Source organism: Nocardia sp. NBC_00565 (genome assembly GCF_036345915.1).
Taxonomy (GTDB): Bacteria; Actinomycetota; Actinomycetes; order Mycobacteriales; family Mycobacteriaceae; genus Nocardia.
Genome location: NZ_CP107785.1, coordinates 8,907,612 through 8,963,976 on the forward strand (window position 1 = coordinate 8,907,612; position 56,365 = coordinate 8,963,976).

55 protein-coding genes and 1 riboswitch (2 of these 56 only partly in view) are annotated in these 56,365 nt (G+C 67.0%); of the genes, 30 read left to right on the forward strand and 25 right to left on the reverse strand.

What is annotated here, in order from left to right:
• The 4 genes from tsaE to tsaD all read left to right on the forward strand — a co-directional run.
• Positions 1-162, forward strand: the 3' end of a protein-coding gene (gene tsaE, locus OG874_RS40700) for a tRNA (adenosine(37)-N6)-threonylcarbamoyltransferase complex ATPase subunit type 1 TsaE (RefSeq protein WP_330252346.1). The gene continues 291 nt to the left of window position 1, outside the view; only the last 162 of its 453 coding nucleotides appear in the window; its start codon lies beyond the left edge, outside the window; the stop codon is at positions 160-162.
• An 88-nt stretch (positions 163-250) separates the two neighbouring features.
• Complete coding sequence (gene tsaB / locus OG874_RS40705; protein ID WP_330252347.1) at positions 251-940, forward strand: tRNA (adenosine(37)-N6)-threonylcarbamoyltransferase complex dimerization subunit type 1 TsaB; 690 nt, start codon at positions 251-253, stop codon at positions 938-940.
• Positions 941-981: 41 nt separating this feature from the next.
• Positions 982-1,488, forward strand: a complete 507-nt coding sequence (rimI, locus tag OG874_RS40710) for a ribosomal protein S18-alanine N-acetyltransferase (protein WP_330257623.1) — start codon at positions 982-984, stop codon at positions 1,486-1,488.
• Positions 1,485-2,528 carry a tRNA (adenosine(37)-N6)-threonylcarbamoyltransferase complex transferase subunit TsaD gene (gene tsaD, locus OG874_RS40715; RefSeq protein ID WP_330252348.1) on the forward strand — a complete coding sequence of 348 codons (1,044 nt, stop codon included), beginning with the start codon at positions 1,485-1,487 and terminating at the stop codon, positions 2,526-2,528. Before rimI ends, tsaD begins: the two co-directional genes overlap by 4 nt.
• A gap of 264 nt (positions 2,529-2,792) precedes the next feature.
• On the opposite strand, the gene OG874_RS40720 is transcribed toward tsaD, so the two are convergent.
• Complete coding sequence (locus tag OG874_RS40720) at positions 2,793-4,397, reverse strand: Hsp70 family protein (protein ID WP_330252349.1); 1,605 nt, start codon at positions 4,395-4,397, stop codon at positions 2,793-2,795.
• Positions 4,398-5,109: 712 nt separating this feature from the next.
• Between OG874_RS40720 and groES the strand changes: the two genes are divergently transcribed.
• Positions 5,110-5,409, forward strand: a complete 300-nt coding sequence (groES, locus tag OG874_RS40725; protein ID WP_330252350.1) for a co-chaperone GroES — start codon at positions 5,110-5,112, stop codon at positions 5,407-5,409.
• A 90-nt stretch (positions 5,410-5,499) separates the two neighbouring features.
• Complete coding sequence (groL, locus tag OG874_RS40730; protein WP_330252351.1) at positions 5,500-7,110, forward strand: chaperonin GroEL; 1,611 nt, start codon at positions 5,500-5,502, stop codon at positions 7,108-7,110.
• Between the two features lie 168 nt (positions 7,111-7,278).
• On the opposite strand, the gene OG874_RS40735 is transcribed toward groL, so the two are convergent.
• From OG874_RS40735 to OG874_RS40745, 3 genes are all read right to left on the reverse strand, one after another.
• Positions 7,279-7,530 carry an RskA family anti-sigma factor gene (locus OG874_RS40735; RefSeq protein WP_330252352.1) on the reverse strand — a complete coding sequence of 84 codons (252 nt, stop codon included), beginning with the start codon at positions 7,528-7,530 and terminating at the stop codon, positions 7,279-7,281.
• 1 nt (position 7,531) lies between these two features.
• The gene (locus OG874_RS40740; protein WP_330257624.1) at positions 7,532-8,107 is read right to left on the reverse strand and encodes a sigma-70 family RNA polymerase sigma factor; all 576 of its coding nucleotides are present in this window, start codon (positions 8,105-8,107) and stop codon (positions 7,532-7,534) included.
• Between the two features lie 338 nt (positions 8,108-8,445).
• Positions 8,446-8,739, reverse strand: coding sequence for a WhiB family transcriptional regulator (locus OG874_RS40745; RefSeq protein WP_014981828.1), 294 nt, complete (start codon positions 8,737-8,739; stop codon positions 8,446-8,448).
• A gap of 622 nt (positions 8,740-9,361) precedes the next feature.
• Here OG874_RS40745 and OG874_RS40750 point away from each other — a divergent pair.
• From OG874_RS40750 to OG874_RS40760, 3 genes are all read left to right on the forward strand, one after another.
• The gene (locus tag OG874_RS40750) at positions 9,362-10,240 is read left to right on the forward strand and encodes a hypothetical protein (protein ID WP_330252353.1); all 879 of its coding nucleotides are present in this window, start codon (positions 9,362-9,364) and stop codon (positions 10,238-10,240) included.
• Between the two features lie 127 nt (positions 10,241-10,367).
• Complete coding sequence (locus OG874_RS40755) at positions 10,368-10,946, forward strand: sigma-70 family RNA polymerase sigma factor (RefSeq protein WP_040686727.1); 579 nt, start codon at positions 10,368-10,370, stop codon at positions 10,944-10,946.
• Positions 10,939-12,036 carry an anti-sigma-D factor RsdA gene (locus OG874_RS40760; protein ID WP_330252354.1) on the forward strand — a complete coding sequence of 366 codons (1,098 nt, stop codon included), beginning with the start codon at positions 10,939-10,941 and terminating at the stop codon, positions 12,034-12,036. Before OG874_RS40755 ends, OG874_RS40760 begins: the two co-directional genes overlap by 8 nt.
• A gap of 219 nt (positions 12,037-12,255) precedes the next feature.
• On the opposite strand, the gene OG874_RS40765 is transcribed toward OG874_RS40760, so the two are convergent.
• Positions 12,256-12,669, reverse strand: a complete 414-nt coding sequence (locus OG874_RS40765; RefSeq protein ID WP_330252355.1) for a DUF5319 domain-containing protein — start codon at positions 12,667-12,669, stop codon at positions 12,256-12,258.
• Positions 12,670-12,976: 307 nt separating this feature from the next.
• Here OG874_RS40765 and guaB point away from each other — a divergent pair, with 307 nt between their 5' ends.
• Positions 12,977-14,521, forward strand: a complete 1,545-nt coding sequence (gene guaB, locus OG874_RS40770; protein WP_330252356.1) for an IMP dehydrogenase — start codon at positions 12,977-12,979, stop codon at positions 14,519-14,521.
• Positions 14,522-14,868: 347 nt separating this feature from the next.
• Complete coding sequence (locus OG874_RS40775) at positions 14,869-16,041, forward strand: GuaB3 family IMP dehydrogenase-related protein (protein ID WP_330252357.1); 1,173 nt, start codon at positions 14,869-14,871, stop codon at positions 16,039-16,041.
• A gap of 24 nt (positions 16,042-16,065) precedes the next feature.
• Here the strand turns inward: OG874_RS40775 and OG874_RS40780 are convergent, their stop codons facing one another.
• On the reverse strand, positions 16,066-16,866 hold the full coding sequence (locus tag OG874_RS40780; protein WP_330252358.1) for an alpha/beta fold hydrolase: 801 nt from the start codon (positions 16,864-16,866) through the stop codon (positions 16,066-16,068).
• Positions 16,867-16,925: 59 nt separating this feature from the next.
• Between OG874_RS40780 and guaA the strand changes: the two genes are divergently transcribed.
• Both guaA and OG874_RS40790 read left to right on the forward strand, forming a co-directional pair.
• Entirely contained in the window at positions 16,926-18,500 is a 1,575-nt protein-coding gene (gene guaA / locus OG874_RS40785; protein WP_442943215.1) for a glutamine-hydrolyzing GMP synthase, read from the forward strand.
• Between the two features lie 73 nt (positions 18,501-18,573).
• The gene (locus tag OG874_RS40790; protein WP_330252360.1) at positions 18,574-19,026 is read left to right on the forward strand and encodes a hypothetical protein; all 453 of its coding nucleotides are present in this window, start codon (positions 18,574-18,576) and stop codon (positions 19,024-19,026) included.
• A 35-nt stretch (positions 19,027-19,061) separates the two neighbouring features.
• Here OG874_RS40790 and OG874_RS40795 read toward each other — a convergent pair whose 3' ends face one another.
• From OG874_RS40795 to OG874_RS40815, 5 genes are all read right to left on the reverse strand, one after another.
• Positions 19,062-19,244: a hypothetical protein gene (locus tag OG874_RS40795; protein WP_330252361.1), complete on the reverse strand. Its 183-nt coding sequence runs from the start codon at positions 19,242-19,244 to the stop codon at positions 19,062-19,064.
• Positions 19,245-19,318: 74 nt separating this feature from the next.
• Positions 19,319-19,531, reverse strand: a complete 213-nt coding sequence (locus OG874_RS40800) for a hypothetical protein (protein WP_330252362.1) — start codon at positions 19,529-19,531, stop codon at positions 19,319-19,321.
• Positions 19,524-21,062, reverse strand: coding sequence for a PspC domain-containing protein (locus OG874_RS40805; RefSeq protein WP_330252363.1), 1,539 nt, complete (start codon positions 21,060-21,062; stop codon positions 19,524-19,526). Before OG874_RS40805 ends, OG874_RS40800 begins: the two co-directional genes overlap by 8 nt.
• Positions 21,063-21,146: 84 nt before the next feature.
• On the reverse strand, positions 21,147-25,187 hold the full coding sequence (locus tag OG874_RS40810) for an NACHT and WD repeat domain-containing protein (protein ID WP_330252364.1): 4,041 nt from the start codon (positions 25,185-25,187) through the stop codon (positions 21,147-21,149).
• Positions 25,188-25,306: 119 nt separating this feature from the next.
• On the reverse strand, positions 25,307-25,951 hold the full coding sequence (locus tag OG874_RS40815; protein WP_330252365.1) for an MspA family porin: 645 nt from the start codon (positions 25,949-25,951) through the stop codon (positions 25,307-25,309).
• Between the two features lie 522 nt (positions 25,952-26,473).
• Between OG874_RS40815 and OG874_RS40820 the strand changes: the two genes are divergently transcribed.
• Both OG874_RS40820 and OG874_RS40825 read left to right on the forward strand, forming a co-directional pair.
• Entirely contained in the window at positions 26,474-27,727 is a 1,254-nt protein-coding gene (locus OG874_RS40820) for an ATP-binding protein (protein WP_330257625.1), read from the forward strand.
• 128 nt (positions 27,728-27,855) lie between these two features.
• Positions 27,856-28,491, forward strand: coding sequence for a response regulator transcription factor (locus OG874_RS40825; protein ID WP_330257626.1), 636 nt, complete (start codon positions 27,856-27,858; stop codon positions 28,489-28,491).
• A gap of 5 nt (positions 28,492-28,496) precedes the next feature.
• Here the strand turns inward: OG874_RS40825 and OG874_RS40830 are convergent, their stop codons facing one another.
• The 3 genes from OG874_RS40830 to OG874_RS40840 form a co-directional block, all read right to left on the reverse strand.
• Positions 28,497-29,618, reverse strand: coding sequence for a serine/threonine-protein kinase (locus OG874_RS40830; RefSeq protein WP_330252366.1), 1,122 nt, complete (start codon positions 29,616-29,618; stop codon positions 28,497-28,499).
• A gap of 62 nt (positions 29,619-29,680) precedes the next feature.
• Entirely contained in the window at positions 29,681-30,559 is an 879-nt protein-coding gene (locus OG874_RS40835) for a phytanoyl-CoA dioxygenase family protein (protein ID WP_330252367.1), read from the reverse strand.
• Positions 30,556-31,152, reverse strand: a complete 597-nt coding sequence (locus tag OG874_RS40840; protein ID WP_330252368.1) for a TetR/AcrR family transcriptional regulator — start codon at positions 31,150-31,152, stop codon at positions 30,556-30,558. Before OG874_RS40840 ends, OG874_RS40835 begins: the two co-directional genes overlap by 4 nt.
• Positions 31,153-31,419: 267 nt before the next feature.
• Between OG874_RS40840 and OG874_RS40845 the strand changes: the two genes are divergently transcribed.
• Together OG874_RS40845 and OG874_RS40850 are read left to right on the forward strand one after the other, a co-directional pair.
• Positions 31,420-32,202, forward strand: a complete 783-nt coding sequence (locus OG874_RS40845) for a hypothetical protein (RefSeq protein WP_330252369.1) — start codon at positions 31,420-31,422, stop codon at positions 32,200-32,202.
• Between the two features lie 248 nt (positions 32,203-32,450).
• Positions 32,451-34,037 (forward strand): DNA polymerase Y family protein, encoded by a 1,587-nt coding sequence (locus OG874_RS40850; RefSeq protein ID WP_330257627.1) that lies wholly within the window; start codon positions 32,451-32,453, stop codon positions 34,035-34,037.
• 113 nt (positions 34,038-34,150) lie between these two features.
• Here the strand turns inward: OG874_RS40850 and OG874_RS40855 are convergent, their stop codons facing one another.
• Positions 34,151-34,852: a class I SAM-dependent DNA methyltransferase gene (locus OG874_RS40855; protein WP_330252370.1), complete on the reverse strand. Its 702-nt coding sequence runs from the start codon at positions 34,850-34,852 to the stop codon at positions 34,151-34,153.
• A gap of 156 nt (positions 34,853-35,008) precedes the next feature.
• On the opposite strand from OG874_RS40855, the gene OG874_RS40860 reads away from it, so the two are divergent.
• From OG874_RS40860 to OG874_RS40870, 3 genes are all read left to right on the forward strand, one after another.
• Positions 35,009-35,758: an alpha/beta fold hydrolase gene (locus OG874_RS40860; protein ID WP_330252371.1), complete on the forward strand. Its 750-nt coding sequence runs from the start codon at positions 35,009-35,011 to the stop codon at positions 35,756-35,758.
• 72 nt (positions 35,759-35,830) lie between these two features.
• Positions 35,831-36,073, forward strand: coding sequence for a hypothetical protein (locus OG874_RS40865; RefSeq protein WP_330252372.1), 243 nt, complete (start codon positions 35,831-35,833; stop codon positions 36,071-36,073).
• Positions 36,073-36,990: a sucrase ferredoxin gene (locus OG874_RS40870; RefSeq protein ID WP_330252373.1), complete on the forward strand. Its 918-nt coding sequence runs from the start codon at positions 36,073-36,075 to the stop codon at positions 36,988-36,990. Before OG874_RS40865 ends, OG874_RS40870 begins: the two co-directional genes overlap by 1 nt.
• Before the next feature lie 129 nt (positions 36,991-37,119).
• On the opposite strand, the gene OG874_RS40875 is transcribed toward OG874_RS40870, so the two are convergent.
• Positions 37,120-38,103 (reverse strand): SDR family NAD(P)-dependent oxidoreductase, encoded by a 984-nt coding sequence (locus OG874_RS40875; protein WP_442943216.1) that lies wholly within the window; start codon positions 38,101-38,103, stop codon positions 37,120-37,122.
• 155 nt (positions 38,104-38,258) lie between these two features.
• On the opposite strand from OG874_RS40875, the gene OG874_RS40880 reads away from it, so the two are divergent.
• From OG874_RS40880 to OG874_RS40890, 3 genes are all read left to right on the forward strand, one after another.
• Positions 38,259-38,714, forward strand: a complete 456-nt coding sequence (locus OG874_RS40880) for a hypothetical protein (RefSeq protein WP_330252374.1) — start codon at positions 38,259-38,261, stop codon at positions 38,712-38,714.
• Positions 38,715-39,153: 439 nt separating this feature from the next.
• Entirely contained in the window at positions 39,154-39,738 is a 585-nt protein-coding gene (locus tag OG874_RS40885; protein WP_330252375.1) for a GNAT family N-acetyltransferase, read from the forward strand.
• A gap of 246 nt (positions 39,739-39,984) precedes the next feature.
• A complete protein-coding gene (locus tag OG874_RS40890; protein WP_330252376.1) occupies positions 39,985-41,154 on the forward strand; it encodes a cytochrome P450 in 1,170 nt (389 codons plus the stop codon).
• An 81-nt stretch (positions 41,155-41,235) separates the two neighbouring features.
• Here the strand turns inward: OG874_RS40890 and OG874_RS40895 are convergent, their stop codons facing one another.
• Positions 41,236-41,916, reverse strand: a complete 681-nt coding sequence (locus OG874_RS40895; protein WP_330252377.1) for a transposase family protein — start codon at positions 41,914-41,916, stop codon at positions 41,236-41,238.
• A gap of 229 nt (positions 41,917-42,145) precedes the next feature.
• On the opposite strand from OG874_RS40895, the gene OG874_RS40900 reads away from it, so the two are divergent.
• Complete coding sequence (locus OG874_RS40900) at positions 42,146-45,628, forward strand: error-prone DNA polymerase (RefSeq protein ID WP_330252378.1); 3,483 nt, start codon at positions 42,146-42,148, stop codon at positions 45,626-45,628.
• Between the two features lie 21 nt (positions 45,629-45,649).
• Here OG874_RS40900 and OG874_RS40905 read toward each other — a convergent pair whose 3' ends face one another.
• Positions 45,650-46,036, reverse strand: a complete 387-nt coding sequence (locus OG874_RS40905; RefSeq protein WP_330252379.1) for a nuclear transport factor 2 family protein — start codon at positions 46,034-46,036, stop codon at positions 45,650-45,652.
• A 73-nt stretch (positions 46,037-46,109) separates the two neighbouring features.
• On the opposite strand from OG874_RS40905, the gene OG874_RS40910 reads away from it, so the two are divergent.
• From OG874_RS40910 to OG874_RS40920, 3 genes are read left to right on the forward strand one after another with little or no spacing between them, the layout of a single operon-like run.
• A complete protein-coding gene (locus tag OG874_RS40910; protein ID WP_330252380.1) occupies positions 46,110-46,724 on the forward strand; it encodes a TetR/AcrR family transcriptional regulator in 615 nt (204 codons plus the stop codon).
• Positions 46,725-46,755: 31 nt separating this feature from the next.
• Positions 46,756-47,805, forward strand: coding sequence for a DUF4349 domain-containing protein (locus OG874_RS40915; RefSeq protein ID WP_330252381.1), 1,050 nt, complete (start codon positions 46,756-46,758; stop codon positions 47,803-47,805).
• Positions 47,759-47,992, forward strand: coding sequence for a DUF167 domain-containing protein (locus tag OG874_RS40920; protein WP_330252382.1), 234 nt, complete (start codon positions 47,759-47,761; stop codon positions 47,990-47,992). The genes OG874_RS40915 and OG874_RS40920 overlap by 47 nt, the downstream gene beginning before the upstream one ends.
• A gap of 14 nt (positions 47,993-48,006) precedes the next feature.
• Here OG874_RS40920 and OG874_RS40925 read toward each other — a convergent pair whose 3' ends face one another.
• Both OG874_RS40925 and OG874_RS40930 read right to left on the reverse strand, forming a co-directional pair.
• On the reverse strand, positions 48,007-48,471 hold the full coding sequence (locus tag OG874_RS40925) for a tRNA (cytidine(34)-2'-O)-methyltransferase (protein ID WP_330252383.1): 465 nt from the start codon (positions 48,469-48,471) through the stop codon (positions 48,007-48,009).
• Positions 48,472-48,502: 31 nt separating this feature from the next.
• On the reverse strand, positions 48,503-49,048 hold the full coding sequence (locus OG874_RS40930) for a carboxymuconolactone decarboxylase family protein (RefSeq protein WP_330252384.1): 546 nt from the start codon (positions 49,046-49,048) through the stop codon (positions 48,503-48,505).
• Between the two features lie 286 nt (positions 49,049-49,334).
• On the opposite strand from OG874_RS40930, the gene OG874_RS40935 reads away from it, so the two are divergent.
• The gene (locus tag OG874_RS40935) at positions 49,335-49,580 is read left to right on the forward strand and encodes a DUF3017 domain-containing protein (RefSeq protein WP_330257628.1); all 246 of its coding nucleotides are present in this window, start codon (positions 49,335-49,337) and stop codon (positions 49,578-49,580) included.
• 50 nt (positions 49,581-49,630) lie between these two features.
• Here OG874_RS40935 and OG874_RS40940 read toward each other — a convergent pair whose 3' ends face one another.
• Complete coding sequence (locus OG874_RS40940; protein WP_330252385.1) at positions 49,631-50,191, reverse strand: hypothetical protein; 561 nt, start codon at positions 50,189-50,191, stop codon at positions 49,631-49,633.
• A 486-nt stretch (positions 50,192-50,677) separates the two neighbouring features.
• Positions 50,678-51,625, reverse strand: a complete 948-nt coding sequence (locus tag OG874_RS40945) for an oxygenase MpaB family protein (RefSeq protein WP_330252386.1) — start codon at positions 51,623-51,625, stop codon at positions 50,678-50,680.
• A gap of 124 nt (positions 51,626-51,749) precedes the next feature.
• Between OG874_RS40945 and OG874_RS40950 the strand changes: the two genes are divergently transcribed.
• Entirely contained in the window at positions 51,750-52,418 is a 669-nt protein-coding gene (locus tag OG874_RS40950; protein ID WP_330257629.1) for a TetR/AcrR family transcriptional regulator, read from the forward strand.
• A gap of 105 nt (positions 52,419-52,523) precedes the next feature.
• Here the strand turns inward: OG874_RS40950 and metX are convergent, their stop codons facing one another.
• The 3 genes from metX to OG874_RS40965 form a co-directional block, all read right to left on the reverse strand.
• The gene (metX, locus tag OG874_RS40955) at positions 52,524-53,636 is read right to left on the reverse strand and encodes a homoserine O-acetyltransferase MetX (protein WP_330257630.1); all 1,113 of its coding nucleotides are present in this window, start codon (positions 53,634-53,636) and stop codon (positions 52,524-52,526) included.
• A 118-nt stretch (positions 53,637-53,754) separates the two neighbouring features.
• Positions 53,755-55,077: a bifunctional o-acetylhomoserine/o-acetylserine sulfhydrylase gene (locus tag OG874_RS40960; protein ID WP_330252387.1), complete on the reverse strand. Its 1,323-nt coding sequence runs from the start codon at positions 55,075-55,077 to the stop codon at positions 53,755-53,757.
• An 81-nt stretch (positions 55,078-55,158) separates the two neighbouring features.
• Positions 55,159-55,269: riboswitch (SAM riboswitch) on the reverse strand.
• 52 nt (positions 55,270-55,321) lie between these two features.
• Positions 55,322-56,056, reverse strand: a complete 735-nt coding sequence (locus OG874_RS40965; protein WP_330252388.1) for a TetR family transcriptional regulator — start codon at positions 56,054-56,056, stop codon at positions 55,322-55,324.
• Between the two features lie 134 nt (positions 56,057-56,190).
• Between OG874_RS40965 and OG874_RS40970 the strand changes: the two genes are divergently transcribed.
• Positions 56,191-56,365, forward strand: the beginning of a protein-coding gene (locus OG874_RS40970) for an MFS transporter (RefSeq protein WP_330252389.1). Its footprint extends 1,319 nt past the window's final position; 175 of the gene's 1,494 nt are visible here — the first part of the coding sequence; its start codon is at positions 56,191-56,193; its stop codon lies beyond the right edge, outside the window.

A 56,365-nucleotide genomic window follows, 5' to 3' on the forward strand; every position in this document is an offset into this window, starting at 1 on the left:
TTGGACGCCCTGGATCTCGATACCGATCTGCACCAGGCGGTCGTGGTGGTGGAGTGGGGCAAGGGTGTCGTGGAACACCTCGCCGAGCGGCACCTGTATGTCTTGCTCTCGCGCGAACCGAATTCCGATGTCCGCACCGCGATCTGGGAATGGGTCGGATAGTCCGCCGAGATACCGTACGGTCCCGTGTTGTAGCTACCGAGTAGCTCCGTACCGCGGGCAGGTACCACCCGGTATCGTTGGGTCAATCATGCTTGTACTAGCCGTCGACACCGCGACACCCGCCGTTACGGCGGGATTGGTGGAACTGGAGCAGGCCGATCCCGCACGGGTGCGCACCGTCGCCTCTCGCGTACGGGTCGACGCCCGCGCCCATGCCGAGGTGCTCACCCCGCAAATCCTCGAATGCCTCTCTGAGGCAGGTCGTTCCAGGGCCGATATCGAGGCCGTCGTGGTCGGCATCGGCCCCGGTCCGTTCACCGGACTGCGGGTCGGCATGGCGACCGCCGCCGCCTTCGGCGACGCGCTCGGCATCCCGGTCTACGGTGTCTGCAGCCTGGACGCCATCGCCGCCGACGCGGTGCTCGAACCCACGCTGCTCGCTCCCGAGAGCGAACTGCTCGTGGTCACCGACGCGCGCCGCCGCGAGGTGTACTGGGCCCGCTACCGTGACGGACGTCGCATCGAGGGTCCGGACGTGAGCAAACCCGGCGACCTGGATCCCGTGCACGCCACCATGATCGCCGGATCCGCCTCGCACGTCGACCTGTTCGATCTGCCCGTGCTGCCTGCGGAAACCCCCTCGCCCGCTGGACTGGTGCGCGTCGCGGCCGCCGAACTGCTGGCACACACCGTTCCGGACCCCTTGGTCCCGCTCTACCTGCGCAGACCGGACGCGGTTGAACGGAGTTACCGCACTCTCGACCGGACGGGGGCGTGAGCGCGGTGGCGCACAGCAGACCCGTGATCCGCATCGAGCCGATGGACGGCACCGATATCGAGCGCTGTGTCGAACTCGAACAGTTGCTGTTCCCCGAGGACGATCCCTGGCAGGCGGTGTCGTTCCGCTCGGAGCTGGCCGGGCCGCACAATCGCTATATCGTCGCCCGCGACGACGCCGGGCGAATGGTCGGCTATGCGGGCATCGCGCTACTCGGTGACTCCGAACACCCCGAGGCCGAGGTGCACACCATCGGCGTCGACCCCGGCTGCCATCGCTCCGGTATCGGCACGCTACTGCTGGAGGCGCTGCTCGCCGAGGCGGGCAAGCGCGGCGGCCCGGTCTTCCTCGAGGTGCGCACCGACAACGCCGCCGCCATCGCGATGTACGCCAAGCACGGGTTTCACATCATCGGCCTGCGCAAGAACTACTACCACCCCAGCGGCGCGGATGCCTACACCATGCGCAGGCCGGAACTGACCGCCGCGAACCAGGTGTGGGGCCCGCAGCCGAGCGAAGCGGCACAACCGAACGAGGTGCTGTCGTGATCGTCATGGGCATCGAAAGCTCCTGCGACGAAACCGGGGTCGGCATTGTGCGCCGCTACCCCGACGGCAGTTGTGAGCTGCTCGCCGACGAGGTCGCCTCCAGTGTCGAGCAGCACGCCCGCTTCGGTGGGGTGGTTCCCGAGATCGCCTCGCGCGCACACCTCGAGGCCATCGTGCCCGCGATGCGTCGAGCGCTGGCCGTGGCGGGTATCAGCAAGCCCGATGCGCTCGCGGTGACCATCGGCCCCGGACTGGCCGGTGCCCTGCTGGTCGGTGTCGCGGCCGCGAAAGCCTATGCGGCAGCGTGGGATGTGCCGTTCTACGCGTTGAACCATCTCGGCGGACACGTTGCGGTGGACACCCTCGAACACGGCCCGATGCCGCCATGTGTGGCTCTGCTGGTCTCCGGCGGGCACACCCATCTGCTGCATGTCACCGATCTGGCCGAGCCGATCGTCGAACTGGGCAGCACCGTAGACGACGCGGCGGGCGAGGCATTCGACAAGGTGGCCCGGCTGCTCGGTCTCGGCTTTCCCGGCGGGCCGGCGCTGGATGCCGCTGCGGCGCACGGTGATCCGAAGGCGATCGCCTTCCCGCGCGGTATGACCGGGCCGCGCGATCCGCGCTATGACTTCTCCTTCTCCGGTCTGAAGACCGCCGTCGCCCGCTATGTCGAGGCGGCTCAGCGCAACGGCTTCACTGCCGAGGATTTGCCGATTCCGGATATCGCGGCGTCGTTCCAGGAATCGGTCGCCGATGTGCTCACCATGAAGGCGGTGCGCGCGGCACAGGATGTCGGCGTCGACACCCTGGTGCTCGGCGGCGGCGCCACGGCCAATTCGCGAATCCGGTCGATGGCCGAGGAGCGTTGCACGGCAGCCGGATTGCGGTTGCGGGTGCCGAAGCCCCGGTTGTGCACGGATAACGGCGTGATGATCGCGGCGCTCGGCGCACATGTGATCGCGGGCGGTGCGCCGCCGTCGCCGTTGACGGTCGCGACCGATCCCGGGCTACCGGTATCGGTCAGCCGCGTCGGCTGAGTAGGGCCGCGCCTTCCGATCGGGCGGCGGCTGAATCAAGTTGGTTCGTATATCTGCTACGCGACCAATGCCTGACTGTCACTGGTACGCGCATCCAGCCGCCGCGCATCCAGTGGGACGGCAATATTCGGTGCTCGGCACCGGTTGTGAATTGTCGGCGGGATGCACGTCTTTTGACGTAGAGCACGTCCTTGTACGGTGTGGGGCCCTGTCTCGAGGGGTGTGCACACCCGGGCCAGCGGGTGAGGGCATACCCGGACGCGACTAGTCGGCCGACTTCGGTTGCTGTCCCGAGCTGGACTGGAAACCGGGCACGGACTGCATCTTCGGATCCCATGGCCCCGTGCTCGACCCCGAATTGGCCTTGGGCAGGGACGGGATTCGCGTTTGCGCGGGCGCCTGCGTAGGTGCGGTCGAGGTCGGGGGCACCGTCGATGAGCCCTGGGCCGGGTCGTGGTCGGGGCCCGGCGAGCCCGGCACGCTCGGGTTTCCGAACAGCGGCCCGAGTAACTCCGGGAACGGGATCGGGGGCAGGTTCGGGTCGGGGCGCAGTGTGGGTGCGTTCGGGGCCGTGGTCGCGGCCGGCGTCGATGCGGTCGAGATGGGCGGCTGGCTCCGGTCGGGGGTGAGCGAGGGGATATTGGCACCGGAGGGGCGGTTGGCGCTCTCCCGGCTCGGGCCGGAGGTCGAAGTGCCCGCGCCGGTCGCCGGCACCACCGACACCGGCGGGGTGGGTAGTTGGGCGCTGCTGGTGGTGCCGGCGGGGGAGATGTCGTCGCTGCCGGTCGGTGCGAAGGTTTTCACCCCGTAGCCGATGACCAGCCCAACCACCACGATCGCGCCCGCCAGCGTGCCGACGACTTTGGTGAAGGTGCCGATCGGCGCGTCGACGCCGCCGAGCGCGGCCACCGGAAAGACCGACGGCTGCGTCGAATCCGCCACCAGCGCGGCACCTTTGGCGATCACCGCCTCCGGGTCGTCGATGGTGTGCACCGGTAGGTCCAGTTCGGCGGCGAGGGTGGAGATGACCGCGGGGATATTGGCCCCGCCGCCGATCACGATCACGGCCTGCGGGAACTTGGGCGCCCGCGCGAAGACCGCGGCGGCGAAGACGGCGGTCTCGCGCAGCAGATCGGAAATCAGTTCCTCGAAGTCGGCCCTGGTCAGCTTCAACGGTTGTCCGGCGACATGGTCGATGGTGACGGCGGGCGCGATGGACAGATGTTCCTTGGCGGCGCGGCCGCGGTTGGTCAGCATGCCGCGGTTGGGGCGAGTGCCGCGCCGGGCGTAGTGCAGGTCGACGAGGTGGTGGTAGATCAACTCATCGATGGCGTTGCCGCTGACCGCGCCGATGCGTTCGGTGCGCAGGATGGTGGAGTCGGCCTGGTCGGCGACGGTGATGCTGAGTCCGGTCGCGCCGAGATCGACGATGGCGATGGTGTCGTAGCGGTCCACCAGTCCGGTGTGACGCAGATAGGTCAGTGCCGCAACGCCTTCCGGAATCAGCCGCAGCTCGCGTTGTTTGCCGGTGGCCGAGCGGATTACCTGCTCCTGCTCTTTGCTGCGATAGGCGACGGCGACGCTGGTGGGCGGGCGACCGGCGGCGGAGTCGACGCCGATCGACTTCGCGCCCGCGAAGCGCGCGCCGACCGGATGCGCCGGGAAGGCCACGTCATAGGAGAGTTGCGTGGTCGGGAGTTGGGTGGTCATCAGTTCGATCGAGGACGCTACGAGATCGCCGAGATCGGAGTGGGCCGCGTCCGCGGAGACCACCCGATAGTCGAAACTTTGCGCGCCGTTGGACGCGGTAGCGACCAGCGCCGAGCACACGACCTCGTTACCGGCCGAGATGCCAAGGGATGTTCGCATGTCACCTCCCTTCGAGCGGATGGTCATGGTGTCGCCGACCATCTCGAATGGACAGCCGAACTGCTCGCGTGGATGGCGAGCCATTCGGACGCGGGAACCGGCCGCCCCGTTGTCCGGATGGGGTCGCTGGGACGGCCATGGATCACGTGTGGTCTTGCCCTCTGGTGAAAGCTACTTCTGATTAACGCTTGTGCTGTGACGCTGGTTCGAACTCGTGCTGACGCGGATGCTGCTCCCGCGGAGCGGGGTATTGCTCTGTGGCGCTGGGTATTTCGTGATGCTCGGTGCTCCCCCCACGACGCCGGTTCATGACGAACACAGCGAGCGGAGCACAACTCTCGTCAATACTGTCACAATCCGTTATCCGAACGTTACAGATTTGCCGAAGTCTTGGGAAGCCCCCACACATCAGGGCGTGGTGGCGTGGCGTGGCGGGCGTCCGACGCCGATATGGCCGGACCAACGGTTTTGGCACAGTCCAACCTTGAGCGCTGGCACTCGCATGTATAGAGTGCTAGTCGGCACTGTGTTATGTGCGTGTGCCAGTTCGACTACTGAGCAGGGGTCCCGGCACCCGCGACGACGGGGCTGATGCGCAGGGTCGAGTCGAGTGGCCGCATTGCTTGCCGGTCGCTCGATACAACACCGATACCGATGGTTCGGGACAACAGTTCCGGACGACCGTAAATCCCCTGAAAGTGGAGGGCTCAACGTGGCGAGCGTGAACATCAAGCCGCTCGAGGACAAGATCCTCGTCCAGGCCAACGAGGCCGAGACGACGACGGCCTCCGGCCTGGTCATCCCCGACACGGCGAAGGAAAAGCCGCAGGAGGGCACCGTCATCGCCGTCGGTCTGGGACGCGTCACCGACAAGGGTGACCGCATCCCGGTCGATGTCAAGGAGGGCGACACCGTCATCTACAGCAAGTACGGCGGCACCGAGATCAAGTACCAGGGTGAGGAATACCTCATCCTGTCGGCGCGCGACGTGCTGGCCGTCGTCGCCAAGTAGCCGATAGGCACATGCGTTCCGCCCCGGTGTCTTTCGTGACCCCGGGGCGGTCTGCATTTGCCGCCTACTGACACAGGAGCGAACAAACACATGCCAAAGCAGATCCAGTTCGACGAGCAGGCTCGACGCGCCCTCGAGCGCGGTGTCGACAAACTCGCCGACGCGGTGAAGGTCACCCTCGGGCCGCGTGGTCGCCACGTCGTGCTCGCGAAGGCCTTCGGCGGCCCCACCGTGACCAATGACGGCGTCACCATCGCGCGCGAGATCGACCTCGAGGACCCCTTCGAGAACCTCGGGGCCCAACTGGTCAAGAGCGTCGCCACCAAGACCAACGACGTCGCGGGCGACGGCACCACCACCGCCACCGTGCTGGCCCAGGCGCTGGTCCGCGCCGGGCTGAAGAACGTCGCCGCGGGCGCCAACCCGATCTCGGTCGGCAAGGGCATCGACAAGGCCGCCGAGGCGGTTTCCGCGGCACTGCTGGAGCTGGCCACCCCGGTCTCCGGCGAGCAGGCCATCGCGCAGGTCGCCACCGTCTCCTCGCGCGACGAGGAAATCGGCGAGATGGTCGGCAAGGCGCTGACCACCGTCGGCAAGGATGGTGTCGTCACCGTCGAGGAGTCCTCGACGCTGCAGACCGAACTCGTTGTCACCGAGGGCGTCCAGTTCGACAAGGGCTATCTCTCGCCCTACTTCGTCACCGACGCCGACAGCCAGCAGGCCGTCCTGGAGGATGCCTACATCCTGCTGAACCGGGAGAAGGTCGGCTCGCTGCCGGATCTGCTGCCACTGCTGGAGAAGATCGCCGAATCCGGCAAGCCGGTGCTGATCATCGCCGAGGACGTCGAGGGTGAGGCGCTGTCCACCCTGGTCGTCAACTCGATCCGCAAGACCCTCAAGGCCGTTGCGGTGAAGGCCCCGTTCTTCGGTGACCGTCGCAAGGCGTTTCTCGACGATCTGGCCGTGGTCACCGCGGGCACCGTGGTCAACCCGGATCTGGGCATCACGCTGCGCGAGGCGGGCATCGAGGTGCTCGGCAAGGCCCGTCGCATCGTGGTCACCAAGGACGACACCACGATCATCGACGGTGCGGGCACCGCCGAGGACATCGCGGCCCGTGGCGCGCAGCTGCGTCGGGAAATCGAGGCGACCGAGTCCGATTGGGATCGGGAGAAGCTCGAGGAGCGGCTGGCCAAGTTGGCCGGTGGCGTCGCGGTGATCAAGGTCGGCGCGGCCACCGAGACCGCGCTCAAGGAGCGCAAGTACCGGGTCGAGGATGCGGTGAGCGCGGCCAAGGCCGCCGTCGACGAGGGCATCGTGCCCGGTGGCGGCACCGCCCTGGTGCAGGCCGCCGCCAAGCTCGTCGAGCTGCGCGACTCGCTCTCCGGCGATGAGGCCGTCGGTGTCGAGGTGATGCGGACCGCGTTGTCGGCGCCGCTGTTCTGGATCGCCGCCAACGCGGGCCTGGACGGGGCCGTTGTCGTCAGCAAGGTCGCCGACGGCAAGGAAGGCTTCAACGCCGCCACCCTCACCTACGGTGATCTGCTCGCCGACGGTGTGGTGGATCCGGTGAAGGTGACCCGCTCCGCCGTCGTGAACGCGGCGTCGGTGGCTCGGATGATCCTCACCACCGAGAGCGCCGTGGTCGAGAAGCCCGCGGAAGAGGAGCACGACCACAGCCACCACGGCCACTCGCACTGAGTCCAGCGCTCGGCTAGCGTTCGGCCACATGGCAGAAGGCCCCTGGGATCCGTCCCAGGGGCCTTCGTCTTGTGAACAATATGAACATAATTGGCGCACAAAGAGTCGAAAAATATCAATCGCGGCTCCCCGGGCCTATGCCGATCGGGGTGGAAGCCAGCCGAGAGACTAGGAAGCGACGGGGGGCGCTTCAGCGGCGATGGCCGCGAGCAAGCGCTCGCGCAAGGCGGCGGGCGGCTGGGCTGCCGTCGCCGCCGCGAGGGCGGAGAGGACTTCTTTCGTTTGCCGCACTTCGGTCAGGAATTCCGCGCGTAGCGCCGGGTCCTCACCTTCGAGCACTTCTTGTATCGCATTGTGGTCTTCGTCGTCGATCGATCCGAACGCGACGGCGTGCGCGAGATCGATCCGAGCTTGGTACATCTCACGTCACCCCCAAACTTTTCTTCAGTCGTGTCAGTCCGTCCCGTATACGGGACTTAACGGTCGGTAAGCCTACGCCGAGGTAGTTGGCCACCTCCGCATAGGTTCGCCCGCCGTAATAGGCGAGCGAAATGGCCTCTCGCTGGGTCTCTGTCAATGTCCCCAGACCTTTCAGGACGGCCTGCTGCTCGAGCCTGCGCTCCACTTCTTCGGTGACCTCATCGAATTCGTTGCCGAGAACCCTTATCCCATAAGCGACTTCGCGCAGGGTGTGGGCCTGTTCGGCGCGGACCCGGTCGACGGCTCGCCGGTGTGCGAGGGTCATCAACCACGTCACCGCGGATCCCTTGGCCGCGTCGAAACTTGCTGCGGTCCGCCAGATCTGGAGATAGACCTCCTGGGTGGTCTCCTCCGCGTATCCGGGATCGTGCAGGACACGAAGCACCAGACCGAAGACGCGCGCAGACGTCCGGTCGTAGAGCTCGGCGAATGCCTCCTGGTCGGACCGGCCGCAGCGTTGGAGAAGTGCGGCGAGTTCGATACTTTCGGCGGCGCGTGCCGTAACCGCAGATTCCACCCGGTCCGAATCGACCGTGAGTGGGATGGCTTCTCTTCGGAACGAGTCGCCCTCTGCGGCCGTCGGCCGCGTTGTCACAACGCTCCATTCTGTGTCATCGGTCACTACCGTAGCGGGTCGCTATGGCCCCCCTCTCGGTGGGGTCTCAGCAAACCGCCTATGGTCTAGCAACTTTCTGGTAAACCGCGACACGCCAAGGTGTTTCTGGTGGGGACACGCAGTGACATGCCGATAGCTACCACGAAACGCCGGTTGGACAACTTGCTCGGCTTGTGGCCGTGGCCGGTTGTTTGCTAGGCATTCGGCGCCCCGCGCCGCACGGATGGGAAGAAGTTCGTCTACACGGCCATGCGGCGACGGTTGCGCCGGGCGTGCATCTCGCGCTCGGTTTCCGACATTCCGCCCCAGATGCCATAGGGCTCGCTGACTTTGAGCGCGTGGCTGCGGCACTGCATGAGCACCGGGCAGGCCCGGCAGATCTCCTTGGCGCGCATCTCGCGCGCGGTGCGGGCACGGCCGCGTTCACCGTCCGGATGAAAAAACACCGCGGAATCCTGGCCGCGGCAGGATCCTCGCATCTGCCAATCCCAGACGTCCGCGTTCGGTCCAGGGAGGTGGGTAGGCATGGGCATGGTGAACTCCTCGTGGTGCGAGCCCGTCAGCGTTGTCGAGCAGTTGTTCTGCAACAGTTGTGGCCACGGCGCTGGATCGGCGGCGCGCCCTTGGCTCGCCCTTTGTTGGTCGCTGCAATTTCGCGCGGCGCCGACCGTGGCGATGAGTTACGTTAGGTCCAGCCGCGAAATTCCGTCAATAGTTCGATGCAGCAGTTTTCTAAATCTTAAGCTGCGAAATTTAACCTCGAAGCTATTTACTTCTTGCATGGGTCCGGTAATACTAGTCGGTTGACCAGAGGCCGGTGGGTCTTCGCATGGCATCAGTATTACGCATTCCCGCAGGTGGGAACGGTTTCGGACTTGCGTCCCAGCTTCGTGGCGGTTCGCGCTGGCATGGCGTCGGTCACAGCGCCGGTCGGCGGCTCAGACGGTCGGTCGATCGGAGATGGCAGAAACGGGGCGCTGAGGTTAATTGCGCGAAACGCATGTGAATTCCCGGCGCACGTGCTGTGGGATTGCTGACGCGACTTTTACTTGATGGAAACATGCACCGATCGAAATGCTGAATAGTTGCCGGACGTATCTGGCGGACTGTTTCTCACCGCATCGCCGACGGTGTTCCGCAGGATAGAGTTCTGCGGTGTTCGCGCCAGCTTCCCCTATATATATCGAGTCCGCCATGCTTGCCGACGCCGCCTTCGGCGCCTGTCCCGGACGCGCCGCTGCCGAGTTGCCGGTCGCCGCGCACCCGCTCGATTCCTGGTATCGGGCGGTGATCCTCGGTGGTCAGGGTCGCTACGCCGCAGCCCGCGAGGAACTGCACCGACTGCGCGCGAGCAACCCCGATCCGGTATTGCTGTCGCTGGCCGCGAGCACCGAGGGATCATTGCTACGTCAGCTCGGCTGGCACGCCCGCGCCGCGACCTTCGACGGTCGCGCCGCCGCCTTGGTCCTGCCGATCGGGTCCGGCGATCGGGCGGACCCGATCGGGCCGGATCGCACCGCGGCGGTCTGCGATGCGCTGACCGGTCTCGCGGCGGACGCACTCGGCACCGGCCGCCTCGCGCTGGCCACCCGTCTGCTGCGGCGCAGTCATGCCGCGATGACCCGCGCGGGGTCGCCGGCGGGCTGGCGCTCGCTGATCCGCTGGCACTGGGTGTGCGCCGAGACCGCGCTGGCCTCGGGCGCCGCCGACGCCGCGACACCGCATGCCGAGACGGCCCTCGCGCTGGCCGCGGCCGGGCCCTCGGTCCGGCACCGGGTCAAGTCCCGGCTGTTGCTCGCCGCCACCGCCGCGGCATCCGGCGATAACGACCGCGCGCTACGGCTCGCCGACGAGGTCGCCGAACAGTGCCGTGAGCACGGATTGTTGCCATTGCGCTGGGCCAGTTCGATGTTGCGCGCCGGGGTGTCGGTCGGGGCCCGCGCGACCGAGGCCACAACCGACGCACAGCGGTGCGCGGCGCGCATCACCCGTCGTGGCGGGCACTTTCGTCCCATGAGTGATTCCCAGCTCTAGTGAACAGACGACCGTGTTGCCCGTATCCATGGGTTGGGTCGCTATTGTTAGATCCGTTCCGCCCCTTCGGCGGAAGCACTGGTCGCCCCCGACAGTGCCACTTGTAACGCCAGGAAATTCTCTGACGATGACGAACACGGGCGAAGAGTTGGACCTCGCCGTCGCTGCCGCTGCGCAGGGCGACAGATCCGCTTTAGCCCAGGTACTCGAACTGGTCCGCCCGTTGGTGGTGCGCTATTGCCGCGCGCGGATCGGCGCCGCGGAGCGTGGACAGCTCTCTGCGGACGACGTCGCGCAGGAGGTATGTCTGGCCGTGATGACAGCCTTGCCCCGGTATCAAGACCAGGGCAGGCCCTTCATGGCCTTCGTATACGGAATCGCTTCGCACAAGGTCGCAGACGCACATCGAAACGCCGCCCGTAACAAGGCGGAGGCGATGGCCGAAGTACCAGATGTCATATCCACCGACCAAGGTCCGGAACAACGAGCTCTCGAATCCGAGACGAGCAGGCAGATGAACAGCTTGCTCGCGACGCTTCCTGAGAAGCATCGAGAGATCCTGATACTGCGCTTGGTCATGGGTTTGTCAGCAGAAGAAACCGCAGTCGCCGTGGGCAGTACGGCGGGTGCGATACGCGTCGCCCAACACCGGGCGCTCGCGAAACTGAAGTCACAAGTGGCGAGGGCAGGTGAAATGTATGGCTAGGGATGGCGAGCGCGGTCGGGGCGACTGGAAGGCGCGACGTGGATCGCGAAATAGCGGTCCCTACGCCGGGGATGGTGACACCGGACCGGTGGACATCGTCGCGGTGCGCCGAGATGATGCGCTGATCGATGCCATTGCTAGCAACGGACCGGTGCAGACCGACAGCGCGGAGGAGTATCAGCTCGCGACGCTGATGGCGGACTGGCGAGCGGAGCTCATTTCGCCGCCGCTGCCTGGCGAACCGAACCTCGATGAGATCGTTGCGGCGGTCAACCAGGAGATCGGTGCCCGGCAGGTTCGTATCGGTGCGCAGTCCGGTGGGCGACTACGGCTCATTCGTCCGATTCTCGGGACGGCGGCCGCGCTGGCTCTGGTCATCGGTGGTTTGTCCGCGTTCTCCTATGGCGCCGCGCCGGGCGATCCGCTGTGGCGGGTCAAGGAAGTCGTATTCAGCGAGCAGGCGCAAACCACCGTGGTGCAGCGTGCCGACAGCGATCTGGCCAATGCGAAATCCGCGCTCGATCAGCGTAATCCGGAGCAGGCCAAGGCCAAGCTGGAAGGCGCCAAGACGAACGCGGAGCTGATCGACGACCCGGTCAAGAAGGAGAAGCGGCTCAGCGAACTGGATATCTTGTTCGCCGAGCTGGCCAAGACCTTCCCAGATATCGCGAGTTCGATCACCTCGGCGGCACCGACAACGAAGCCGGCCCCGGCGGCGACCGACGGCACCACCGCACCGACCACCAAGCCCAAGCCAGGGACCGACAGTTCGAGTGTGGTGATTGCGCCACCGGTCGACACCAAGCCGTCGACGACGACGGAGCCGACTGCGCCGGACAAGCCGCCGCTACCGACGACACAAGTGCCGGCGACCGCCGAACCGCCCACGCAGCCGAGTCAGAATCACCCGACCCCAGCGACGCCGACCACCGTGGTAACCCCGCCCACGGTGGTCGAGCCGACCGCGGATACCGGCGTGCCCGCGCAGCCGCCGACCCGTCCGCAGTCGCCGACCGGTGGCAACACTTTTGTGATCCCCAGTGGTTTGCCGTCTATGCCCGGGTTGCCGGGATCGGGTCCGGCCACGTAATCGGAGTTCGTACTCCAGCAGTGTTTTCGAGTGGAGAATGCGTCTGATCCGGCGGAAACGTTTGGGGTAGACGCATATCTGGACGCGTGCGCGTGCGTGGTGCGCTGACGTCCGTAATGCCCGTGCATGAACCGATCGCCGACCGGCGGTCGGTTTTTGTGTGTCAGCTATTTCACATCGCGCACGCGCGTCACCGCTCCTCGTACGCGGCGTGCGGTGTCAGCTGTCGAACCCGTCGAACCCATCGCCGTGGAAGGCCTCGTTCATCGAGGCGTCCGCGTATCCCCGGCAGTAATCCCAGGTGACATACGCTTCCGGCACCGGGTCGTAGGCGGGCTCATGCGGGCGCACCGTGCCGTCGACCAGCAGTTGAAGCAGGTTGGCGCGCAGCATGTCCCAGTCGTGGTAATGGTCTTGTCTGCAGTCCTCGCAGCTGACCACCAGTCCTCGGATGCCGCGGTGCGCTAGTAGTGCCTCGTACACCGCAAGGTCGGCGAGATCCTCCTCGACCGCAAGGCGCTCGTGGGGATCCAGCGGTTCGCCGGGCTCGATTGCGTCGAGCGCGGCGGACGGGTCGGAGGGGTCTCCGGCGAACGGATCCGGCGGCAAGCCAGGTGGTAGATGGTCACGCACACCCCCACGGTACGCAGAACAGGGTGGTCTTCGCCAGCTATGTGACGCGCCAGTTTCGCCGGGTGGCTCAGTCCGTGAGCGAGCGTGGGGAGCGAACCAGCAACGTAGCGCGCCTTCGCGCACGACGGAGCCGAGCGTCAGTGAGGCGCAGTCGCGGGTGCGTTTGCGGGACAGATACCATTGGGTGCAGGCCCCGGCCAGTACACAATCATCGCTGGCGGAGCCGCTACCGTCCATCCCATCAGCTTCCACGACACCGGCCGGCCCGGTGCTCGTTGCTATCGACGTCCAGGAGGGGTCGATCCGAATGAGTAATCCCGTATCGGGCGAACGAATCGCGGTCCGCCCTCCTACGGGTGGTGACGATCCGAACAAGATCGCCATGCTCGGCCTCACGTTCGACGATGTGCTGTTGCTACCGGCCGCTTCGGATCTCATCCCCAGCTCGGTGGAGACCTCGAGCCAGCTGACCCGCGAGATCCGGTTGCGCACCCCGCTGTGCAGTTCTGCGATGGATACGGTCACCGAGGCGCGGATGGCTATTTCGATGGCGCGCGCGGGCGGCATGGGTGTGCTGCACCGAAACCTGGCCGCCGCCGATCAGGCCGCGCAGGTGGAGACCGTGAAGCGGTCCGAGGCGGGCATGGTGACCGATCCGGTGACCTGCCGCCCGACCGACACCCTGGCCGAGGTCGACGCCATGTGCGCGCGCTTCCGCATCTCCGGCCTGCCGGTGGTCGACGAGACCGGCGCGCTTGTGGGCATTATCACCAACCGCGATATGCGTTTCGAGGTGGATCAGAACCGCCGGGTCGCCGATGTGATGACCAAGGCGCCGCTGATCACCGCGCAGGAGGGCGTCACCGCCGAGGCCGCGCTCGGTCTGCTGCGGCGCCACAAGATCGAGAAGCTGCCCATCGTGGACGGTAACGGCCGCCTGCGCGGGCTCATCACCGTCAAGGACTTCGTCAAGACCGATCAGTACCCGAACGCCACCAAGGACCGCGACGGGCGGCTGCTCGTCGGCGCCGCGATCGGCGTCGGCGAGGACTCCTGGTCGCGCGCCATGACTTTGGCCGACGCCGGAGTGGATGTGCTGGTCGTCGATACCGCGCACGGCCACCAGGCCGGTGTGCTGCAGATGGTGACCAAGGTCAAGGCCGAGGTCGGCGATCGCATCCAGATCGTCGGCGGCAATGTGGCCACCCGGGCCGGTGCGCTCGCACTGGTCGAGGCGGGTGCGGACGCGGTGAAGGTCGGGGTCGGTCCCGGCTCCATCTGCACCACCCGCGTGGTCGCCGGTGTCGGCGCGCCGCAGATCACCGCGATCCTCGAGGCCGTCGCGGTGTGCAAGCCGCACGGCGTGCCGGTGATCGCCGACGGTGGCATCCAGTTCTCCGGTGATATCGCCAAGGCCATCGCGGCGGGCGCGTCGACGGTCATGCTCGGCTCGCTGCTGGCCGGTACCGCCGAGTCACCGGGTGAGCTGATCCTGGTGGGCGGCAAGCAGTTCAAGAGCTACCGCGGCATGGGCTCGCTCGGTGCGATGCAGGGGCGCGGTCAGGCCAAGTCCTACTCCAAGGACCGCTACTTCCAGGACGACGTGCTCGCCGAGGACAAGCTCGTGCCCGAGGGCATCGAGGGCCGGGTGCCCTTCCGCGGACCGGTCAACCAGGTGATCCACCAGCTCGTCGGCGGCCTGCGGGCGGCCATGGGCTACACCGGCTCGCAGTCCATCGCGCATCTGCAGCAGGCACAGTTCGTGCAGATCACGGCGGCGGGACTCAAGGAGAGCCACCCGCACGACATCACGATGACCGTCGAGGCGCCGAACTACACTGGTCGCGGCTAACCTGCTCGACGGTGGTGTACTGGACCGCTCGGTCCGTGCATGATTGAGCTGGTTCGCACGTCGTCGCGGTCCAGCGCCGCAACAGTTGAGTGAATCGAATGGTCGGGGATGACGAGTCTCGACGGCCAGGTCCCCGCTCTGTCGACCACGACGGAGCGAGTCTTACGAGCGAGGAGTTCGCGGCCCGTCTCGCGTCCGAGTCGTCGAAGTGCATGCGACGTAGTCGCGAGTCTCGACGGCTCGGCCGCTAGCGACTGCTTGCAGGTCGCTCGAAAGGGTCAGCGAGACATCGGGGGCCGCGAACACGCCGCGCCGCAGGCGCGGCAAATTAGACAAGGAGAAGAGTCGTGCGCGACATGGTCGAGATCGGAATGGGTCGGACCGCCCGGCGTACCTATGAACTGGACGATGTAGACATCGTCCCGTCGCGGCGGACTCGTTCGTCGAAGCAGGTATCGCTGGGGTGGCAGTTGGACGCCTACCGGTTCGAGATCCCGTTCCTCGCGCATCCCACCGACGCGCTCGTCTCACCGGAGTTCGCCATCGAACTCGGACGGCTCGGTGGGCTCGGTGTCATCAACGGTGAGGGGCTCTGGGCCCGGCACGCCGATGTCACCGCGAAGATCGACCAGCTGCTCGAGCTCGTCGCCAAGGGCGGGTACGAGCGTGCCGTCGCGCTGCTGCAGGAGCTGCACGCCGCGCCGATGCAGCCGGATCTGCTGGCCGCCGCGGTCGCGCAGGTGCGGGCCGCCGGTGTGACGGTCGCGGTGCGGGTGAGCCCGCAGAACGCCCGCGCCCTGACTCCCGCGCTGGTGCAGGCCGGTATCGACCTGCTCGTCGTGCACGGCACCATCATCTCCGCCGAACACGTCGGCGACGGTGAGCCGTTGAATCTCAAGACCTTCATCGCCGAACTCGACGTGCCGGTGGTCGCCGGTGGGGTCAGTGATCACAAGACCGCGCTGCATCTGATGCGCACCGGCGCCGCGGGCGTCATCGTCGGCTACGGCTCCTACCCGGGCGCGACCACGACCGGCGAGGTGCTCGGCATCGGGGTGCCGATGGCGACCGCGATCGCCGACGCCGCCGCCGCGCGCCGCGACTACCTGGACGAAACCGGCGGGCGCTATGTGCACGTGATCGCCGACGGTGATATCGCGAATTCGGGTCAGCTGGCCAAGGCCATTGCCTGTGGCGCGGATGCCGCCATGCTCGGTGTGCCGCTGGCGCTGGCCGCCGAGGCGCCGGGCCGCGGCTGGTACTGGCCGTCGTCGGCCGCGCATCCCTCGGTGCCGCGCGGTTCGCTGCTGCACGTGGAGGATCCGTGGGATCTGGGCGGCGAGCTGTCCGGTGACACCGGCGATACGTTGCGCCCGAGCCTGGAGCGCGTTCTCTTCGGTCCCTCCGACGACCCCTTCGGCTCGCTGAATCTCGTTGGCGGCCTGCGCCGTTCGATGGCGAAGGCGGGCTACTCCGACCTCAAGGAATTCCAGCGGGTCGGTCTGAGCGTGCGCGCCTGACCTGAGCGGATGACGGGTCGGCGTTCAGCGAACGTGGGTCGGCACCGTGTGCTCGCGCAGGAACTGCTGGATGACGGCGTTGACGGGTTCGGGGTGGGTCATGGTGACCGCTAAGCGCGCGCCCGCGATCTCCGCGTAGGTGGATGCGGTCAGCCCCTCGGCGAGCTGTTCGGCGCGGTCGCGGGCGATACCGCTGTCGGTGGCGTGAATCACCAAGGCGGGGCAGGTGATTTCGGCCAAGCGGTCCAGCACCGAGTCCCGGCCGAGCAGGCAGCCCGCGGCGACCTCGATGCCGCGGCGGTCGCGGACCAGCCACCGCTTGGTCCAGATCGCTCGGTACCACTCGTCATCGCCGATCAGCCAGTACGCGAGTTGTTCGACGGCTTCCCGGCGGGAGCCGTCGTCGTACCACTCGTCCAGGAATTTCTGGGTCGCGGTGGACTGTTCGGCTGTTGGGCCGTGCGCCTCGGTGCTGATCAAGATCAGCGCCGAAACCCGCTCGGGTGCGATGAGCGCGGTGCGTAGCGCGGTGAACCCCCCTTGCGCGGTGCCGCCGAACACCGCGCGTTCGGCACCGAGATGATCGAGCACGGTGAGGGCGTCGCGCGCGGCGGTCCAGTAGGTGAACGGCAGCCCCTGGTCCTTGGTGCGCCCGTGCCCGCGCGCGTCCCAGGACACGATCCGGAATTCCGGTGCGAGCGCGGCCATCTGGGATGCGAACATCGTTCGGTCCATGAAGAATTCGTGTGCGAGTAAGACCACCGGACCGTCGCCGCCACTGTCCTCGTAGTGGATGTCGGCGTCTATCGCGCGGGCGAAGGGCACGGCATGAGGATAACCAGCGGTGCGGGGGTGCGCGGGACGATTCAGCCACTCACTAAACTGTGCGGGTGGCAGAAACTCAGAGACCGGTCCTCGTCGTCGACTTCGGCGCACAATACGCCCAGCTGATCGCCCGGCGGGTCCGTGAATCGAGTGTGTTCTCGGAGGTGATTCCGCATAGCACCACGGTGGAGGAGATCGCCGAGAAGCAGCCACTCGCGGTGATCCTGTCCGGCGGACCCGCCAGCGTGTATGCCGAGGGCGCACCGCAGTTGGACGCGCGGCTGTTCGATCTCGGCATCCCGGTCTTCGGCATCTGCTACGGCTTCCAGGCCATGGCGCAGGCGCTCGGCGGCACCGTCTCGCAGACCGGCACCCGTGAATACGGCCGCACCGACCTCAATATCGACGGTGGCCTGCTGCACGGCGGCCTGCCGACCAAGCAGCCGGTGTGGATGAGCCACGGCGACGCCGTTACCGACGCGCCCGAGGGTTTCGAGGTGACCGGCACCAGCGCGGGCGCGCCGGTCGCCGCGTTCGAGGATCGGGCCCGCAAGCTGGCCGGTGTGCAGTACCACCCGGAGGTGCTGCATTCGCCGCACGGCCAGCAGGTGCTCAGCCGCTTCCTGCACGAACTCGCCGAGATTCCGGCCACCTGGACCCCGGCCAATATCGCTGATTCGCTGATCACCTCGGTGCGCGAGCAGATCGGTGACGGCCACGCCATCTGCGGGCTGTCGGGCGGCGTGGACAGCGCGGTTGCCGCCGCGCTGGTGCAGCGCGCCATCGGCGACCGGCTGACCTGTGTATTCGTCGACCACGGCCTGTTGCGGGCGGGGGAGCGCGAGCAGGTGCAGCAGGACTTCGTCGCCGCGACCGGCGCGAAGCTGGTGACCGTCGACGCGGTGGACAAGTTCCTCGGTGAACTGAAGGGCATCACCGATCCGGAGGAGAAGCGCAAGACCATCGGCCGGGAGTTCATCCGGTCGTTCGAGGACGCGGTCTCCGAGGTGGTCGTCGAGCAGGGCGGTGGCGCGCTGCCGAAGGTCGAATTCCTGGTGCAGGGCACGCTGTATCCGGACGTCGTCGAATCCGGTGGCGGCTCGGGCACCGCGAATATCAAGAGCCATCACAATGTCGGCGGTCTGCCCGACGATCTGGAGTTCGAACTCGTCGAGCCGCTGCGGCTGCTGTTCAAGGACGAGGTGCGCGCGGTCGGCCGTGAGCTCGGGCTGCCCGAGGAAATCGTTGCCCGCCAACCGTTCCCGGGGCCCGGCCTGGCCATCCGGATTGTCGGTGAGGTCACCGCGGACCGGCTGGACACGCTGCGCCAGGCCGATGCCATCGCGCGCGAGGAGTTGACCGCCGCCGGTCTGGACCGCCAGATCTGGCAGTGCCCGGTGGTGCTGCTCGCCGATGTGCGCAGTGTCGGCGTACAGGGCGACGGCCGCACCTACGGTCATCCGATCGTGCTGCGCCCGGTCTCCAGCGAGGACGCCATGACCGCGGACTGGACTCGCCTGCCCTACGACGTGCTCGAGCGCATCTCCACCCGCATCACCAATGAGGTGGCCGAGGTCAACCGGGTGGTCCTCGATGTGACGAGCAAACCGCCGGGCACCATCGAATGGGAGTGACCCCTCGAACGGGGCTGATCGACCGGCTTTCGGGAGTACCGTCAGCCGGGTAGACCAGTTTCCAGGGGGTCCGATGGCGAAGAAGCCACTCTGCACCGTCAACGCAGTCGTCGAAGCAACGTGTGGAGCCGTGGCCGCGCTGCTCACCACGGTGAGCGCCGGTCCGGTCGGCCCGGACAACGCCTTCTTCCTCGCCGACGGACCGGATCCCGGGATGCGGCTGCGCGGCGGCCCGAACGAATTTCGGGCCGCGATCGCGGGGAATTCCAACGGGATTCGGGTCGAGGTGGATCGGGCGCAGGCGATGCTCGCGGTCGAGGGACAGTGGTGGTTTCGCGCCGAATGCCGCGTGCTGCCGCATCCAAAGGGGGCCCGGGTGACCCAGCAGGTGTTCAACGTCGCCACCAGTGCGCGGTGGATGGTGCCGATGATCGCGCGGGGTGTCGAGGGGAAGCAACGGATGAGTATGCAGCGGTTGCTGGACCGGATCGGCGAACATCTCGGCTGTTCAGCCTATTTGGACTAGCGGCGTCGGTGGAGGCGCGCCGGGGAGTGTGAGCGCTAGTCGGTGTGGTCGGTCCCGGTCGGCGCTTGTCGGCTCGATGCGGTGCCGAAGACGAGGTGCCCGAGGAGCAAACCGCCGCCGAGGTAACTCCGGCTCGGTGTCAGTGGCATGAACCGCCCCATCGGAATTCCCAGGTGATCGGTCGGCTCGTCGTCGATGTCGAACTGTTCCATGGGCATTGGCGTTCTCCTCCGCCGGAAGAAAATGGCCCGTCACGGAGGCGGGCCATTTTGTCGGTGTATTCGGTTGTCGATCAGCGCGGTTTGCGCGGAGAGATGACCAGCAGGATGCCGACCACGATGGCGGCGATCACGATGACCCAGCCGAGTGAGGCCACGCCGGTGGCGGTCATGGTGGCCGGGCCGATGAAGGCCCAGATGCTGACGCCGAGGGCCAGCAGGCCGACGATCAGCAGGGAGACGGACGGTCCACGTTTGGTGGTATCGGTATCGGTTGGGTCAGCCACGATGCACCTCCGCATTGCCGGTCCGGACATTGACTTTCAGGTCGAGCACCGGTGCGCCCGGGGTGTTCGGTCCGGTGATCCCGGTGGGGCACTGGACATCGCCCAGATTGACGGTGCAGTCGGCGTGCACCGTCATGCCCGCGGGGAGCAGGATGTTGGCGTCACCGAGCTGGACCGCGACCTCGACGGCGCGGCTTTCGGTCAGATTCAGCGACCGCAGGTCCAAGGTGCCTGTGCCGATGGTCAACTCGTACTTCGGCGCCAGGTCGGCCATCGCGGTCGGCGTCCAGGTGCGATCGCCGACGGTGGCGCTGTCGAAGGCGATCGGGCCGATCATCGAGGCCAGTACGACGAATCCGGCGAGTGGCGCGGTGAGCACCAGCAGGCCGTAGCCGCGGCGCAGGAACGCGCCGAGCACCAGACCCAGGCCGATCACCGCCAGCGCGACCGCGCCGATGCGGCCGGGGGTCATCCAGTCCACGCCGGCGGCGGCCAGCGCACCCGCACCGGCAGCGGCCAGGATGGCGAGGCCGAGGACCACGGGGGTGAGCCGGGAGCGGGGGCGCTTCGGCGCGGGCGCGACGATCGTTCGGGTGGGGGTGGGTTCGGGGAGGTCCCAGGCGAGTGGGGCGACGCCGAGTGGGTCCCAGGAGGAGGGTGGGGTCGAGCCACGGGGGTGTGCCGCGGTCTCGACCTGCGTCGTGCCCTTGCCGAGCGGTGCTGCTCCGATGTCGTCGCCCTTGTCGAGCGCCGTGGTTCCAGTGTCGCCCTTGTGCAGCATTACCGTCTCGGCATCAGCTGGCGTCGTGCCCGCATCCATTGGCGCGGTGCTCTTTTCGATCAGTTCGGTTTCGGCGTCGCCGTTGTTCAACAGCACGGTGTCGGCATCTGCCTGCTGCGCTTGGGCAGTGCTCTGGACGGGTGTGTCCGGGACATACGCGTCCGGCAGCTTGGTGTACGGGGTATACATGCTGGTCGGCGGGACATCGGGCGAGTAGAAGTCGCCGGGCATCGTGCGCTGCGGGAACACGGCACCGGGGTAGCCGGTCGCGGTGAGACCGCCGTCGAAGGGGTTGAGCGAACTCGTGCCGGGCGGTGGCTGCGGATTGCGCATGTGCAGCATCCACCAGCCCGCTAGCAACAGCGCCATGCTGATCAGACCGGAGCCCGCCAGCCCGACGCCGACCGGGCCCATGGTGCTGACCGCGATGGCGAGCGCGACGATCAAGACGATGGTCTTGGTCTGCGACTGCGAACTCTGCCCCTTGCCGAACAGCGATTCGGCCGCGGAGGACTGATCACCGGCCTCGCTCAGCAGCAGCCAGGCGAGCAGATACAGCACGATGCCCGCGCCGCCGAAGATCGTCGACACCACCAGCGCCACCCGCACGAGCACTGGATCGATGCCGTAACGCTGCCCGAATCCGGCCGCGATGCCTGCGATCGGGCCTTGCCGCGGCAACCGGACGGGCCGCGTCTGCCACATCTGGTGGAGCTGATCGCCGAAGCTCGTTTTCGTCATGGTTCCCATACTGGGCGTGACCAGCGCTTCGGCACATCGGGGGGAACCCTGAAACTATGACTGATACTTTTGGACCAATCGGTCTCTTGTTTATTAGCCGCAGGGCGGACGGTAGGAGAGTTGGGGCAGGTAGCGCTGCCATAGTTCGGGGGTCATGAGGGTGGCGGTGGCATGACAGATGCGTTCGATCGCGTGCTGCTCATCCAGATCCCACAGCCGACGCTCGCCACCGCTACTCGAGGCGGACAGATAGTCGCCTTGTGGACGGAACTGGATGAACCAGACGTTGGTGCCGGGCGGTGCGATGGAACTGGACAGGAGGCGGGGGTGACGGCGATCGCTGAAGTCCCATAACCGCACCGAACCGTCGTTGCCGCTGGTGGCCATGATCTTGCCGTCGGGGCTGAACGAGGTCGAGATGATTGCCAGATTATGTGCGGTGACCCGATCACCGATCGGTTCGGGCGATGCCGGGTTACTGATGTCCCAGACCTGAAAGGTTTCGTTCGCCACGGTGACGGCGGTGCGGCCGTCGGGGTGCATGATCACATCGAGCATCAGCGACGAGCGCTCCGGCACGGATGTACCCACCCGGACAGGGTGGTCCGGGTTCGAGATATCCCACAGTGCCAGCCTGGTTCGCAGGGCCATCGCCGGCGAACTCGGTTCGGACAGCGTCGCTTCGATGATCGCGAGGGTGGGCCCGGTCGGATTGAAACCGATGGCTTGGACCTGCGCGGGAGCCACGGATGTCGGTGTTCCCAGTAGCACTGGGCGGGAGCGGTCCGTAATGTTCGCGAGTTGGAAGGTATCGACCTTGGAATCCAGAGTCTGCGCCGCCAGGGTCCAGTCGCGGTTGAAGCTCAGGCGCGACCACTGCGACGATGCGGCCTGCCAGTCGCCCGATATCCGAATGTGCTTCGGGTCGGAGAGGTCGACAACGACCATCGGACCTGTCGGACCGTCCCGCGCGATCAGGGACTTCCCATCAGGGCTCAAAGACCGGATCGATGATCCCGGCTTCGCCCTGAATTCCCCTATCCGAACTGGTTCCCGGGGGTTACCGGTATCCCATATGACGAATGTGCCGTCGCTGGAATCGCTCACCATTCGGGTGCCGGTGGCATCGAATATCGGACTCCTGCCCCAATCGGTGTGTCCATTGAGAACCGCTGGAGCCAGGGACCAAAGCCGCACGATTCCGTCGGTGCCACCGACGGCCAGTATCTTTCCGTCCGAGCTGAATGCCAGCCCCGTCGGTTCACCGGTACACCGAGTGGGAATTCTCGCGTCGTTGAGGCAGCGGGACGGAATCGCCGACAGCAGGGCGCCCAGCGGGGTCGGCTGCGCGGGATCGGCGATATTCCATAGTTTCGCACCGGCGGAACCGCCGGTCGCCAGTGTGCGGCCGTCTGGGCTGAAGGCGAGCAAGGGGACGGGCTGTTGAACCACGGTATCCACCAACGGATTTCCGAGCGGGCGCGGGTGGGCGGGATCATCGACGGCCCATAACTGGGTCACGCTGACGTAGGTGTGTCGTACGGTCAGGCGTGGACCGGCCAGGGCGAATGCGGTGTTGTCGGGGCTGAACCGGATTGCTTCGACATCGTGGGTGACCTCGAATGGTGTTCCAGCGCGGGTGATCTCCCCCGCGTCCGGGACGGACCACAATTCGACCGTCGCGGTACTGCGGTCCCAGTTGCTGGTCGCGACCGCCAGTAGTCGCCCATTGCCACTGAACGCGAACGCGGAGAGGTCCCGATCGCGCGGCGCGGGAATGAAGCGACCCTGGATCGGTTCGGCCGGATTGCCGACATCCCATAGGGTGATGCCTTTGTCGCGCATGGACCCGACTGCCAGCGTCCGCCCGTTCGGACTGAAGGACACCAGATAACCCGTGTCGCTGGTGATCGTCGGCGGTGATCCGAACAGCCTGGGATGCGCCGGATCACGGACATCCCACAGCTGTGGCCGTGCCGAAGCGCCGGTGGTCGCGAGCACCGTGCCATCAGGGTTGAATGCCATGGACATCGCCCCGGACGGGGATTCGCGTAACGGCTCGCCCAGCGGGCGGGGATGTCGTGGATCGGCGATGTCCCAGAGGCGGATGGTGTTGTCGTTGCTCGCGGAAGCCAGCACCCGGCCATCCGGTCGGTAGGCGATGGTCCTTATCCCCTCCTCGTGTGCGACGAACGGTGTTGCGAGGGGGACGTTCTGGGTCGCGAGCAATCGTGCCCGCACCTCCGGATCGCCCGGCCTGAGTTGTCCGGCAACGAGATATAGCTGGGCAGACAGCGATGGATCGATCGGCTGTAGTCGATCTGCCTCTGCCAGTACGGATCCGAAGTTCTTGTCGTTGCGTTGCTGTTCGGTGAGCCTGACCTGTGCGTAGGCGACCGCGCCGAGTACGAGTAGGCCGACGCCGAGCACGGCGAGGACTACGCGGGTCACCGACGACTGTCTGCGGGTGTGCGTTCGCGCTGCTCGGGAACGATCGAGGAAGGCGCGGACCCGGCCGCCGACCAGGGGTGGATCGACATGACCCAGAGCGGTCTCGAGCCGGGTACCGCGATAGAGCAGTGAGGGATCCTGTCCGGTCGAATCCCATTCCGCGGCATCGGCTTCCAACCGTTGCCGGACCAGGTAGCCGACGCGGTCCTCATCGATCCAGGTGTGCAGGCGTGGCCAGGCGTCCAGCACGATCTCGTGGGTCAGGTACACCGAGTCGGAGTCGAGGGTGATCAGGCGGGTGCGGGCCAGCAGTTCCAGTGCGGCCGTGGCCGATACCGGGTCGGTGGTGCGTTCCAGCAGATTCGGCCGGGCGGCGATGCGCCGGGTATCGCGCGAATCATTGGCGACGGCGACGAGTCCCAGCAGGACATCCTTCGCGGAGGACTGCTGGGTGTCGGATAGTTCGCTCCATGCCTGTTCGGCGGTGGCGGCGATGGAGCCGATGACACCACCGGCCTTGCGATATCCGGCGACAGTTAGTTTGCGGCCTTCGCGGTGCTGCCAGGTGGCAGCCATGACATGGGAGAGCAGCGGGAGCGCGCCCGGGTCGTAGCTCTGGCGGTTCTCGTGATCGCCGACTCCGCAGAGTTCGGTGATCACCAATTCCTCCAGGCCGGACTCCAGTTCGAGCCCGGCGTGGTTGGCCGGTCCGATTAGTACCTGGGCGAGTTCGTCCAGTCGCATGGGGCCGAGCAGGTAGCTGCGGTATTCGAGAGCGTGCTGCAGGATCGGGTAGTCGAGGCACTGGGCGTAGAAATCGGCGCGCAGGGCGATAACGACGGCGATGGCATCGTCGGGGCGAGTTGCGCAGCGGTCCAAGACATTCAGGAAGGCTTCACGCTCGCGTTCCTCCGTGCAGGCGGTGAACAGTTCCTCGAACTGGTCCACGATGAGCAGACGCCGCCGGTCGGCGCTCCACTGGTCGAGTGCCGCGAACACCTCGTCGGCGGATGGCTTCGCTATCGCGTTGTCCGTGTGAAAAGCCTTGGCCAGCGCTAAGAGTGGCGTCGCTCCGGGTGTCATCACTGCAGTCGACCAGTTGTCGGTGACGGCGGGTGTGAGTCCCGCGGCCAACAGCGAGGACTTGCCCGCACCCGATGCGCCGATCAGCACGACGACGCCATCCACGTCAGCGGCGGCGCCCTGGACCAAATCGACGAGTTCGGCAGTGGATCGGGTTCTGCCGAAGAAGATGTCCCGGTGCTGCTTGCGATAGGAAGTGAGCCCTAGGTAGGGACAGGCCGCATCGTCCTCGTCATCCGGTGTCCAGGTGATCGCGGCCTGCCAGCACCGTTGCCATTCACGGACTTCCAGCAACTGTCGAGCGGTCTGCGGTTCGGCCTTCTTGGCCAGCTCGATCAGGGTGAGCACCACCGGAAGCAGCGAATCGAAGCGAGCCGGAACATTGCGCCCCGCCTTCCAATCACTGATCCGCTGCACCGAAGCACTCGCGGTAGCCCGCGTACCTTGCGCGGCTCGCATCCTCGCTTCGGCCGCAGTGGCCACCCGTCGCAACGTCGGATTCCCGGCGGCCGCATAGAGATCAGCGAACCGTTGCGCGAAAACCGCACGCGGTGACCGGATTTCCCCCCGGTCTTCGGCGGTGGTGTCCCCGGTCACCACGTGCGCCCAGTAAAACTCTTGGGCGACACAGACATAGGAACAATCTAGCCGGTTCCGGTTGCCGAGACCCGGTCGAGCGGCGATGCGCGATATTTGCATCGCCGCTCGAGTATTGGCGGTTACAGGAAGATTCGGTCTCCTGTCACCGCGTCTCCCACGCTGACCTCGGGCGATTCCGCCGTGACGGTCACGTAGGACTGGATCGTGAGTGGGCCGCCGCAGTTCTTCACCAGCAGGTGATAGTCGTGGCTGACCAGGTAGCTGGTGCTGCCGGGTGCGAGCTGCTTGGTGCCCACTTCGATCGGGCGGATTTCTCCCGGTGCGAGCGACAGGTCGAAGCCGATGCCGGCATGGATGGTCGGGCCGAGGCTGGCGTTCAGGTTCGGTGACACGGAATCGCCGCTACCGCTGACGCCGATGCTGAAGCCTGCGTCGAAACCGATTCCGGCGTCGATATCGACCGCGAGCTTCACCTCGACCGCGCAGGCGATGAGGTAGCCCGCTTTCAGTGTGCCCGTCGCATTGGCGGGGACCGTTGCGTAAAAAGTGTCGTCCAGGAACACTTCTCGGTTGGTCGGCATCCCGTTGAGCGGGGGCACCGGGCGGAACTGTTCGTCCATGTGGCCGACGGTCAGTTCGAATCCCGCTGGGCCCGAGTAGTTCTTCTCGTGTGGCGCCATCCCCTGTGCGTTGGCGAACGGTGCACCCGCCAAGACAACTCCGGTCAAGGTGGCAGCGATCGCCAGTACCGACTTGATGTTCATGGTTCCTCCCCGAACCTGTGCTCCTGCGGAGCGAGTGCCGTCGTTTCCGGCGGCGGTGGTGAGTGGGACGTTTTCCGGCCCGGAAGAAACGTAAGTCGGCAGGTGGTGCCCGGCCGAGGGGGTTGATCGGTGAGCGACCGGGAATGCGCTGGTAGATGTGGTCGACGGCAGTTATCCGGTCCGGCGCGGCCCCGGTGGGCGGCGGATTCGGCGCTTGTCCGCTCCGGGCGTCACGCGACGCCTGAGCATCCGATAAGAACGGCAGTTCAGCAGGGCTTTCCTGTCCGGACCGGACGGAAAACGGCGACCCGAACCAGCTGTGGGCGAAGATCAGGGTGATTCCTGATGGTCGGTGTCGGTCACCCGTGCCAGTATCAAGATATGTACCCGTCCGTGCCCGCGTTCGATGCTGCCCGAGGGGCCGACCCTCGGGGCTTCGGCGCCGCACCCGGGTTCGCGCCGGGCCCTGGACGCGGCTTCGGCCCCGCGCCGTTGCCCGCGCCGACGCCGCCGTATCCGAAGATGGTGCGGCGCTCGGGCGGTCGCATCGTCGGCGGCGTCGCGGGTGGTATCGCCGATCATCTCGGGCTCGACGTGTTCAAGGTGCGGATGGCGTTCGTATTGCTGTCCGCGCTGGCCGGTGCGGGCATCGTCGCCTACGGGATGCTGTGGATCTTCACCCCCGGCGGCGCGGACGCGACGAAACCGTCCGGTAAGGAGCGGCGGCAGGCGATCGGGCTGGCCCTGCTCGGAATCGGGCTTGCTGTCGGGGTGTCGTGGCTGTTCAGCGGGACCGCGGCGAAGGTGATCGTGCCCATCGTCGTGGTGGCGGTCGGTGCGGCGCTGGTGTGGCGGGAATACGACACCGACGGCCCGCGGTCGCTGCTCGGACTGCCCGCGCGCCCCTCGGTGGTCACCTGGTCGCGCATCGTGGCCGGCATCACCATGATCGTGCTGGGGCTCGGCGTGGTGGTGCTGGCCAGGATCGATCTGAGCTCGCTCGGCTCCGCGCTGATCGCGGTCGCGGTTACGCTGATCGGCGCCGGTCTGCTCACGGTGCCGCTGTGGCTGCGCATGATGCGGGCGCTGAACGCCGAGCGCGCGGCCCGCATCCGCAATGAGGAACGCGAGGAAATCGCCTCCCACCTTCATGATTCGGTATTGCAGACGTTGGCGCTGATCCAACGCCAGGCCGACGATCCGCAGGAGGTGGTCCGGCTCGCGCGCAGCCAGGAGCGGGAACTGCGCCGCTGGCTGTTCGAGGATTCCGGTCCCGCGCAGTCGAGTCTGGCCGCCGCGCTGCGCACCATCGCGGGCGAGGTCGAGGACCAGCACGGGGTGAAGGTGACGCCGGTGACCGTCGGCGATGTGACGATGGACGGCGACGACAGCGGAAGCGGCCTGCCGAAGGAGCATTTCACCGCATTGCTCGGCGCGAGCCGGGAGGCACTGGTGAATGCCGCCAAACATGCGGGAGTCCCGGAGATCGACCTGTTCGCCGAGGCCGAACCGCATCAGGTGAGTATTTTCGTGCGCGATCGCGGTGCCGGATTCGATATCGCGGCGGTGCCGCAGGATCGGCGGGGTGTCGCGAAATCCATCCGCGCGCGGATCGAGCGACGCGGCGGTCAGGTGGAGATTCTGTCCACGCCCGGTCGCGGCACCGAGGTGCGGATCATCATGCCGCGCACCGATTCCGGTGGGCATGCGGATCGGGACAAGGCCGATGAGCAGCTCGACGACGAACAGCGGCAACCGGTGCGCAACGGGAAGTGACGCCCACCGCCGGAATGCGCCGCCGATTTTCTGTGGCAATTGTGGTACCGATGAAGTGCGGGCTGCCTTCGGGCGGCCCGCGCGTCAGGGTGGGTCGATCCACCGAGGTAGAGGAGAAGTAGGTGTCCGTGCGGGTCTTTCTCGTCGATGATCACGCCGTATTCCGCTCGGGTGTGCGGGCGGAGCTGAGCCGGGAGACCGATATGGAGGTGGTCGGGGAGGCCGGTGCGGTGGCCGAGGCGGTCACCGGAATCAATGCGGCGCGTCCGGATGTGGTGCTACTGGATGTGCATATGCCCGATGGCGGTGGGGTCGCGGTGCTGTCCGGTATTGATGACGGTCCCGTGTGTTTGGCGCTGAGCGTCTCCGATGCCGCCGAGGATGTGATCGCGGTGATCCGCGCGGGCGCGCGCGGCTATGTGACCAAGACGATCTCGGGATCCGAACTGGCCGACGGTATTCGGCGGGTCGCCGGTGGAGACGCGGTGTTCAGTCCGCGGTTGGCCGGTTTCGTACTCGATTCGTTCACCGGTAAATCGCCGGTGCCGGAGCCGCCGCTGGATCCGGAGTTGGATTCGCTGACACCGCGCGAACTCGAGGTGCTGCGGCTGCTGGCGCGCGGCTACACCTACCGCGAAATCGCGGAGAACCTGTTCATCTCGGTGAAAACCGTTGAGACGCACGCATCCAACGTGCTGCGCAAAACCCAGCAGTCCAACCGCAACGCGCTCACCCGCTGGGCCCACCGCCGTCGTATCGATTGAGCGACCTACATCATCGCGACGATAACGGCGATGATGATGATCAGGCCGATCAGCAGGCCGATGGCGATGGCCAGCGGAGCGTTGCTCGGCTCCTTCGGTTTGGCGCCGCGCTGGGGTGCGGCGGGCGCGGGACCCGACGGACTGCGGTGCGGGCGCGGCAGCGGCGTCGAGTGCGGGCTGCGCAGTCCCGACGCCGAATTGCGCGCTGCCCACGCCGGAATGGTGCCGTCCTCGGTACGCACCGGGGCGCCGAGGATATAGGGTCCGGTGCCGGGACCGAATGCGGCGGTGAGGATTTCATCGCGCGCCTCGGCCATCGTCGGCCGCCGCTGCGGTGCTGGTTCCATCATGTGCAGGAGGGCGTGGGTGAGCATGCCGCTGCGGCTGGGCGGGATGATCTGGGCCATGGCCGCGCGGTGGACCACGGCGTCGGTATCGTCGTCCATCCCGAACGGCGGCTGCCCCTCGATCGCGGTGTACAGCGTGGCGCCGAGGGAGAACACATCGCTGGCCGTGGTCGGCTGCGCGCCGCGCGCCACCTCCGGGGGGAGGTAGGCCGGAGTGCCGGTGATCACGCCGTCCGGGTCGTCGGAGCTGTCGGTCGCACCGCGCGAGATGCCGAAGTCGCTGAGCTTGGCCATGCCGACGACCGGTCCACGGTCGGCGACGAGGATATTGCCCGGTTTGATATCGCGGTGCACGATGCCCGCGACGTGCGCGGCGGCCAGCGCGTCGGCGACCTGCGCCCCGATCTGTGCCACCTCGATCGGCGGCAGGGTGTCCACCAGCGCCAATGCCTTTGCGACACTGCGTGATGGCAGATGCTCCATCACCAGCCACGGCTCGCCCGCCTCCAGCACCACGTCGTAGACGGCGATGGCGTGTTCATGCGAGAGCTTGGCCGCGACCCGGCCCTCGTGCATGATCTGGTTGCGGATCGCGTTCGCCTCGGCCTCGGGGAGTCCGACGGTGGACAGGACCTGCTTGATGGCGACATCCCGATTCAGTAGCCGGTCGGTCGCAAGCCAGACCGCGCCCATGCCGCCGCCGCCCAGCTTCGACTGCAGGCGGTAGCGGCCGGCGACGAGGTAATCGGGGCCGACAATGGGACGAGCGCGTTCGGTCACGGGTGCAGGGTAGCGGAAAATGAGGCTAGCTGGCCTGATTCGCGAACGACACTGCCCCACGACTATTCGGACAGCGTGCGGTCCGGGTGCATACCGTCCACCATCCCGATGAACGGTGGATGGATGCTGTAGCCGAGCATGCGCCGGATCTCGGGTGATACCGCGCGCACCGTCTCGCGGCTGGTGGCGAGGGTGAACGCCTCCTGGGTCCGCAACCACGGTTCGCAGTACTGCGCCGTCGCGGCGAGTCGTGGCCGGGCCGAGCGGTTGGCGCCGCCGCCGTGCCACAGGGTGCCGAGGAAGAACACACACGAACCGGCAGGCATGACGCCGGGCACGCGCTCGTCGTCATCCTGTGGCATTCGGCCGTCCGGCCAGTGGTGGCTACCCGGCACCAGCACGGTCGCGCCGTTCTCGGCGGTGAATTCATCGATCGCCCAGATGGTGGCCGCGGACAAGGCCTTTCGTGGCCGCGGCACCGGGTAGAAGCCGTCGTCGGGATGCAGCAGTTGGGCGTTTTCGCCGGGCGCGATATTGATGATCTGCAGCTGGGACAGGAGGTAGCCGGGCAGCAGGAGTCGATCCAGCAGCGCGAGCACGCGTGGGTGGTCGACCAGTCGGTCGACCATGCGAGTCTTGCCGAGGACGCTGTAGAGGCGCTGAGTTCGGTGTCCCTCGAAGGCGTTTCGTCCACTCGGGCCGAGCAGGGGGAGCAGTTCGGTCCGCAGGGCGGCGCATTCGGTTCGGTCGAGCAGGCTCTCCATGATCACGTAGCCGTCGCGGTCCAGGGCCGTCAGGTCCGAGTCCACCTGTGCGGTGGGGACATCGCGTTGGGGTGGTGTCACGCGGTGGGTTCGGGACAGGTCGCCCGCGAGGTCCTCGAGTCGTTCGACCCGCGGTTGGGTCGCCCGACTGCCACTGCGCATCGAATCTTCACTCATTGTTCCTCCTGGAAGCCGGTCGCACCGGCCACGAACTGCCAGACCTGATCGGCGACGCGGGTTCGATCCGGTCGCGGGTTGCGGGTGAGTGCCACCGCTACGGCCATGTGCACGCCGCCGAGGACGGCCGCGACCAGCAGCTCCGGGTCGCGGTCGGCGGGCACCATGCCCTGCTGCTGGCCCTGGGCCATATTCCGTGCGCCGACCTCGATCGCCTGCTGGAGGCGTTGTCGTTCCACGCCCGCGGTCTCGGCGTCGCCGAATCGTCCGAGCGCGACCGGGGCCAGCGGATCGTCGTACAGGAAGTTCACCCAGGCCACGACCCGCGCGTGTTCGCGTGCGCGCCAGTCGTTTCCGGGGAACTCCGCGTAGGTGACGGTTTCGTCGAGCCGGTCGTAGAAGTCGGCGATGACGGCGGTGAGCAGTCCGCTGCGCGATCCGAAGTAGCGGTAGGGCAGGCCGACGCTCACGCCGGCGCGGCGGGCGACGGCCGCGACCTCGAGTTCACCGGTTTCGCTCAACTCGGTGTGCGCCGCCGCCAGCAATCGCTTGCGCGCGGTCGCGCCGCGTCGGGATAGTCCTTCGTCGCTCATGGTCGCGGCTCGCTCTGCATGTGCGATGCGGACCCGATTCGCTCAGTGCTCACGACTCGATAGTAAGTTGAGTTCAACTCATTTTGCAACGGCATCATCTCGAAGTTGGCGCGCACGCTTGACGGAAGTCGGGGGCGGGTTTCTACTGAGCGGGTATCGAACGTATATTCGATAGTGATCGATAGCTGAATCGGTGCTGGCTCTCTTCGGTGGGGGCGGCGCCGCGTGCTTTCGCCTCGGGTCCATCGTGGGAAGTAGGTGGTAGTGATGGGTTCGGATGAGGATTCAGGGGCGGGGGGGCGGCGGGATGGGCTGCCGCCGGGAGCGGGGCGGGATAAACCGGCACTGGATGAGCTGCGCAGACGGATAGCGGCGATACCCGGGCGTGGGGAAGCGGCGGCCGAGCCGATACCGCTCGCCGCCGAATTGCGCCGGGAAGCGCTGGCCGTGCCGCCCGCCCTTGCCGAGCTGTTGCCCGAGGGCGGCCTGGTCAAGGGTTCGGTGGTGGCCTACGCGGGCGCGAGTTCGCTGCTGGCTGGACTGCTGGCCGCGGTGACCGAGGGCGGCGGGCATGCCGCGGTGGTCGGGCTGCCGAGGCTCGGCTTGCTCGCCGCGGTAGAAATGGGTGCGCAACTGCAACGCCTCGCCGTCGTCGCCGATCCCGGCCCGGATCCGGTGGAGGTGGCCGCGGTGTTGCTCGACGGCCTCGATCTGGTCGTGCTCGGCCTCGACGGCGCCACCGTCGCACCCGCTCGCACCCGTGTTATCGCCGCCCGCGCCCGCAACAAGGGCGCCACCCTGGTGGTCACCGACGGCGGCTGGCCCAACCCGGCCCTGCGCCTGGACACCCGCATCGCCGGCTACAGCGGCCTCGGCGCCGGACGTGGGCGCCTGCGCTCGGTATCCCTCGAGGTGCTGGTCCGCGGTAAGGCGGGTCCGCCTCGGCACGGCCGAATAGAGTTGCGCCCCAGTGCGAGCCGCGTGGAGTGGGTATCGCTGGAGACCGCGGTGAACGAGGCGACCGCCGACGCACGCGAAGCGGCATCGTGAACCCGACCGCTCGTCATACCGGACGGGTTCGCGGGGTACGACATCCAGACCGTGCTCACACCCTTTGTCCCCACCACGCACCTCCTACAGCGGGTGTGTGGTGGGGACAAGGGGTGTGGGCATTCTTCGGATCGGCAGATTCGGCAAGTGAGGTGACGCCCGATGCGCGCGGTGCGGCACCGTGATTCGGCCGAACGCGCAGACCTGTGTGGGCGTGTGGCGGGTGCGTTGTGATTCGGCCGGGGCGGGTGCGGGGTGGGGGCCGGGTGGTGGCGTTGTGGTGTCAGGATTGGCCTGCGGTGACTGCGGCGGCGGTGGCGGGGGTGTCTGCGACGCGGCCGGTGGCGGTGCTTGTCGCCAATCGGGTGGTGGAGTGTTCGGTGTTGGCGCGGGCCGAGGGGGTGGGGCGTGGGCTGACGAAGCGGGAGGCGCAGTCGCGGTGCCCGAATTTGTATGTGGCGCAGGCGGATACGGATCGGGATGCGCGGCTGTTCGAACCGGTGGTCGCGGCCATCGACGCGACGGTGCCAGGGGTGGAGGTGTTGCGGCCGGGGCTGCTGGTGCTCGGTGCGCGGGGCGCGGCGCGGTTCTTCGGGTCCGAGGAGGCGGCGGCGGAGCGGCTCGTCGACGCGGCGGCCGCGGTCGGGGTGGAGGTACAGATCGGTATCGCCGACGAGTTGTCCACGGCGGTGATCGCGGCGCGTTTCGCCGCGATCGTGCCGTCCGGTGCGGGGGCGCGGTTCCTGGCGCCGCTGCCGGTGCGTGAACTCGCCCTCGAACCCAGTCTGGCCGCGCCGGAACGCACCGACCTGGTAGATCTGCTGCACCGCTTGGGATTACGGCGGATCGGCGACTTCGCCGCGCTGACCTCGACGGAGGTCGGCTCGCGCTTCGGCGCCGACGCCGTGCTCGCACACCGCTGCGCGCGGGCCGTGCCGGAGCGCCCGCCCTCCGCGCGTCGTCCACCGAAGGATCTGGCGGTGCAGTACCCCTGCGATCCGCCGATCGACCGGGTCGATGCCGCCGCCTTCGCGGGCCGCATGCTCGCCACCCAACTGCACACCGCACTGTCCGAAGCGTCGGTGGCCTGCACCCGGCTCTCGGTGTTCGCGGAAACCGCGGCGGGCGAACAGCTCTCGCGCATCTGGCGGTGCGCCGAGCCGCTGACTCCGGAGGGCACCGCAGACCGGGTGCGCTGGCAACTCGACGGCTGGCTCACCCGCCGCGATGGCACCCGCCCCACCGCGCCGATCACCCTGCTGCGCCTGGAACCCGTCGAAGTGGTGGCGGCGGGTGCGCTGCAATTGGGTCTGTGGGGCGGTGTCGGCGCGGAGCAGGAGCGGGCCCGCCGCGCGTTGATCCGGGTGCAGAGCCTGCTCGGCGGCGAGGCGGTCCGGGTCGGCGTGCTCAGCGGCGGCCGCGGCCCCGCCGAACGCATCACCATGGTCGCGCTCGGCGACGAGCCGATTCCGGCCGCCGACCCGGCCCTACCCTGGCCCGGCCGCCTGCCCCGGCCCGCACCCGCGGTGATCCTGGTGAACCGTCCAGTGGTGTACCTGGAGGCCGCCGACGGAACCCCGGTGCAGGTCACCGACCGCGGCCTGTTCACCGCGGATCCGACCCTGCTGCGCTGGGGCAGCAAGCAGTGGAAACTCGCGGGCTGGGCAGGCCCGTGGCCGGTGGACGAATACTGGTGGACCCCGAAATCCGGCGCACTCTCCGCCGGGGTCGCGGCCCGCATCCAGGTGCAACTCGACGGTGAACCCGCCGATGTCCGCGTCTTGCTGCTCATCTACAACAACGAAACGTGGCGCGCCGAGGGGCTCTACGACTGACCCGCGGCGAGTGTGCGACCCAGCCCCGATGTGCGATCGGGCTGTCGCATATCCAATGGGCGTGCAACTTGTGCGTGGAGATCACTGGATATACGACGACGGGATCTGGCCGTTTATGAGCGGCGAGACCACACCATCGCGAGGGTGAACGGGTGCCCTCGCAGCTCGGCCCACTTGGGTTTGGCCGCGATCCACGCGTCATCCACCAGCGCCTCGGCCATCTCGGTGAGCACCCACCCCGCCGCCAATGCCGCCGACACCTGCTCGCTGATCAAGTGCAGATGTGTGCTGATCGCGACCGGGTCACCCGCCGCGGGCGTGTAGTGCGTCGGCATGCCGGTCACCATCATGAACTGCGGGTGATAGCTGATCGTGACGCAGGTGCCGCCGGGCGCGGCCAACCGCCAGGCCTCGGCATAGAAGGGCGTCAGGTCGTCCAGATGCTCATCGATCAGCGAGGAGATCACCAAATCATATGTGCCACTGGATAATCCGGTGTTCCGCACGTCAGCCTGAGTGAGTGTGATGTGTGTCCCGCGTTCGCGTGCCCGCGCCAGCATCCCCGCACTCACATCGACGCCATCGATGTGCCGAATCCCCCGTTCCCGCAACCATGCCCCGGTCCGCCCGGTCCCGCACCCGAGATCCGCGGCGCGGCGCACCCCGGCCCAGTCCGGGCGTCGCAACCGATCCAGCAGTGCGAGATCCATCTCGTCCATGACGGTCTGCTCGTAGGTCGGCGCCCACCCGTCGTATCCGGCGGCGACATCAACAGTGCGGTAGTTGCGGCGATCGAAGTCCGCGAAAGACGGCATAGCCGCAGTTTGCCCAGACCCATCGGCATCCGCCAGACAATTTCGGCTGGGATGCTCGGTGATTGCGGAGCGGGTGGGGCTGGTGGGGCGGATGGGAAGTGATGCGCGCGACAAGTCAGGGGTGGGTCCTCGGCGACGCCGGTAACCTCGGAAATCGTGGATCTCACGGTGACCAGGGCTGCGTTCGACGGCGTGCAGATCGCCTACCGGGATTCCGTGGCGGGCGAGGGCACGCCGGTGGTGCTGGTGCACGGTATGGGCGGGGACGGGCATACCTGGGATCGGTTCGCGCATACGTTGGTGCAGGCGGGTCGGCGGGTCATCATTCCCGATCTGCGCGGGCACGGCCGCAGTGCGCACACCGAGTCGTATCTGTTCGCCGAATTCGGCGCCGACGTGCTGAACCTGTGCGACCGACTGGAGCTGGCCTCGGTTGATCTGGTCGGGCATTCGCTGGGCGGTTATGCGGTCTCCTGCGTCGCGCAGGAGCGGCCCGAGCTGGTGCGGCGCCTGGTCATCGAGGAGTGCCCGATGCCGCTGCGCTCGGGCGACGAAGAGATGAAGCTGACCAGTCGCTTCCCGACGGTTCCCGAGCTCTGGCACGCCACCACCAGCCTGATCCGGCATCCGCGCGCGGTGCTGGCCTTCGATCGCGCCATGACGCGGACCGCGCTCGAACAGTTCCGCAAGCCGAATCCGGAGTGGTGGGACCGGCTCTCCGATATCACCGCCGCCACCCTGGTGCTGCGCGGCGGCCCCGGCGGCATGGTCGATCCGGAGAAGCTGGCGATCCTGCGCACCGCCATCCCGGACTGCGCTGTGACCGCCTTCTCCTGCGGCCACAGCATCCACCGCGACCGCTATCGCGAATTCGAGGCCACCGTGCTGCCGTTCCTCGCGAACTGAGCCCACCCCGCCGGCTGCTGGATTCCGCGGTGTGGGCCACGGTCCCGAGTCGGCGGATTCTAGAGTGAAACGATGTCCGCGCTAGACCGTCCGGTCCTGTTCTTTCCCGATGAGCAGTCGTTCCGCGACTGGCTCCTGGACAACCATGCCTCGGTGGACGGGGTCTGGCTGCGCTTCGCCAAGAAGGGCTCCGGACACGTTTCGCTGAACGCCGCCGTCGGCTATTTGCTCGCCGACGCCGAGAAACCCGAGACCCGGGCGCGGCGCATCGAGAAGTTCGTGCGGCAGTTCGCCGACGGACAGACATTGGGCTGATGACCGGCTTCGCGGGGATGCTCTGCTCGGCGGCGGCCGCGGTCGATGTGCCGTTGTCCGGCACGGCGACTCGGGTGACCGGATGGTTGTGCGTCGAGCAGCCGGGCGCGTGGGGGCGGGACGTGATCGGTGACGAAGTGCTCGGCCAGGAGATCACCGCCGAACTCGCCGCTCGCACATCCGCCGCGGGGGTCCGTCCGACGCTGATCCGGCGACCGGGCCGCACCGAATTCACCGGTGCCCGAACGGTTCTCATCGCCAGCTCGCGCCAGCAGGGCGCTTGGTGTGAACGGCTGGAGATCACCGATCTCGGGCAGCTGCTGGATCTGGATCTGGATCTGCTGAACGGCCCACCGCCGGGAATCGGTGCGCCCGTGCGTGATCCGCTGATCCTGGTGTGCGCGCACGGGAAACGCGACCAATGCTGCGCGCTGTTCGGCCGCCCGATCGCCGCGAATCTGGCCGCGGACTATCCGGATCAGGTCTGGGAGTGCTCGCACACCGGCGGTCATCGTTTCGCTCCGGCCATGGTGCTGTTGCCCTCCGGCCTGACCTACGGCCGTGTCGATACCGTGGCCGCCATCGCGGCGGTCGAAGCTGTGCGTCGCGACGCGGTCTCGCTGTCCGGGCTGCGCGGCCGCAGTGCGTACCGGCCGATCGAGCAGGTTGCCGAACTCGCGGTCCGCGAACAGGTTTCGGCGGGTATCGACGATCTCACCGTGCACCTCGAATCCGACTCCACCGCAACAGATCCCACCCTCGCAGGCACCGCGGTGGTAGCCCATCGCGACGGCCGCCGCTGGCGCGTGACCGCCCGCACCGTCGGATTCCCACCCCGCCAGGCCAGTTGCGGTGCCGCCCCGAAGCCCGTAACCGCGATCGTCGCCGATCAGATTCAGCCGCTGACCGCGGGGTGACCGCGCCGGTCGGTAGGTCCTGGGCTGAGCGACGAGCGGGACATGGCTGCGGCGGCTTCTCGATGAATGCCGCAGCCGTGTCCCGCTCGCGGCGACCGTTATCGCCCCCTGCGGGATAAGGTCGCTGGTTTACCAGTGGGTGCCGGGGACCCAGCGGGCGGCGCGGCGCAAGGCGGTGCCGGTGAGGCGGCGGGCGGTGGACTTGTGGTGTGGTTCGCGTTGTGGGACAGGGGGTTCCGCGGGCTCGTCGTCGGCGGCGTCCACCTGCTCGCCCTTGGCGGCGGGGGAGTCGGGCAGGGCCCGGTAGTAGCGGTGCAGGATGCGGTCGCGGATCTTCGGGGTGAGCAGTGCGCCGTATTCGGCGAATGTGCCCAGCGGGACATCGATGCGCTTGGGCCGCTCGCTCAGTGCGCGCACGATGGTGGCCGCGGCCCATTCGGGGGATTCCGATGGGCCCTGATCGCCACTCGGGGTGATCATCGGGGTGCGCACCAGCGGCATGTGGATGGTGGTGAAAGTGACTCCGTCGGCCATGGTTTCGATCGCGGCCACCTCGGTGAACTTATCCAGCGCCGCCTTGCTGGCGAGGTAGGCGGAGAAGCGCGGCGTGGCCACCTGCACCCCCGCGCTGCTGATGTTGACGATGTGGCCGAATTTGCGCTCGCGCATCTGCGGCAGCAGCGCCAGCGTCAGCCGCAGCGCGCCGAAGTAGTTGACCGCCATGGTGCGTTCGAAATCGTGCAGCCGGTCGGTGGAACGGTGGATGGCGCGGCGGATCGAGCGGCCCGCGTTGTTCACCAGCATGTCGACGTGACCGTGCTCGTCCAGGATGGTCTTGACGGCATGGTCGACGGAGTCGGAATCGGTTACGTCACATTGGTACCCGTAGGCGGTGCCGCCCTCGACCCGGATCTCCTCGACCACGGTCGCGAGCTCGTCGGCGCGGCGGGCGAGCAGGAAGACGACGGCGCCCTTGTCCGCGACGGCCAGCGCGGCGGCCCGGCCGATGCCGGAGGACGCGCCGGTGATGAGCACATGCCGTCCCGTGAGGTCGCGGTTGCGGCGGTTGCGCCGGAGCTGCTGGTCGGCGTCGTCAGCGGAAGCTCGGGTCATCGCTGCTCCTTTGCAGGTCGAGGTTGGCATGAACTTACTCTGAAGTAAGTTTACCTGCCAAGTGTGCTTCGTCACGTCGGGCGTTCGAATCGGGGGCGCGCCGAGCCGTTCGAACCGGTCTCGAATCCATCGAACATATGTGCGATACTCTGCGCATGGCGGACGATCGGATGGCGGAAATCTTTGCCGCGGTGCGGCTCTCCGGCAGTGATCCGGAGGCGGCGCGGCGAATGCTGGAGGAACTGTGGGACGAGCTCGGCGACGGTGGAGATCCATTGCAGCGCTGTGTGATTGCGCATCACCTTGCCGATCTGCAAGACACGGCCGAAGGCGCGCTGCGCTGGGACCAGCGCGCGCTGGCCGCGGTCTTCGGCCCCGGCGTTCCGCTCGACGAGGGGTTGCGCGGATTCCTGCCCTCGCTCTACCTCAACCTCGCCGACAGCCACCGCCGCGTGGGTGATTTCGATGTGGCCTACATGCAGCTGACGATCGCCCGCGGTCACCTCGACGTCCTCGCCAACGACGCCTACGGCGCCGTGATCCGCTCCAGCCTGGACAAGGTCGAGGCCGCGTTGGCCGAGAAGTCGACGGAGTCGCTCCCGACCTACTGATTCGAAATTCGGAGTTCGTGCCATCGGCGGACAGGTCTTGCCCGCCGATGGCACAAACCGCAGATGCAACGAAGTCGAGTGTTCCGATCTCGTCGTCATCAAATGCGGCCCGCATACCTGCCGTATCCGTGCCGCCAGGGCAGATCGCGTTCGCGCGAATGCCCTCGGACGCGAGCGGCCCTCGAGGGCGAGGTGACGTTCGCCCGGATCGAAGTAGCGCCCTTCAGCCCGAGGAGTTCGGTACTACCTTCGGGACGGGTAGTCGCCGACCTGCCCAGCTTTCCGGCTCGGCTCGGTCCTCTATCGCGCGGTGAACCGGCCGATGCCTGCCGGAGGCGATCGAATTGCGGGGGTCGGCGTGTGCCTGCGGTACTCGGAAATGGAAGTGGTAATGGTGACACCGGGCCGATATCCTGTGCATATTGTGGGGAGGCTGACCATGGACGATGCTCTGCAAATACCGCATCTGAGAGCCACCGCAGACTTGGAACTCCGCCCGTGGTCGTTGTCTGCGGCAGACCTCGAGCTTGTTAGGGAAGCCTCTGCCGACGACCTGATTCCTATAACCACGGTGCCGGCGACCTTCTCGCGCAAGGCCGCAACGCGGTTTGTCGAACGCCAGTGGCAACGAGCGACCGATCGAACGGGATACCCGATGGTGATCGTCCGGCGACGGGACAACACACCACTGGGAAGTATCGACCTGTGGTTGAAGGACATCGACGAAGGCCGCGCATCGCTCGGCTACTGGGTGGTCCGCTCTGCCCGCGGCCATGGCGTCGCCGCGCATGCTCTGGCGGCAATGGCTACCTGGGCGCTGGAAGAGCTGCATATCCCACGGCTCCAGCTCTATGTGGAACCTTGGAACCGCGCTTCGATCCGCACTGCGGAGAGAGCCGGTTTCGAATGCGAAGGGCTCCTCAGATCGTGGCAGAAGGTCGGCAATCGACGCCGCGACATGTTCATGTACGCGCGCCTGGCAACGGGAACCCTCGCCGAGGCGGATCGGGTTTGCACTGGTTAGACCTCAATGACCGGTTGCCGGCGGTCGCGGGTAATCGTGAACCGATATCACTGCTGGCACAGTGTTCGATAGGCCCCGGCGGTGCCGGGGTACTCGCCTCGTGGTCGACCTCCACGGCCTCGCTTGTAAAATTAGTTAAAATTAGTCGAGACTATGCTTGATCTGCGTTTGTACGCACAGCCAGTGGATAAATCCGCTCGAAAACATCTGATGAATCGCTCACCCTCTCTATGAGAGGACCGTCCGATGGGTTTTGCAGAGATGCGCCGGTTCCGGCGTGATCCGTTGGGTTTCCTCGAGAATCTGCGCCGGACCAGCCCGGTAGAGGTGTTCGGGCTGCCGTGGGGCGGGTGGTGTGTCGGCGATACGGGTCTGGCGCTGACGGTGTTGAGTGACCGCGCTTTCAATGCGGGGAAGTCCGGGTTCTTCGGTTCTATGCTGCCTTCGCGGTCTGCTCAGGTCGATTTCGGCCGCGCGGTGCGCGCGATTCTGCGGACGCATACGCCCGAGTATCGCGAGTCCCTGGCGGCGGCGGTGATCGAAATGCCCTCCGTCACCCGCTGGCCCGCAGCGGGGGTCGAGCTGGTGTATCGGTGCACCGCGGACGTGTTGCTGCACCCTGATGGTTCTCCCGAGTTGCGGCAGTTACTGGAGCGAAATGCACGCGTGGGCGCGCTTCGCCCGGCCCGAATGGCGCAGCGGGCGCGGGCGCAGCTGCTGCGCGCCAAGCTGTCCACCGCGCTGAACGAGCAGATCCGGGACCGGCGCAGCGCCACCGGCCGCACTGCGGAAGCCGAACCACGGGATCTGCTCGATGCCGTGATCGGTGCCTGTCCCGACGGCGTCGCCGATACAACGGTGGCGCAGCTGTATGTGCTGATGTTCCGGTCCATTGTGGGACCGCTGGGCTACTCGCTCGCGTGGTCGGTGCTGCTGGGCAGTCTCCACTCTCCCGGCTCACCATGGCCTTGGCCCGTCGACTGGGTGGTACGTGAGGCCCTGCGGCACCGGCCGGTCTCCTGGATGGTCAGCCGTCCCGTCCCCTATCCCGCCGAATTCGGGGGGATCGCCTTCCAGACCGGCGACCTGCTGTCCGTCAGCCCCTATCTGCTCCATCACGACAACAAACACTGGACCAGACCAGGGGCATTCCAACCCGACCGCTGGATTCGACCGAGCGAACACGGCCCATTTGTGCCCTTCAGTTCCGGCCCCTTCACCTGCGCCGGCGCCGCGGTCGCCCACGATCTGGTCACCGATGCAGCCACCACCCTCATCGAGAACACCTCTCTGCGCGTCATCGGCGGCGGTGATACCCGCCCGATCGTGACCAATGCCGCGACCCCCAGGCCGTTCACCCTGCGGCGTACCCCACAAGCCCTGTCCGCGCCCGACCGAGCCCCAGGAAGGAGGTGACATCATGATCAAGGCATTGCGGTTCATCATCACCAACAAGCCGACCCGTACCTGGAACCCCGCTCAATACGGATGATTCTGCTACCGGCTGGATGGCTCGACCAACGCCAACCAGCTCCCGGTCATCGGTGGCGCCCCGATGACATCGCCTTTCCACCGGGGTCTTTGGAGTGGATGAAACGTCCCGAGATCCCAACCTGTATGGCGGGGATTCGGGGACACCATCGTGGTGGGGGGTGATCGCACCCGCGTGCGGACGTGTCGCAGCAGCGGGTCCGGTCCGGCGAACGCGGTCTTGAACACCTCACCGCGAAAGCACGGGCCGTTGTCCGACACCACCGCGATCGGCGCGGGCGCCATGCCGAGCACCTCCCCGCACGGCCCGAGGACCTCGGTCAGCCCACGATCGGCACGCAGGTCGTCCAAGTCGAGGATCCGCTCGGCCTCGGTGACAGCGAGCCGCAGGCAGGCCAGCGCGTCGGCACCGCGGGCCGTCGGAGTCACGGTGATGGCCAGGCAGTATTTCGTCGCGTAGTCGATGACCGCGCAGATCCGCCAGATGCCGCCATCGCTGGTTTCGAATTCGCTGAAATCGGTTTGCCAGACTCGATTGCGTTGTGTCGGTGGATCGTGGAACACCTTGCGCCGCAGCATCGCCCACGACTTACGGTCCGCCCGATAGCCCTGCGGCAGCAACAGTCCGCGCCGCCGCAGTGCCCGCTGCACCGTCGAAGTCGAGACCTCGTAGCCGTCGGCGCGCATCAGCGCCGCGATCTTGCGATGCCCCCACGCCGGCCATTCCTCGGCGTATTTCGCCGCAATCGGTTCGAACCGGTCGACCTTCGGCGCGGGCCGCGTGATCTCGCCACAGACCGGCTCCTTCCTGGTTCGATGTGCCCGGAGCGTAAACCGAGCAACCCTGCCAGAAAGTTTGACTCGCTAGATTGAGATCAATGGGAACGTATGTTCGAATTGATGGAGGTGATGTGTCATGGGTTGGAGCAATGGCCCGCCGACGTGGGCTGAGATGGAGCGGGTGTTGTCCGGGCGACCGGGCCGAACGAATCCGGACGCGATGTATCCGGGCGACGGCGGCGACAGTCCGGCGTGGTCGCGCAAGCGCGGAGAGTATCGGGCCGACGAACCGGTCGAACCGGTCGATGGACCGGTGGTGCCTTACGCGGAGTTGCACGCGCACTCCGCGTATAGCTTCCTGGACGGCGCGAGTCAGCCGGAGGAACTGGTGGAGGAGGCGGTGCGGCTCGGCCTGGAGGCGATTGCGCTCACCGACCACGACGGCTTCTACGGGACCGTGCGCTTCGCCGAGGCGGCGAGGGAATGGGGGATGCCGACGGTCTTCGGGGCGGAGTTGTCACTCGGATCGCAGGGTGTCTCGGATTCGATGCCCCGCACCGGTTCGCCGGATCCGGCCGGCCCACATCTGCTGGTGCTCGCCCGCGGCCAAGAGGGCTACCGCCGACTCTCCCGCGAGATCGCCGCCGCGCATATGGCCGCGGGCGAGAAGGGCATCCTGCGCTACGACCTGGACGCACTCACCGCGGCCGCGGGCGGGCACTGGCACATCCTGACCGGTTGCCGCAAAGGCCATGTGCGCCAAGCCCTCGACCGCGACCTGCAGGCGGGCGATACCCGTCTCGGGCAGGCGGAGGCCGCGCTGCGCGAGCTGACCGAGCGCTTCGGTGCCGACCGGGTGCACGTGGAACTCACCCATCACGGCATCCCCGAGGACGACGAACGCAACGCCCACCTCCTCGCCCTCGCCGACCGGCTCGATCTGCCCGTATCGGCCACCACCGGAGCGCATTTCGCCACACCCGCGCAGCGCCGCCGCGCCATGGCGCTCGCGGCCATCCGGGCGCGGCAGAGCCTCGATGACATCGCGGGCTGGCTGGCCCCGACCGGTGGCGCGCACCTGCGTTCCGGCGCGGAGATGGCGCAGCTGTTCGCCACTTGCCCGCAGGCGGTGGCGAACGCGGTGACGCTCGCCCGCGAGTGCGCCTTCGATCTGAAGTTGATCGCACCGAAGCTGCCGCCGTTCGATGTGCCCGCCGGACACGACGAGGCGTCCTGGCTGCGCGCGCTCACCCTCGGGGGCGCGGCCGAGCGCTACGGCCCGCCGGCGGGAAATCCCGAGGCGTATCGGCAGATCGAGCACGAACTCGCGATCATCGACCAGATGAAGTTCCCCGGCTATTTCCTGGTGGTGCACGACATCGTCAGCTTCTGCAAGGACAACGACATCCTGTGCCAGGGCCGGGGTTCGGCGGCCAATTCCGCCGTCTGCTACGCGATCGGCATTACCAATGTCGACCCGGTCGCCGCCGAGCTGTTGTTCGAACGGTTCCTCGCCCCGGAGCGCGACGGCCCGCCCGATATCGACATCGATATCGAATCCGATCGCCGCGAGGAGGCGATCCAGCACGTCTACACCAAATACGGCCGCACGCACGCCGCCCAGGTGGCGAATGTGATCACCTATCGCGGCAAGTCCGCGGTCCGCGATGCCGCACGCGCACTGGGCTTTTCGCCGGGGCAGCAGGATGCCTGGAGTAAACAGGTGAGTGAGCGCAGCGAGCGAACCAAAGGCACAGCGCCTCCGGCGAACGGCGTAGCCGAGCGTCAGCGAGGCGAAGCGGTGAGTGAGCGCAGCGAGCGAACCAAAGGCACAGCGCCTCCGGCGAACGGCGTAGCCGAGCGTCAGCGAGGCGAAGCCGTGAGCCGCTGGACCGGCGTCGGCGCTGAGATCGGCACCGATATTCCCGCGGAGGTGCTGGAGCTGGCCACCGAGATCGAGGGGCTGCCAAGGCATCTCGGCATCCATTCCGGTGGCATGGTGATCTGCGACCGGCCCATCGCCGATGTCTGCCCGGTCGAGTGGGCGCGTATGCCCGGACGCAGCGTGCTGCAGTGGGACAAAGACGATTGCGCCGCTATTGACCTGGTGAAATTCGACCTGCTCGGTCTCGGCATGCTCTCCGCGCTGCACTACATGATCGATATGGTGCGCGAGCACGAGGGCAAGAAGGTCGAGCTGCACAAGTTGGATCTCAAGGAAGCCGCTGTCTACGAGATGCTCTCGCGCGCCGATTCGGTGGGGGTGTTCCAGGTGGAGTCGCGAGCGCAGATGGCCACGCTGCCCCGGCTGAAACCGCGGAACTTCTACGACCTGGTGGTGGAGGTGGCACTGATCCGCCCCGGCCCGATCCAGGGCGGCTCGGTGCATCCCTATATTCGCCGCCGCAACGGCAAAGAGGAGGCGCACTATGACCATGACGCGCTGAAGAATTCGCTGAAACGCACCCTCGGTGTGCCGCTGTTCCAGGAACAGCTCATGCAGATGGCCATCGACGTCGCCGGTTTCACCGCCGCCGAGGCCGATCAGCTACGCCGCGCCATGGGTTCCAAACGTTCACCGGAGCGGATGGAGCGCCTCAAGGGTCGGCTGTATCGAGGTATGCGCGATCTGCACGGCATTACCGGCGAGGTTGCCGACCGCATCTACGAGAAGCTGTACGCCTTCGCGAATTTCGGCTTCCCGGAAAGCCATTCGCAGAGTTTCGCCTCGATCGTGTTCTATTCGGCCTGGTTCAAACTGCATCATCCGGCGGCCTTCTGCGCCGGGCTGCTGCGCGCCCAGCCAATGGGCTTCTACTCCCCGCAATCCCTGGTCGCCGATGCCCGCAGGCACGGAGTGCTGGTGCACGGCCCGGATATCAATGCCAGCCGCGCCGAACCCACGCTCGAAAACCAGGGTGCCGAAGTACGTCTCGGTCTTGCGACGGTCCGTCACATCGGCACCGACCTCGCCGAACGCATCAGCGCCGCCCGCGCGGACGACCCGTATACCTCGTTCGTCGACTTGACCGGACGCGTGGAGCTCACCGTCGCCCAAGCCGAATCCCTCGCCACCGCAGGCGCTTTGAGCTGTCTCGGGATAACCCGCCGCGAGGCATTGTGGGCGGCGGGCGCCGCGGCGGGCGAACGGCCCGACCGCCTCCCCGGCACCGGCGCCGCCACCACCGCCCCCGCTCTGCCCGGTATGAGCGAGCTCGAACTGGCCGCCGCCGACGTCTGGGCCACCGGTGTCTCCCCGGGCAGTTACCCCACCGAATTCCTCCGCCCGCAACTGGATGCGCTCGGCGTCATCCCCGCCGCCGGACTGCTCGACGTGCCCGATGGCTCCCGCGTGCTGGTCGGCGGCGCCGTCACGCACCGCCAACGCCCCGCCACCGCCTCCGGCGTCACCTTCCTCAACCTGGAAGATGAAACCGGCATGGTGAATGTCGTCTGTTCGGTAGGTCTTTGGGTCCGCTACCGCCGCCTGGCCCAAAGCGCCTCCGCACTCCTGATTCGCGGCCGCGTCCAGAACGCCGAGGGTGCGGTCAGCGTCGTCGCCGAACACCTCCAACGCATGGACCTGCGCGTCGACTCGAAGTCCCGCGATTTCCGGTGAGCTCGTGGCTTCCGTTGCGGCTCAGAATATTCCGTTTGGATTGACGGCGTGCTCCGGGACCGGCTGGATGACATCCCAGTGTTCGACGAGCTTTCCGTCGTCGAGTCGGAAGATGTCCATGATCGCCAGCCCGCGCTGGCCGGGCTCGCGGATGCCGTGGACCTGGGCGCTCACGTAGTCACCCTCCGCGACAAGGCGTTTCACCTCGACGCGGAGCTTCGGAAAGGCCTGCTTCAGGTGGGTCAGGCGGGCGAGGAGTCCGTCGAGGCCGTCGGCGATCTCCGGGTTGTGCTGGACGTATCGGTCGCCGATGAACGCGGCGACGGCGTCGAGATCCTTGGTGTTGAAGGCGGTTTCGTAGAAGGCGCGCACGGTCTGCTTGTTCGCTTCCGTGCCGGGTGTTGCCATGGGGGAACCTCCATAAATGAACAGCTGTAGCGCTACGACTGTAGCGCTACAGTCGTATGGGTACAATCCCCGTATGGATTCCGATTCGACCACCCAGCGCGGTCGCAATCCGCGCGGTCAGGGTGGACGGCTGCGGGGCGAGATCATCGCCGCCACCGAGCGCATGCTCGACGAACTCGGCGACGATCAGGCACTGTCCATGCGTGCGGTGGCGCGCGAAATCGGCAGCGCCGCAACGTCGGTCTACCTGCACTTCGCCGATCGGGACGCGCTCGTGCTCGCCACCCTCGAGCAGAGTCACCGCGATCTGCTGCGGGCGATCGATGAGGCGGAGGCGGGCAACGCGGACCCCGTGGTCCGACTGCGCGCTCGCACCCGGGTTCTCGGCGCCTGGGCCCACCGGCATCCCGGCCTCTACAAGGTGCTGCACGAGAGCACTCTCAATCAGCGCGTGGCCATGCCGTTCAAACAGGAACTGACCGAGCGCACGACCACCGCGATCCAGCGCTGCATGGACGCCGGCCTCGTGCCCGCCGACGACGCGGCCGCGGTCACCCTCGATCTGCGGGCCGCGGTGCACGGCGCGGTGTCGATGCGGCTCAACCAGCCGGATCAACCGTGGCCGCAGCTCGACGAGCAGATCGAGCGATTCCTGGTGAAACTGGTCGGGGTGCCATCGGTTTCGTGACCGAATTCACCACAGCGGCTACCCTGCGTCCATGCGGAAGCTTGCTGTTCTGGTGATCGGCCTGCTCGGTGTGACATTGCTGGTCGGCTGTGGTGATGACAACGACAAATCCGGCTCCGGCCGATCGGATATGGCGACCGTCGCGCCGATGGCGCCGCCACCGAGTCTGCGCGAGGGATCTCCGGCGAAGGGCGATACCAGCGGGGACACCGTCCAGACGCGCAAGGAGGTCATTACCGGCAGCGTCGATATCACCGCAGGGGATCCGATCAAGGCGGCCGGTCAGGTGACCGATCAGGTGCGCGAGGTCGGCGGTCGGGTCGACAGCCGCACCGAGCAGCCGGGGACCGACGACACCGACCCGCAGGCCACGCTCACCGTGCGGGTGCCTGCGGATAAGACGGACAAGTTCATCGATGGCCTCGGCGGGGTCGGCCGGATCACCCGGATGAGCACCAATCGCGACGATGTCACCATGCAGTGGGAGGACCTGGACGCCAGGATCAAGGCGCTGCAGGCGTCGGTCGACCGGTTGCGGACGCTCATCGCGGGCGCCACCAATACGGCCGATCTCATCGCCGCCGAGCAGGCGTTGTCGAGCCGTCAGGGCCAACTCGACAGTCTCACCGCCCAGAAGCGGCATCTCGACGATCAGGTCGCGCTGTCCACTCTCACCATCGACATCACCAGCGAGGACAAAAAGTCCGACGAGGGGCCGTCGAATTTCTGGGACGGCATCGTCTCCGGCTGGCACTCGCTGGTGGATTGGCTGCAGGACGCGGTGGTGTTCACCGGTAAGGCGATTCCGTGGCTCGGGTTCGTCGTGGTGATCGGCGCGGTGGTGTGGGGGATCATGCGGGTGGTACGGCGGGCTGGTCGGAAGGGCGCGGCCACGGGTTCGGAAGAATCGGCCTCGGAAGGCGCGGTTCCGGCCGAGGTCGGTGCGGCGACCGAAAGTGCTGCGGGCGAGAAAGGCACTGTGGCCGAGAAAGGCGCTGTGGCTACGAAAAGCGCTGAGAAGACAGGAGATACGGGTGCCGCCGACGGTGGTGCGGGCAACGATCAAACCGAACAGCCGTAAGGGCCCGCTCGTCGAAACCCTCGACGACGGCACCCTGCAGCTGTACGTCCGTGCCCCGGCCGTGGAAGGCAAGGCCAACAAGGCTGCCATCGAACTCCTGGCCGAGCACTACGGCGTCCCCAAATCCGCCGTCCGCCTCGCCGCGGGCGCGACCTCGCGTTTCAAACGCTTCGAAGTCGAACTCTGAACCTGCACAACCGGTTACACGGCACCGGAGAAGCCGAATTGCCGCCACGCCTCGTAGACGGTGACGGCGGCGGCATTGGAGAGATTCATCGAGCGACGGCCCGGCAGCATCGGAATGCGCAGCTGCTCGGTGACATGCGGATCATCGAGTACTTCCGCGGGCAACCCCGTCGGTTCGGTGCCGAACAGCAGCACATCCCCTTCGCGATAGGCCACATCCGTATACCGAGTAGTCGCCTGCGTCGTGAACGCGAATACCCGCTCGGGCCGCACCGCCGCCCACGCCGCCGCGAGATCCTTGTGCACCGTCACCGAGGCCAGATCGTGGTAATCCAACCCCGCCCGCCGCAACTTCGCCTCCGAAAGATCGAACCCCAACGGCTCGACCAAATGCAGCTCACACCCGGTACCGGCAACCAGTCGAATCGCATTGCCGGTATTCCCGGGTATGGCCGGCTCGTGGAACATCAGATGGAACACAACGCATCAGCTTGTCATGTCCGGGAATGCGCTACTTCGCCGGACGCTCCGGTAGGGCGCATGCCATGCCGTCGGCCATACCGGTCGGGCGCACGCCGAGGCCCTGGTTGAGGCGGGCGCGCTCGTTTTCCCAGGCGATGGTGGCGACCAGCTCGGCCAATTGCGTCTTCGACAGCCGCGTCAGCAGTTCGGTGCGCAGGTCTTCGATGCCGATCGCCGGCGTGGCCGTCATCGCTTCGGCGAAGGAGATGACGAGCTTTTCCAGGTCGGTGTAGGCGTCGCTGGTTCGGTAGCGCGGCAGGTCGGCGAGCTGCTGTTCGGTGAGGCCGCTCGAACGAGCCAGCGCGGAGCCGATATCCAGGCAGAATTCGCAGTTGATCAGGCCCGCCGTCTTCAATTCGGCCAACTCTTTGAGCTTCGGATCCAGCCGATTGCTGAACAGCAATGCCGACTCGTACCCGATCGTGCCGAACAGGACCAGCGGCCGTCGCCTCAGCCACCCGAACAGATCGGACCGGTTCCGCTTCGCCTGCCGTACCGCCTGTGTGTAATGCCGAATCCGGGTAATGGCTCGCATCGTCCGTACCCCCTTGTGCCGGAATGATCTCTCCCCATCGAAACTACGCTGCGTAGTAGTCGAGGGCAATGCCTGATTTCGTATGGCGCGACCGGGTGAAACATCTGGTGAGACAGCAGTCCGGCGTGGCAGCTCGGCGACAAGGTGCGCCGATGCCGCGCACTGGTGTCAGCGGCCGCACGTCGTCTGCAAGAATCGGGGCGTGACCGACGTGGAGTCCTCTGCCGCCGAGCGGCAGTCCGGCAGGAGCAGCCTGGGTGGGCAGTTCTTGCGCTGTCACCTGCCAATGGTGGTCGTGACGGCGGTCGTCGTGCTCGCGGTTGTCTTCGTCGCCTGGGACCGGTGGCGTCGCGGCGCGCTGTTCTTCGGCGGTGCGACCCTGCTCGCGGCCACCTTCCGGCTCTGCCTGCCGACGGCTCGGGTCGGGTTGCTCGCGGTTCGCAGCAAACCTTTCGACGTCGCCACGCTGAGCCTGCTCGGCACCGCCATCGTCTTCATCGCCGCCACCATCAACACCCTCGGCATCGGCTGAGACGCAACGACTTTCGCCGGGGCCCGCGGTGCCGAAGCTGCTGGGCCGCGCTAGTTGTGGCAGGTGTCCCGGTCGTTGTAGAGCAGTAGCTGCGTGACCTTGGCATCGGCGGGCATGTTCCGGTAGATGCCGAGGAAGCCATAGTGTGCGCCGTGGTCGGGGACCGCGGCGGAGCTCCAGTTGTAGCCGATCTCGAGGGTCGGATAGGCCGCGCGGACTTCGTCGACGGTGGAGCCGACGCCGATGCCCTCGGGGGTGCGAGCCGGAAGTTTGCCGGGCATGATCGCGACTATTTCACCGTTGTTGGTGAAGCCCTGCCAGCCCGCGCGTGCGGTGTATCGGCCGCAGCCGGGCGGATCGTTGGTGTCGTCGAAGGCGGCGATTTCCCCGGTGGCCTCGGCCTCGGTGCGGTTCATCCCGAGTCGCAGCTTGCCGAAGCCGAGCGGGCCGAGGACGGTCGGCGCCGGTGACGCCGTGGTCGACACTGCTGCCGGGCTGGGCGCAGCAGGCTCGTCCGAGCACGCGATGGCGCCGGTGAATGCCGTGCCCAGCAGTGCGAACGTCAAAGTGGCACGATGAAAACGCATGGTCTTACCCCCAATTTCGTCCATAGACCGGAATGCTCGCCGACTCGAGCGGCGCGATGTCGGCTCAGTCTGCACATCGGCGACTCTCCAGTCAATGCGGCATTCGTAGGCCCAGGTGCATCCTATGCGCCACCGTCCGTCCTCGGGGTCGGCTGAGGCGCAACGACTTTCACCGAGCTAATCGCCGGAATGCGGTTGCGTCACCACGCGCGCATCTCGCAGCTGCACGCCGTCGACCCCGCCATGGTCATCGACGGTGATGCGGAAGATCGCCAACAATGGTGGCGGTCGTGGCAGCGCTGGCCGGTATCGGCGTCGGCACCGTTTCGGCGCTCGACCCGGCGGTTGGGAGGCGGCAACCCCCCGGCGGATCGACGCGCCGCAACGGACGGATTTTGTGGCGAATCCATCACGCATACGCGCCATCTCGGCCGGAAAAGCCCGACGCATCGTGGCGGCGACGCGCCGGGCCAGCCGGTTGGTATTCGATTGTCCCCGAACGGATTCGGGTCAGCGCGCCGCGGCGACCGCGCGCCGCCCACGCCCGCCGTGCAACTGCCGAGCCGCACTCGGCGTGACCGTCTCCAGTCGGGTCGGCGGCTCACCCCTCAGATGCTGTTCCAGGATCTGACCCGCCATCGGCGCGATCAATGGTGCCGCGATGATCAGTCCGAACGAGTTGAACCTGGCCGCACCCCACACGATGATCTTGGCGGCCGGTCGGACCAGCAGATCGATGATTCCCCAGCGGTCGAACCGGCCGAGTTTGCGCATCCACTTCGGCAGCGTGGCAACCGAAGCCAGTGACAGCAACCGGCTGCCGAGGGCGTAGCTGATCCCGGCGCCGTTGCGCGGCGAGGTCCACAGCAGATGGTGCATGCCCGCTTCGGCGCGCTCGGAGGTGCACAGGCGCGGGCGGACCCTCGCGAAGTACGCACGCACCTCCTCGCGCGAGCGCGGCACCTCCTCCGGCTTGCAGGTCTGCAACTCGGCGGCGATCGCGCACTCCTGCCAGTAGCGCGCCTCGTCCTGCGGGCTGAGCGGGCCCGGCCCGAACATCTCGTACGCCTTGAGCACCGAATGCCAGCCGGTGATGTGGATCCACAGCTGGGTCTCGGGGCTGTTCGCGCTGTAGCGCTGACCGCTGATCGGTTCGATGCCGGTCATCGGGGCGTGCACCTGCATCAGATGTTCCGATGCCTGGATGGCGGTGCGGCTGTCGGCGATGGCGACCAGCAGGAAGTAGGAGAAGGTGTGGTCGAGGCGGCTGCGCGGGTCGGTGTAGATGCCCTGCGAGTCGGCGACGGCCGCGGTCAGGAACGGATCGAAGTGCTCGAGGACCACCGCGCGCTGGAAGCCGATCACGGCGGTCGGCGCGGTCCAGATCTTCCAACTGGGCGAATCCGGGCCGAAGAATCCGTAGTCGTCCCGGCGAAGAGTGGTCGGATCGAAGGCCATCTGCTGCTCCTTTGCTGCTCGCCCTCCTGAGCGGCGAATACAACGCAACCGTAGCAATTGTTGGCAAGCAATACAACAGTCCCGTAGCATTTGTCTTCGGATGGATGCCGCGGCCGACGCTGACATGGAGGTGAAACGAACAGTGCCGAAATCGGGTACCGCGCCGGACCGGCCGCGACGGCGATACGCGCCACGCCTGCCTCCCGAGGAACGCCGCGCCCAACTGCTCGATGCCGCCTATGCGGTACTGAGCCGGATGGAGCTGCACGAGCTGAGCATGGAGGCTGTCGCACACGAGGCCGGTGTCGGAAAACCGGTGCTGTACACCGCGTTCAAGACGCGCGCCGAACTCGTTGCCGCACTGCTGGAACGGGAACGCGAGCGCGGCCTCGAACAGGTGGCCGCCACATTGCCGACCGATCTGCTCGGCGCGGATCCGGTCATGGCCGCTTCCGCGACGGTCGAGGCGTTTGTCGGTGTAGCACTGGAGAATCCGACGCGCTGGCGCCTGATCCTCGCCGGACCCGGCAGCGCCCCCGACGAATACCGTGCGGCACTTGCCGATTCGCGCACCGGCGTCTTCGATCAGGCCGAGTCCCTGGTTCGCATGGGCATGGCGCTCGATTCACGGTGGGCGGGAATGGATTCCGGGCTGCTCACCAACTCACTGCTGAGCGTGGCGGAAATGCTCGGCAGGCTCGCGGTCAGCGCGCCCGATGAATACCCCCGCGAACGACTCGATGAGTTCGTCCAATCCATCGTGCGACTGCTCGTCGGCGCGCCCGCCGAATAGGGCGTTCTATCGACGGGGATTCCTGCACCTGTCGACATCGCTGGTTGACAAGAAAGGTTGTCCTCGCCGGGAAGTTCCCCGGAGAGGCGAAACACCTCACCGACTTCAGCTGGTGCGGCTCTCCCGCGCCAATCGCATCGTCTCGGTGAGCAGCTTCGAGACCGCCGCCGCTTCGGTGAGGAAACCGTCGTGTCCGTCGCGGGAGTGCACGATCTCCAGACCTTCGCAGCCGGGGAGGCCGTCGGCCAGCTCCTGCTGTGTTCGCAACGGGTATAGGCGATCCGAATCGACGCCGCCGACCACACAGGGCACGGGGGTAGCAGCCAGTGCGGCGGAAATACCGCCGCGCCCACGGCCGACGTCGTGCCGATTCATCGCCTCGGTGAGCAGCACGTAGGTGGCGGGATCGAAACGGCTACAGAGCTTTTCGGCCTGGTGGTCCAGGTAGCTCTGGACGGCGTAGCGTCCACCGTTGCGCGGATCCTCCGCGCCCTGGGCGCTGTTCTCGAAGCGGTGGTCGAGTTCGCCTTCGGTGCGATAGGTCAGGTGGGCGATGCGGCGGGCGATGCCCATGCCGGTCGTGGGGGCGCGGTCGGTGTCGTGGTAGTCGCCGCCCTGCCAGTCGGGGTCGGCCTTGATGGCGGCGATTTGCGTTGTCTGCGTGCCGATCTGGTCGGCGGTGGCGCGGGCGCCGACGGCGAGCACGAGTGCCGAGCTCACTCGATCGGGCGTATCGACCATCCACTCCAGCACCCGCATACCGCCCATCGAACCGCCGACGATGGCGGCCAGGCGCTCGATGCCGAGCAGATCCATCAGCGCGACTTCCGCGCGCACCTGGTCTCGGATGGAGATCTCCGGAAACCTTGCGCCCCAGGGCTTTCCGTCCGGCGCAAGCGACGAGGGCCCAGTGCTGCCCTGGCAGCCACCGAGCACATTGGTCGCGATGACGCACCACTCGTCGGTATCCACCGGCGCGCCGGGACCGACCATGCCGTCCCACCAGCCGGGCAGCGGGTGGATATCGTCGGGCACTCCGACGACGTGTGAATCGCCGGTCAGCGCGTGTTCGACGAGCACCACATTGTCCAGCGTGGGGGAGAGCTCACCCCAGCGCTGCACGGCCAAGTGGACATCGGGGACGACGGCGCCGTTCTCCAGCCGCACGTCCCCGATGGCGATGATGCCGAGCCGCCCGTCCGGCGGTGGCAGCGCCACCCCGGACGAGGAACCAGCGGTACTCGGTTCAGCGCTCACGGTCACGACTCCGCCTCGCCAGCGCTCAGCTCCGTCGTGATCGAGGGTGCTGTGTCGGTGGTTCGCTCGCTGCGCTCGCTCACGTTGTCGCCGCCGCGAAACCGGCCAGCAGATCGGCCAGAATGTCGTCGATTCCCTCGATGCCCACGGCGAGCCGGACCAGCCCCGGGGTGACGCCGGAGGCCAGTTGCTCATCGGGCGTCAACTGCGAGTGCGTGGTCGAGGCCGGGTGAATCACAAGAGAACGCACATCCCCGATGTTAGCTACATGGCTGTGCAGGGCTAACGCGTCCACGAACTTCTTGCCGGCATCGACGCCGCCGCGCAATTCGAACGCGACGATGGCGCCCGCACCCTTCGGCGCCAGCTGGGCGGCGCGTTCGTGCCACGGCGATGACGGCAGTCCCGCGTAGAACACCGTTTCCACGGCCGGATGTGTGCTCAGGAACTCGGCCACGGCCTGCGCGTTCGACACATGCCGCTCGATCCGCAGGCTCAGCGTCTCGATGCCCTGACTGATCAGGAACGCGTTGAACGGCGATACCGCGGCACCGAGATCGCGCAGCAGCTGCACGCGTGCCTTCAACGCATAGGCGGGCGCGCCGAGATCGGCGAACACCGCGCCGTGATAGCTCGGGTCCGGGGTGGTGAAGCCGGGGAAGCGCGATGCGCCGGCGGCGTCGCGCACGGTCCAATCGAAGGTGCCGCCGTCGACGATCACACCGGCCACCGCCGAACCGTGCCCGCCCAAATATTTGGTCGCCGAGTGCACGACGATGTCGGCGCCGTGGGCCAGCGGCTGGATCAAGTACGGGGTGGCGACGGTGTTGTCCACGATCAACGGCAGCCCGGCCTCGTGCGCGATCGCGGAGATGCCGGGAATGTCGAAGATGGCGCTGCTCGGGTTGGCGATGGTCTCGCCGTAGAACGCCTTGGTGTTCGGCCGGATCGCCGCGCGCCACTGCGCCAGATCGTCCGGATCCTCGACGAAGGAGACCTCGATACCGAGCTTGGGCAGCGAGTAGTGGAACAGGTTGTAGGTGCCGCCGTAGAGGTGCGGGCTGGAGACGATGTGATCGCCGGCGGCGGCGAGATTCAGGATCGCGTAGGTTTCCGCGGCCTGACCGGAGGCCAGTAGCAGTGCGGCCACACCGCCCTCCAGGGCGGCGATGCGCTGCTCGACCACGTCTTGGGTCGGGTTCATGATCCGGGTGTAGATATTGCCCGGTTCGGCCAGTCCGAACAGCGCGGCCGCGTGGTCGGTGTCGCGGAAGGCGTACGAGGTGGTCTGGTAGATCGGGAGTGCGCGTGCGCCGGTGATCTCGTCGGGGGTCTGCCCCGCGTGGATCTGCTTGGTCTCGAAGGACCAGCGCTCGGCCGCGGACGCGATGGGGTCACTCATGTCTTACTCCAAAAGGGTTGTTCGCCAGCAGGTTCAAGGGGATGCGGGTGACGGACAACAACACATGGGGATACCTCCTGAAGTGCGCGCTTGCTCTCGACTTTCGAGAGCCCGGTCATCACCCGGAGCACCCCGCCGCTGCTGGAGGGTTGCCGTCCAGCAAGCCGGGGCTTCGCGCTGGCACTCATGACCTGACCGACATCGTAACCGGCGGGCGGTCGACGGCCGAAATCCGTTGCCTATTTCACGCCGGATCGGCGGCCGGGCGTCCGGCGCATACGCGCATGAACTCGTCGAACGACGTGGTGAACGAATCGCGGGCCGACTGCGCGGCGGCCATGGTGTCCGCGTCGTCGAAGATCGCGTCCGAACACTCCATGCTGAGGTGACCGATCAGCTGCCACGCGCCGATGACCAGCCGCACCGGTAGCGCGTCGGGCTGGGTGCCGAACCGTTCGGCGAGTACGTCGGCGATCGCGGCGTTCTTGTCGTCGGCGAGTTCCATGCTCTGTGCGCTGACCGTCGGGCTGCTGCGCAGTATCCGCTGCATCTGCTGGAAGCGCCGGAACGAGATCGGTCCGTCGACGCTGTTCGCGGCAGCGTCGACGACCTGCAGAAAGGCCAAGCGCAGGGATTCCAACTCGTTGCCGGTGACCGGGAGGGCGCGCAGGCACTCGGCGATCGCGAGGCCGAAATCCTTGACCGGGCCGAGGACGATGTCTTCCTTGCTGTCGAAGTATCGGTTGATCGTGCGCGGTGACACGTCCGCGCCGTGTGCGATCTGCTCGACCGTCGTCGCATCGAATCCCTGTGCGTCGCAAAGGTCCAGCGCCATCTCGATGATGCGCAGCCGGGTCTGCTGCTTCTTGCGCTCGCGCAGGCCGACGCTCACGGGCGCGCTCGGCCCCGGATTCGGGGTGGGGGGCGCGGTGTCGTCGGCCGCGGCGTCTACGCCGATCGGCGTCGATGACTCGAGCATGGCCTCATATTAGCGCAATCGGGACGGTTTGTGTCTTTAACGGTCAAATGTCGGAATGCGACATTTTTCTCTTGACGACAAATGTCTGTCGATGACAGGATGGCTGCACTACTTCGGATGGCGAGGAGATCAAGATGACCGAGACTGCGACAGCGGTTGACGTTTCGAAAAGACAGGGCAGTTCAGCGCGCTGGTTGGCCCTGGGGGTGATCGCGTTGGCCCAGCTCATGGTGGTGCTGGATGCGACCATCGTGACCATCTCGCTGCCGTTCGCACAACGTGATCTCGACATCAGCGATGGCAATCGGC

What these genes read in the sequence shown, in the direction of transcription:
- OG874_RS40840 (WP_330252368.1), bottom strand. Translation starts at nt 31,152, where the DNA reads ATGAGCGACGAAGGACTATCCCGACGCGGCGCGACCGCGCGCAAGCGA.
- OG874_RS40805 (WP_330252363.1), bottom strand. Translation starts at nt 21,062, where the DNA reads ATGGGAACCATGACGAAAACGAGCTTCGGCGATCAGCTCCACCAGATG.
- OG874_RS40950 (WP_330257629.1), top strand. Translation starts at nt 51,750, where the DNA reads ATGGAGGTGAAACGAACAGTGCCGAAATCGGGTACCGCGCCGGACCGG.
- OG874_RS40875 (WP_442943216.1), bottom strand. Translation starts at nt 38,103, where the DNA reads ATGACCCGAGCTTCCGCTGACGACGCCGACCAGCAGCTCCGGCGCAAC.
- OG874_RS40895 (WP_330252377.1), bottom strand. Translation starts at nt 41,916, where the DNA reads ATGCGCGCCGACGGCTACGAGGTCTCGACTTCGACGGTGCAGCGGGCA.
- OG874_RS40915 (WP_330252381.1), top strand. Translation starts at nt 46,756, where the DNA reads ATGCGGAAGCTTGCTGTTCTGGTGATCGGCCTGCTCGGTGTGACATTG.
- guaB (WP_330252356.1), top strand. Translation starts at nt 12,977, where the DNA reads ATGAGTAATCCCGTATCGGGCGAACGAATCGCGGTCCGCCCTCCTACG.
- OG874_RS40960 (WP_330252387.1), bottom strand. Translation starts at nt 55,077, where the DNA reads ATGAGTGACCCCATCGCGTCCGCGGCCGAGCGCTGGTCCTTCGAGACC.
- OG874_RS40755 (WP_040686727.1), top strand. Translation starts at nt 10,368, where the DNA reads ATGACGAACACGGGCGAAGAGTTGGACCTCGCCGTCGCTGCCGCTGCG.
- OG874_RS40820 (WP_330257625.1), top strand. Translation starts at nt 26,474, where the DNA reads ATGGTGCGGCGCTCGGGCGGTCGCATCGTCGGCGGCGTCGCGGGTGGT.
- OG874_RS40760 (WP_330252354.1), top strand. Translation starts at nt 10,939, where the DNA reads ATGGCTAGGGATGGCGAGCGCGGTCGGGGCGACTGGAAGGCGCGACGT.
- OG874_RS40885 (WP_330252375.1), top strand. Translation starts at nt 39,154, where the DNA reads ATGGACGATGCTCTGCAAATACCGCATCTGAGAGCCACCGCAGACTTG.
- OG874_RS40735 (WP_330252352.1), bottom strand. Translation starts at nt 7,530, where the DNA reads ATGTACCAAGCTCGGATCGATCTCGCGCACGCCGTCGCGTTCGGATCG.
- OG874_RS40910 (WP_330252380.1), top strand. Translation starts at nt 46,110, where the DNA reads ATGGATTCCGATTCGACCACCCAGCGCGGTCGCAATCCGCGCGGTCAG.
- OG874_RS40900 (WP_330252378.1), top strand. Translation starts at nt 42,146, where the DNA reads ATGGGTTGGAGCAATGGCCCGCCGACGTGGGCTGAGATGGAGCGGGTG.
- OG874_RS40945 (WP_330252386.1), bottom strand. Translation starts at nt 51,625, where the DNA reads ATGGCCTTCGATCCGACCACTCTTCGCCGGGACGACTACGGATTCTTC.
- OG874_RS40790 (WP_330252360.1), top strand. Translation starts at nt 18,574, where the DNA reads ATGGCGAAGAAGCCACTCTGCACCGTCAACGCAGTCGTCGAAGCAACG.
- OG874_RS40835 (WP_330252367.1), bottom strand. Translation starts at nt 30,559, where the DNA reads ATGAGTGAAGATTCGATGCGCAGTGGCAGTCGGGCGACCCAACCGCGG.
- OG874_RS40845 (WP_330252369.1), top strand. Translation starts at nt 31,420, where the DNA reads ATGGGTTCGGATGAGGATTCAGGGGCGGGGGGGCGGCGGGATGGGCTG.
- OG874_RS40905 (WP_330252379.1), bottom strand. Translation starts at nt 46,036, where the DNA reads ATGGCAACACCCGGCACGGAAGCGAACAAGCAGACCGTGCGCGCCTTC.
- OG874_RS40935 (WP_330257628.1), top strand. Translation starts at nt 49,335, where the DNA reads ATGGTGGTCGTGACGGCGGTCGTCGTGCTCGCGGTTGTCTTCGTCGCC.
- OG874_RS40940 (WP_330252385.1), bottom strand. Translation starts at nt 50,191, where the DNA reads ATGGACGAAATTGGGGGTAAGACCATGCGTTTTCATCGTGCCACTTTG.
- OG874_RS40720 (WP_330252349.1), bottom strand. Translation starts at nt 4,397, where the DNA reads ATGCGAACATCCCTTGGCATCTCGGCCGGTAACGAGGTCGTGTGCTCG.
- tsaB (WP_330252347.1), top strand. Translation starts at nt 251, where the DNA reads ATGCTTGTACTAGCCGTCGACACCGCGACACCCGCCGTTACGGCGGGA.
- OG874_RS40795 (WP_330252361.1), bottom strand. Translation starts at nt 19,244, where the DNA reads ATGCCCATGGAACAGTTCGACATCGACGACGAGCCGACCGATCACCTG.
- OG874_RS40745 (WP_014981828.1), bottom strand. Translation starts at nt 8,739, where the DNA reads ATGCCCATGCCTACCCACCTCCCTGGACCGAACGCGGACGTCTGGGAT.
- groL (WP_330252351.1), top strand. Translation starts at nt 5,500, where the DNA reads ATGCCAAAGCAGATCCAGTTCGACGAGCAGGCTCGACGCGCCCTCGAG.
- OG874_RS40930 (WP_330252384.1), bottom strand. Translation starts at nt 49,048, where the DNA reads ATGCGAGCCATTACCCGGATTCGGCATTACACACAGGCGGTACGGCAG.
- OG874_RS40880 (WP_330252374.1), top strand. Translation starts at nt 38,259, where the DNA reads ATGGCGGACGATCGGATGGCGGAAATCTTTGCCGCGGTGCGGCTCTCC.
- OG874_RS40855 (WP_330252370.1), bottom strand. Translation starts at nt 34,852, where the DNA reads ATGCCGTCTTTCGCGGACTTCGATCGCCGCAACTACCGCACTGTTGAT.
- OG874_RS40870 (WP_330252373.1), top strand. Translation starts at nt 36,073, where the DNA reads ATGACCGGCTTCGCGGGGATGCTCTGCTCGGCGGCGGCCGCGGTCGAT.
- OG874_RS40965 (WP_330252388.1), bottom strand. Translation starts at nt 56,056, where the DNA reads ATGCTCGAGTCATCGACGCCGATCGGCGTAGACGCCGCGGCCGACGAC.
- OG874_RS40890 (WP_330252376.1), top strand. Translation starts at nt 39,985, where the DNA reads ATGGGTTTTGCAGAGATGCGCCGGTTCCGGCGTGATCCGTTGGGTTTC.
- OG874_RS40815 (WP_330252365.1), bottom strand. Translation starts at nt 25,951, where the DNA reads ATGAACATCAAGTCGGTACTGGCGATCGCTGCCACCTTGACCGGAGTT.
- OG874_RS40865 (WP_330252372.1), top strand. Translation starts at nt 35,831, where the DNA reads ATGTCCGCGCTAGACCGTCCGGTCCTGTTCTTTCCCGATGAGCAGTCG.
- rimI (WP_330257623.1), top strand. Translation starts at nt 982, where the DNA reads ATGGACGGCACCGATATCGAGCGCTGTGTCGAACTCGAACAGTTGCTG.